The organism is Pseudoalteromonas sp. A3, from assembly GCF_025942345.1.
GTDB classification, from domain to species: Bacteria; Pseudomonadota; Gammaproteobacteria; order Enterobacterales; family Alteromonadaceae; genus Pseudoalteromonas; species Pseudoalteromonas atlantica.
Window position 1 is genome coordinate 1 of sequence record NZ_JAPCKL010000003.1, and the last position, 57,671, is coordinate 57,671.

General features: G+C 41.0%; 54 protein-coding genes and 1 tRNA gene (1 of these 55 running past the window's edge). 17 read left to right on the forward strand and 38 right to left on the reverse strand.

Translation table 11 applies throughout. The annotated features are described in order from the left end of the window. Positions 1-194: 194 nt before the first annotated feature. A complete protein-coding gene (locus OIZ54_RS06070; protein ID WP_096739234.1) occupies positions 195-803 on the forward strand; it encodes a DUF4303 domain-containing protein in 609 nt (202 codons plus the stop codon). A gap of 111 nt (positions 804-914) precedes the next feature. Here the strand turns inward: OIZ54_RS06070 and OIZ54_RS06075 are convergent, their stop codons facing one another. Next, entirely contained in the window at positions 915-1,127 is a 213-nt protein-coding gene (locus tag OIZ54_RS06075; protein WP_096739233.1) for a hypothetical protein, read from the reverse strand. A gap of 25 nt (positions 1,128-1,152) precedes the next feature. Between OIZ54_RS06075 and OIZ54_RS06080 the strand changes: the two genes are divergently transcribed. Then, positions 1,153-1,638 (forward strand): hypothetical protein, encoded by a 486-nt coding sequence (locus tag OIZ54_RS06080; RefSeq protein WP_157774069.1) that lies wholly within the window; start codon positions 1,153-1,155, stop codon positions 1,636-1,638. Positions 1,639-1,919: 281 nt separating this feature from the next. On the opposite strand, the gene OIZ54_RS06085 is transcribed toward OIZ54_RS06080, so the two are convergent. The 13 genes from OIZ54_RS06085 to rppH all read right to left on the reverse strand — a co-directional run bounded on the left by OIZ54_RS06085 (position 1,920) and on the right by rppH (position 13,704). Further along, a protein-coding gene (locus tag OIZ54_RS06085) for an IS3 family transposase (RefSeq protein ID WP_096739231.1) occupies positions 1,920-3,067 on the reverse strand; the annotation gives its coding sequence in 2 pieces (ribosomal slippage) (positions 1,920-2,830 and positions 2,830-3,067; 1,149 coding nt in all). Positions 3,068-3,191: 124 nt separating this feature from the next. Next, positions 3,192-3,266: transfer RNA gene (locus tag OIZ54_RS06090), tRNA-Arg, on the reverse strand. 157 nt (positions 3,267-3,423) lie between these two features. Continuing rightward, positions 3,424-4,101 (reverse strand): FlgO family outer membrane protein, encoded by a 678-nt coding sequence (locus OIZ54_RS06095; protein ID WP_096739230.1) that lies wholly within the window; start codon positions 4,099-4,101, stop codon positions 3,424-3,426. An 8-nt stretch (positions 4,102-4,109) separates the two neighbouring features. After that, complete coding sequence (locus OIZ54_RS06100) at positions 4,110-4,802, reverse strand: FlgO family outer membrane protein (RefSeq protein ID WP_054982691.1); 693 nt, start codon at positions 4,800-4,802, stop codon at positions 4,110-4,112. A 13-nt stretch (positions 4,803-4,815) separates the two neighbouring features. Then, positions 4,816-5,409 (reverse strand): FlgO family outer membrane protein, encoded by a 594-nt coding sequence (locus tag OIZ54_RS06105; protein ID WP_004586247.1) that lies wholly within the window; start codon positions 5,407-5,409, stop codon positions 4,816-4,818. 159 nt (positions 5,410-5,568) lie between these two features. Then, on the reverse strand, positions 5,569-6,099 hold the full coding sequence (locus OIZ54_RS06110; RefSeq protein WP_157774068.1) for an SPOR domain-containing protein: 531 nt from the start codon (positions 6,097-6,099) through the stop codon (positions 5,569-5,571). Positions 6,100-6,357: 258 nt separating this feature from the next. Continuing rightward, positions 6,358-7,056 (reverse strand): SPOR domain-containing protein, encoded by a 699-nt coding sequence (locus OIZ54_RS06115; RefSeq protein WP_029771919.1) that lies wholly within the window; start codon positions 7,054-7,056, stop codon positions 6,358-6,360. A 377-nt stretch (positions 7,057-7,433) separates the two neighbouring features. Beyond that, positions 7,434-8,312, reverse strand: coding sequence for a UTP--glucose-1-phosphate uridylyltransferase GalU (gene galU / locus OIZ54_RS06120; RefSeq protein WP_004586244.1), 879 nt, complete (start codon positions 8,310-8,312; stop codon positions 7,434-7,436). Between the two features lie 19 nt (positions 8,313-8,331). Then, complete coding sequence (locus OIZ54_RS06125; RefSeq protein ID WP_096739228.1) at positions 8,332-9,183, reverse strand: thymidylate synthase; 852 nt, start codon at positions 9,181-9,183, stop codon at positions 8,332-8,334. Positions 9,184-9,195: 12 nt separating this feature from the next. Beyond that, entirely contained in the window at positions 9,196-9,999 is an 804-nt protein-coding gene (gene lgt / locus OIZ54_RS06130) for a prolipoprotein diacylglyceryl transferase (protein WP_004586242.1), read from the reverse strand. Between the two features lie 10 nt (positions 10,000-10,009). Continuing rightward, complete coding sequence (locus OIZ54_RS06135) at positions 10,010-10,819, reverse strand: sulfite exporter TauE/SafE family protein (RefSeq protein ID WP_264389984.1); 810 nt, start codon at positions 10,817-10,819, stop codon at positions 10,010-10,012. A 72-nt stretch (positions 10,820-10,891) separates the two neighbouring features. Further along, the gene (ptsP, locus tag OIZ54_RS06140; protein ID WP_264389985.1) at positions 10,892-13,156 is read right to left on the reverse strand and encodes a phosphoenolpyruvate--protein phosphotransferase; all 2,265 of its coding nucleotides are present in this window, start codon (positions 13,154-13,156) and stop codon (positions 10,892-10,894) included. Between the two features lie 29 nt (positions 13,157-13,185). Continuing rightward, positions 13,186-13,704: an RNA pyrophosphohydrolase gene (rppH, locus tag OIZ54_RS06145; RefSeq protein WP_004586239.1), complete on the reverse strand. Its 519-nt coding sequence runs from the start codon at positions 13,702-13,704 to the stop codon at positions 13,186-13,188. A gap of 577 nt (positions 13,705-14,281) precedes the next feature. Between rppH and mutH the strand changes: the two genes are divergently transcribed. Beyond that, positions 14,282-14,953: a DNA mismatch repair endonuclease MutH gene (mutH, locus tag OIZ54_RS06150; protein WP_264389986.1), complete on the forward strand. Its 672-nt coding sequence runs from the start codon at positions 14,282-14,284 to the stop codon at positions 14,951-14,953. A gap of 292 nt (positions 14,954-15,245) precedes the next feature. On the opposite strand, the gene eno is transcribed toward mutH, so the two are convergent. The 5 genes from eno to rlmD form a co-directional block, all read right to left on the reverse strand. After that, positions 15,246-16,544, reverse strand: coding sequence for a phosphopyruvate hydratase (gene eno / locus OIZ54_RS06155; RefSeq protein ID WP_029771921.1), 1,299 nt, complete (start codon positions 16,542-16,544; stop codon positions 15,246-15,248). Between the two features lie 113 nt (positions 16,545-16,657). Further along, on the reverse strand, positions 16,658-18,292 hold the full coding sequence (locus tag OIZ54_RS06160; RefSeq protein WP_004586236.1) for a CTP synthase: 1,635 nt from the start codon (positions 18,290-18,292) through the stop codon (positions 16,658-16,660). A 177-nt stretch (positions 18,293-18,469) separates the two neighbouring features. Continuing rightward, a complete protein-coding gene (gene mazG / locus OIZ54_RS06165) occupies positions 18,470-19,267 on the reverse strand; it encodes a nucleoside triphosphate pyrophosphohydrolase (RefSeq protein WP_264390194.1) in 798 nt (265 codons plus the stop codon). Between the two features lies 1 nt (position 19,268). Beyond that, entirely contained in the window at positions 19,269-21,425 is a 2,157-nt protein-coding gene (gene relA, locus OIZ54_RS06170; RefSeq protein WP_024033076.1) for a GTP diphosphokinase, read from the reverse strand. Between the two features lie 8 nt (positions 21,426-21,433). Then, on the reverse strand, positions 21,434-22,759 hold the full coding sequence (gene rlmD, locus OIZ54_RS06175; RefSeq protein WP_264389987.1) for a 23S rRNA (uracil(1939)-C(5))-methyltransferase RlmD: 1,326 nt from the start codon (positions 22,757-22,759) through the stop codon (positions 21,434-21,436). Between the two features lie 111 nt (positions 22,760-22,870). Here rlmD and barA point away from each other — a divergent pair, with 111 nt between their 5' ends. Continuing rightward, positions 22,871-25,645: a two-component sensor histidine kinase BarA gene (barA, locus tag OIZ54_RS06180; RefSeq protein WP_264389988.1), complete on the forward strand. Its 2,775-nt coding sequence runs from the start codon at positions 22,871-22,873 to the stop codon at positions 25,643-25,645. Between the two features lie 104 nt (positions 25,646-25,749). On the opposite strand, the gene pdxJ is transcribed toward barA, so the two are convergent. The 10 genes from pdxJ to rpoE all read right to left on the reverse strand — a co-directional run bounded on the left by pdxJ (position 25,750) and on the right by rpoE (position 34,380). Further along, positions 25,750-26,481 (reverse strand): pyridoxine 5'-phosphate synthase, encoded by a 732-nt coding sequence (gene pdxJ / locus OIZ54_RS06185; protein ID WP_029771927.1) that lies wholly within the window; start codon positions 26,479-26,481, stop codon positions 25,750-25,752. Positions 26,482-26,502: 21 nt separating this feature from the next. Then, a complete protein-coding gene (recO, locus tag OIZ54_RS06190; protein ID WP_264389989.1) occupies positions 26,503-27,195 on the reverse strand; it encodes a DNA repair protein RecO in 693 nt (230 codons plus the stop codon). A gap of 20 nt (positions 27,196-27,215) precedes the next feature. Further along, positions 27,216-28,148, reverse strand: coding sequence for a GTPase Era (era, locus tag OIZ54_RS06195; protein WP_004586229.1), 933 nt, complete (start codon positions 28,146-28,148; stop codon positions 27,216-27,218). Beyond that, positions 28,138-28,815, reverse strand: a complete 678-nt coding sequence (gene rnc / locus OIZ54_RS06200) for a ribonuclease III (protein ID WP_004586228.1) — start codon at positions 28,813-28,815, stop codon at positions 28,138-28,140. Before rnc ends, era begins: the two co-directional genes overlap by 11 nt. A 2-nt stretch (positions 28,816-28,817) precedes the next feature. Beyond that, a complete protein-coding gene (gene lepB, locus OIZ54_RS06205) occupies positions 28,818-29,753 on the reverse strand; it encodes a signal peptidase I (RefSeq protein WP_004586227.1) in 936 nt (311 codons plus the stop codon). A 16-nt stretch (positions 29,754-29,769) separates the two neighbouring features. Beyond that, positions 29,770-31,557: a translation elongation factor 4 gene (gene lepA, locus OIZ54_RS06210; protein ID WP_004586226.1), complete on the reverse strand. Its 1,788-nt coding sequence runs from the start codon at positions 31,555-31,557 to the stop codon at positions 29,770-29,772. A gap of 189 nt (positions 31,558-31,746) precedes the next feature. After that, complete coding sequence (locus tag OIZ54_RS06215) at positions 31,747-32,196, reverse strand: SoxR reducing system RseC family protein (protein WP_264389990.1); 450 nt, start codon at positions 32,194-32,196, stop codon at positions 31,747-31,749. Between the two features lie 19 nt (positions 32,197-32,215). Next, a complete protein-coding gene (locus OIZ54_RS06220) occupies positions 32,216-33,166 on the reverse strand; it encodes a MucB/RseB C-terminal domain-containing protein (protein WP_264389991.1) in 951 nt (316 codons plus the stop codon). Between the two features lie 4 nt (positions 33,167-33,170). Continuing rightward, positions 33,171-33,797: a sigma-E factor negative regulatory protein gene (locus OIZ54_RS06225; protein WP_024033083.1), complete on the reverse strand. Its 627-nt coding sequence runs from the start codon at positions 33,795-33,797 to the stop codon at positions 33,171-33,173. A 1-nt stretch (position 33,798) separates the two neighbouring features. Further along, complete coding sequence (rpoE, locus tag OIZ54_RS06230; RefSeq protein WP_004586222.1) at positions 33,799-34,380, reverse strand: RNA polymerase sigma factor RpoE; 582 nt, start codon at positions 34,378-34,380, stop codon at positions 33,799-33,801. Between the two features lie 245 nt (positions 34,381-34,625). Between rpoE and nadB the strand changes: the two genes are divergently transcribed. After that, entirely contained in the window at positions 34,626-36,236 is a 1,611-nt protein-coding gene (gene nadB / locus OIZ54_RS06235; RefSeq protein ID WP_024033085.1) for an L-aspartate oxidase, read from the forward strand. Here nadB and OIZ54_RS06240 read toward each other — a convergent pair. Beyond that, the gene (locus OIZ54_RS06240) at positions 36,211-36,465 is read right to left on the reverse strand and encodes a hypothetical protein (RefSeq protein ID WP_319640996.1); all 255 of its coding nucleotides are present in this window, start codon (positions 36,463-36,465) and stop codon (positions 36,211-36,213) included. The two genes, nadB and OIZ54_RS06240, sit on opposite strands and share 26 nt — an antisense overlap. Positions 36,466-36,622: 157 nt before the next feature. After that, positions 36,623-36,874, reverse strand: a complete 252-nt coding sequence (locus tag OIZ54_RS06245) for a succinate dehydrogenase assembly factor 2 (protein WP_004586219.1) — start codon at positions 36,872-36,874, stop codon at positions 36,623-36,625. Positions 36,875-37,036: 162 nt separating this feature from the next. On the opposite strand from OIZ54_RS06245, the gene OIZ54_RS06250 reads away from it, so the two are divergent. Further along, the gene (locus tag OIZ54_RS06250; protein WP_004586218.1) at positions 37,037-37,948 is read left to right on the forward strand and encodes a YgfZ/GcvT domain-containing protein; all 912 of its coding nucleotides are present in this window, start codon (positions 37,037-37,039) and stop codon (positions 37,946-37,948) included. A gap of 12 nt (positions 37,949-37,960) precedes the next feature. After that, positions 37,961-38,446 carry an FKBP-type peptidyl-prolyl cis-trans isomerase gene (locus OIZ54_RS06255; protein ID WP_004586217.1) on the forward strand — a complete coding sequence of 162 codons (486 nt, stop codon included), beginning with the start codon at positions 37,961-37,963 and terminating at the stop codon, positions 38,444-38,446. A 41-nt stretch (positions 38,447-38,487) separates the two neighbouring features. Here the strand turns inward: OIZ54_RS06255 and OIZ54_RS06260 are convergent, their stop codons facing one another. The 3 genes from OIZ54_RS06260 to OIZ54_RS06270 form a co-directional block, all read right to left on the reverse strand. Next, positions 38,488-38,976 (reverse strand): hypothetical protein, encoded by a 489-nt coding sequence (locus tag OIZ54_RS06260; RefSeq protein WP_264389992.1) that lies wholly within the window; start codon positions 38,974-38,976, stop codon positions 38,488-38,490. A gap of 16 nt (positions 38,977-38,992) precedes the next feature. Further along, positions 38,993-39,772, reverse strand: coding sequence for a DUF481 domain-containing protein (locus OIZ54_RS06265; protein WP_276537847.1), 780 nt, complete (start codon positions 39,770-39,772; stop codon positions 38,993-38,995). Positions 39,773-39,838: 66 nt separating this feature from the next. Then, a complete protein-coding gene (locus OIZ54_RS06270) occupies positions 39,839-40,168 on the reverse strand; it encodes an HI1450 family dsDNA-mimic protein (RefSeq protein ID WP_264389993.1) in 330 nt (109 codons plus the stop codon). 249 nt (positions 40,169-40,417) lie between these two features. Here OIZ54_RS06270 and OIZ54_RS06275 point away from each other — a divergent pair, with 249 nt between their 5' ends. From OIZ54_RS06275 to OIZ54_RS06290, 4 genes are all read left to right on the forward strand, one after another. Further along, positions 40,418-41,209 carry a crotonase/enoyl-CoA hydratase family protein gene (locus OIZ54_RS06275; protein ID WP_264389994.1) on the forward strand — a complete coding sequence of 264 codons (792 nt, stop codon included), beginning with the start codon at positions 40,418-40,420 and terminating at the stop codon, positions 41,207-41,209. Between the two features lie 72 nt (positions 41,210-41,281). Next, positions 41,282-41,635: a CidA/LrgA family protein gene (locus OIZ54_RS06280; protein WP_264389995.1), complete on the forward strand. Its 354-nt coding sequence runs from the start codon at positions 41,282-41,284 to the stop codon at positions 41,633-41,635. Then, entirely contained in the window at positions 41,628-42,347 is a 720-nt protein-coding gene (locus tag OIZ54_RS06285) for an LrgB family protein (RefSeq protein ID WP_138684442.1), read from the forward strand. The genes OIZ54_RS06280 and OIZ54_RS06285 overlap by 8 nt, the downstream gene beginning before the upstream one ends. Positions 42,348-42,384: 37 nt before the next feature. After that, positions 42,385-43,218: a mechanosensitive ion channel family protein gene (locus tag OIZ54_RS06290; RefSeq protein ID WP_264389996.1), complete on the forward strand. Its 834-nt coding sequence runs from the start codon at positions 42,385-42,387 to the stop codon at positions 43,216-43,218. A gap of 42 nt (positions 43,219-43,260) precedes the next feature. Here OIZ54_RS06290 and OIZ54_RS06295 read toward each other — a convergent pair whose 3' ends face one another. The 4 genes from OIZ54_RS06295 to OIZ54_RS06310 all read right to left on the reverse strand — a co-directional run bounded on the left by OIZ54_RS06295 (position 43,261) and on the right by OIZ54_RS06310 (position 48,226). Continuing rightward, on the reverse strand, positions 43,261-44,613 hold the full coding sequence (locus OIZ54_RS06295; protein WP_024033089.1) for a magnesium transporter: 1,353 nt from the start codon (positions 44,611-44,613) through the stop codon (positions 43,261-43,263). A 269-nt stretch (positions 44,614-44,882) separates the two neighbouring features. Continuing rightward, on the reverse strand, positions 44,883-45,632 hold the full coding sequence (locus OIZ54_RS06300) for a serine/threonine protein kinase (protein WP_248452051.1): 750 nt from the start codon (positions 45,630-45,632) through the stop codon (positions 44,883-44,885). Positions 45,633-45,778: 146 nt separating this feature from the next. Beyond that, positions 45,779-46,252, reverse strand: coding sequence for a MarR family winged helix-turn-helix transcriptional regulator (locus OIZ54_RS06305; RefSeq protein WP_264389997.1), 474 nt, complete (start codon positions 46,250-46,252; stop codon positions 45,779-45,781). A 306-nt stretch (positions 46,253-46,558) separates the two neighbouring features. Continuing rightward, positions 46,559-48,226: a methyl-accepting chemotaxis protein gene (locus OIZ54_RS06310; protein WP_024033093.1), complete on the reverse strand. Its 1,668-nt coding sequence runs from the start codon at positions 48,224-48,226 to the stop codon at positions 46,559-46,561. Between the two features lie 397 nt (positions 48,227-48,623). On the opposite strand from OIZ54_RS06310, the gene OIZ54_RS06315 reads away from it, so the two are divergent. The 6 genes in view from OIZ54_RS06315 to pelF are tightly spaced (at most 14 nt apart) and all read left to right on the forward strand, a layout consistent with a single transcriptional unit that may run on beyond the window. Further along, on the forward strand, positions 48,624-51,332 hold the full coding sequence (locus OIZ54_RS06315; protein ID WP_264389998.1) for an endo alpha-1,4 polygalactosaminidase: 2,709 nt from the start codon (positions 48,624-48,626) through the stop codon (positions 51,330-51,332). Then, positions 51,332-54,619, forward strand: a complete 3,288-nt coding sequence (locus tag OIZ54_RS06320) for a tetratricopeptide repeat protein (RefSeq protein ID WP_264389999.1) — start codon at positions 51,332-51,334, stop codon at positions 54,617-54,619. Before OIZ54_RS06315 ends, OIZ54_RS06320 begins: the two co-directional genes overlap by 1 nt. A gap of 14 nt (positions 54,620-54,633) precedes the next feature. Then, a complete protein-coding gene (locus OIZ54_RS06325) occupies positions 54,634-55,149 on the forward strand; it encodes a hypothetical protein (protein ID WP_055252862.1) in 516 nt (171 codons plus the stop codon). After that, a complete protein-coding gene (locus OIZ54_RS06330; RefSeq protein WP_264390000.1) occupies positions 55,146-56,441 on the forward strand; it encodes a PelD GGDEF domain-containing protein in 1,296 nt (431 codons plus the stop codon). Before OIZ54_RS06325 ends, OIZ54_RS06330 begins: the two co-directional genes overlap by 4 nt. Continuing rightward, a complete protein-coding gene (locus OIZ54_RS06335) occupies positions 56,434-57,417 on the forward strand; it encodes a tetratricopeptide repeat protein (protein WP_138684447.1) in 984 nt (327 codons plus the stop codon). The genes OIZ54_RS06330 and OIZ54_RS06335 overlap by 8 nt, the downstream gene beginning before the upstream one ends. Further along, on the forward strand, positions 57,410-57,671 hold the 5' portion of the coding sequence (pelF, locus tag OIZ54_RS06340) for a GT4 family glycosyltransferase PelF (RefSeq protein WP_264390001.1). It continues 1,256 nt past the right edge of the window; 262 of the gene's 1,518 nt are visible here — the first part of the coding sequence; its start codon is at positions 57,410-57,412; the stop codon falls past the right edge of the window. The genes OIZ54_RS06335 and pelF overlap by 8 nt, the downstream gene beginning before the upstream one ends.

Genomic DNA, 57,671 nt, shown 5'->3' on the forward strand with positions numbered 1-57,671 from the left:
CTGTATGTTTACGAAACGCTTTTACTTTCATGAGAACTGACTCCTAAATAGGTGTCTACTTTTATGGAGTCAGATCAGTAAGCTGTCAAAATTTTAAAGCGAGTAGATTTTTATTTACTCGCTTTTTATTTATAAATAAAGTTTAATATAAGCAAAGAAGGAAGAATAATCGCTTTAAACGGAATTAGACTCTAATGAATAAAATCGAAAACTTTGAAGATATCTTATATAGAGAATCAAAATTAGCATTCACTAAAATTATTCAAGACCACGGTTGCGAGCTTTATGTTATTGGGTTTTACTTCACAGGAAGCTACAGCCTGTTGCCAATGTTTAATACTTTGTCAGATTTAAAAAAAGTCTTTGCAGAAGAATACGACAACGAAGACGATGATTTTTTATTAGCTAAATGGAACGTTTCTGACTTCCCCTCTCTTGAAATGTACTCTGAATATTTTAATGATACAGAAGAAGCCTGTTATGAGTTTGATGATATAGACTATACAGCCTCTAGTGAGCAAATAAATGACCAATGGGAGCAATGGTTAAACGTTTTAGAAAGAGTTTTAATTCGTTTAGACAGTGACGGTTTATTTTCAAAAGGCATAAACCGAAATAAAATTACGCTCGCAATCCTTGCTTATGATGAGGAAGAAGCCATTCAATTTGAAAGAATTAAGCGAATAAACCCTCATGCCGCTTTAAAATATATTCAAAGCGATTTCGAAACTATGATTAATAACCGTAATGAGATGGAAAAATTAGTAATGGATGAATATGAACGTATTCAACAAATACAATAATGGTTATAAATAACACATATTATGCTCTAATAACACATGCCATTAGAGCATAAAACATCACAAATTTGAGCTAGTACAGCTAAACCTGCTCAAGTATTACTGCCAGATAGTTTAGAAGCATGCGAGTAAGTCGGTATTAAAAACTAGCCCTGTCAGGTTGTTATCGTTAACTAACTTTTTGAAATTGTCGGTGCAGTAAAGTGACAGACCTGATTGCATTTTCGATTTAAAAATAAGCTTATTGCTTATACCCTCATCATCAAAAACAAGTGACTTTAACCCATCTTCAAAGCCATCTAGATATGCTCTTTCTGTTAGGCTCAAATCCTCTTGAGCAAATATTAATGGATTGAACAAAGGCTCTGCAACTGGCTACATTCTAAAATACATAGCGAAAAATATAGATGGTGACGGTGTAGGCGAAGATAAGTTCGGTAACGATTCGCTACTGGTAGCGCAACGTATAGATGCGTGGGCATCATGTTGGTGTATTCGTCAATTTCAGCAAATTAGTGGTGCGAGTGTATCTGTATGGCGCGAACTTAGACGCTTGCGTTCGATGTTCAAAGGCGAAAGTAATTCGCTATTAGAAAAAGCGCGTTCTGCTGCTGATAATAGCGACTGGCATGCTTACACGCAGGCTATGGGCGGTTTAAATATTAAAAGCAAGGATAGACCTATAAAACTTCATTACGATGCTAACGTGAATGAAGAGACAGGCGAATGCTCACAAAGCTATTACGATGGTGAGTTAATACAAAAAGTAAAAGGTATTTGGTTTGCGGGTAAAACCTTTGTTACTCGCTTCTACCAATGGCGTTTAGAGAAATCATAACAATATTATTTTAAGTAGCTAAAGCCCTACTATGAGCTTTAGCTACCAAGTCATACTCAAAGCGTTGTTTTGATGCTTTTCAGAAGACCTAAAGCTATATAACGAGCTTTAGGTAGTTCAAAACCTCTACCAAACTTCAAAAACAACCTTTAGCTACCCACTTGCCAGAATGGCAAGAAAGCTCTTACTTGGAGTTCTGTAAATAACTGTACTGAACAGTATATTGCCTTCGTAAAGGTTCTAATATGAATAAAACAGTATAGTGGACTTCCCAGCTTTCACTAGACAATTTCTAACTCAGAAAAATACGCTTCCTCAAACTTAGCAGGTGAAACACCGCCTGTGTGTGAATGGCGTTTTTTGGGATTGTAGAACATTTCTATAAAATTGAATATCTCAGCTTTCGCATCTTCCCTTGTCGAATATATCTTACGCTTAACTATTCGCTTTTTAATCGTCGTAAAAAAGCTTTCAGCAACTGCATTATCGTGACAATTCCCAGCTCGACTCATTGAGGGTACAAGGTTATGTTCTTTCATAAAGGCTAAGTAATCAGCGCTACCATACTGGCTTCCTTGATCACTATGTACCATTACGTCAGCTTTGGGTTGGCGCTGATAAACTGCCATGAGCAATGCTTTAATTACTAAGTACTTGTCCATGTTTTTATCCATCGACCAGCCTACGATGCGCCTAGAGAATAAATCCATGACAGTTGCTACATACAAGAAGCCTTCATAGGTTCTCACATAAGTAATATCACTTACCCAAGTTTGATTCGGCGCAGGAGGATTAAACTGACGAGCTAGCAAGTTATCTGCAATGCGCGATGTTTTACCGCCTTTAATATGGCGACGTTTATACCCTATTTGCGCTTTGAGTTTATGTTGGCGCATGATCTTAGCTACGCGATTAACACTACATTGCTCACCAGCTTCACGTAAATCTGCGTGTATCCAAGGACTACCGTAAGTGCCACCACTGGCAACGTAAAACTCTCTAATAAGCTTAAGCAAACGATTATCTTCGATTGCTCTGTCACTCAATGGCTTCTTTAACCACGCATAAAAGCCACTGCGGTGTAGCTTAAATAGTTTACACATCGCAACAATAGAAAACTCATTTTGATGCTCACGAATAAAAGCGTACTTTACTCGGGGTTGCTGGCAAAGTACCTTGCGGCCTTTTTTAGAATGTCGCGTTCCTCCGTGACACGTTTTAGCTCGGCCTCAAGTTTGGCGATCCTTAGTTGTTCGTCTGATGATTTGGTTTGTTTGGGTTTCTCTGATAACTGGCTTCGCCAGTGATATAACGTTTTGGTACAAATATCTAATCGTTCTGATACTTCAGCAACTGAATAACCACGTTCAGTTATTTGTTTAACTGCTTCTATTTTAAATTCTTGGGTATACCGTTTGCCTTTGCTCATAAAACACCTCTAATTAGAAGTTACAATGTAACTCATTGGGTGTCTAGCAAACTATGGGAAGTCCAAAATGCGCTACACAGAAATAGAGATAAAAGAAAAGAAAGCTATAACCCTTTGATTTTATTGGTAGCCCCTACAGGAATCGAACCTGTAACTGCCCCTTAGGAGGGGGCCGTTATATCCATTTAACTAAGAGGCCGCATCGAGCTTACAGCTTACAGCTTACAGCTTACAGCTTACAGCTTACAGCTTACAGCTTACAGCTTACAGCTTACAGCTTACAGCTTACAGCTTACAGCTTACAGCTTACAAAAATTATAACGGCATCTTGTTTTTCATATCAAGCTATAATTAACTTAATTGCTTGATAAATATATATCTTCTTTGTTTAACACGTACAGCGGTATTAGTTTACGGCTGCTTGCTACAATATGTTTGCTGTGAACATTTATAACGCGGGTATTTACTGCTACGCCATTTGGGCGGTAAATTAACGTACCTGCTAATACATAGTTAGCCATGCTGCTTTCGCTTAGCTTTTCTATATCGCGAGATAACACGAAGTCGCCTCTGTTTGATACATCAATGTTGTCCATGGTTTTAAAATCTACCACGCCGTAGCCAAATTTTTGCAGCTGATGAATAAACGTCTCTGCTAATTGATTACCCAACTGATTACTTTTATTAAGCGATGCGTCTAAATCTACAATGGTGGTAACCGCTATGTTGATGCTGTTGTTATCGGGCGCTTCGGCTTCAAGCGTATCGACTAAATCCAGCGCCATTTGCTCTACATAGTTTGCCAGCGTTTTGTGGTGTTTAAGCGGTGTAAACTGCCTTGCTGTGTCGTACTCACTTTGCTGCTGCACAGATTGGTTGGCATACATAGGCGTTGGTTGGCTACTTTGCGTTACCACGGTGTAGGCTGAGCGTGTGTTTATGCTTTCGTTATGCTCATTATTTTGCGTTATTGAACAGCCAGTTAATGCTAACGTTGCCGTTAGCCCCGCTATAGCAGATAGTTTGTAAAACATGGTCAACCTCACTCGCTGGCTTGTTTAAGCATAATTCCGTCGGTGCGATAGCTACTGTTTAGCGCATCAACCACTGATTGAGGGATAAACCCTTGCGCACTGCCCACTACCGCTTTACTTTTAATGCCCACTATTCGTGCATTTACCAGTACGCCACCTTGGTGGCTCACAAGTGTTCCTGCTAATACGTAATTAAAGTTTTGATCTTGGTTTAGCTCTAGGTAGTCGCGGCTAAATACAAAGTCGCCTGCGGGGGTTACTCGCATATAATCGGTGGTTTTAAAATCGATAACCGGTACTCCAAAACTATGCAGCTCGTGCATAAAACTTTCGGCTATTTGGTTACCTAACAGGCTTCCATCGCTGTAGTCATCATCTAAAAATACAAAGCTAGAAACGGCAAGTGGCGTTTTGTCGTTTACGTATTGCAGGTTTTCGACCATGTCTTGCATTATACCGCGCACATAATGGTTTATATTTTTGCGTTTTGCAGGGGCACTTTTGGTGTAGTTACTTTGCTTGTTTAAATTAGACTGAAATAACGCTTCATTTGGTGCAGGTGCTTTTACCGCACGTTGCTCTGAAACAAGCTGGGCTGCATTATCTTGCTCAACTTTCTCCGGCTCTGAATGTAGCGAATTTAACATTTGCGAACAGCCAAAGCCTAATGGCAAACATAGGGTAATTAATAGGTTTCTCATGGTGTGCTCCTGATTAATATTCGCTGCGGTACAAAGAGCCGTCACGCTGCTGAATTTTTTCGTTTCCCCACATTACATTTATAGGGATCTCTGTGCTGCCTGCCGACAGTACTTGCTTGTTTTCAATATTAACGAGTCGTGCATTAACTATGTAAGCATGCTGTTGGCGCGTTACAGTGCCGGTGATGACTAAGTCAATATTTTGGCGATTGCGTAATTTACTTAAGTCGCGGCTTAATATGCTGTCTGCGTTTTGCGCTAATATAAGGTTATTGCCAAGGCGGTACTCAACGGTATGATAGCCAAGCTGGGTAAATTGCGTTAATAAGCTTTCTTGAATTTGTAAGCTCAAACCCGAGGCCTGCCCTGCTACTAGCTTAGTATCTAAAGCATCGGCATAAAAAAAGCTACTCACACCAATGCGCGCATTGGCATTTAAAGCGCCATTTACATGGTTAAGCTGCGAGGTTAGATTTGCTACATACTCGTTAACGGTATAGGGAGCCATTGCTGCTTTTGGCGCGTCAGTAGGCACACTCGGCTCTGGGGGCGGAACCAAATTGCAAGCAGTTAAATTTAACAATACTAAAGGCAGTAAAAGGCGCATAGTTGCCGTCCTCTTTAAAACATACCGAGGATAAAGCAATTATTATGCCTAATTAACCTAAACTCTGGATAATAAACCTATCTCTAGCCAGAGATAATAAATTTAAGTATCCAGATAGTTCAATATGCTAGTAAGGCTCTTAACCAGAGTTCAGGTTAATTAACTTTGAGGCGTTTTGACGTAGTAGGTTACAAAGCAGGTATTATTGTTTATTAATGACTTACATGCATCGTTTGCTGCTTCTTTTGTTTTAAACGCACCAAGCTTTAATCTATAAAAGGTGTGCTGGTCAATCAGTACTTGCTCGGTATTTACTTCAAGCTTATTTGACGCCGATTGAAATTGCTTTATAGCCGCTTCAAGTACCGCTTTATTTTTATATGCCCCCACTTGCACAGCAAACAGCGCATTTGTATTCACAACAGCTAAGTGGTTAGTTTGCTGTAGTTTTGGCTGCGCGTTAAGTTGTTTTAATTTATCTACTGTGCGCTGTAATTCACTTTCTAGCTTTAACAGTCTTTCTAGTTGAGGCTTGGTTTGTTGCCACTGCTGCGCTGACTCTTTTAGTGCGGCTAAATCATCTTTTTTAATGAGCACCGCCTGCTTTTGGGCCGTTGCGAGTGCATGAGCACTGTTTGCTAATGCAAAGCCTAAAACTAATGTGGCTAAAAAATCCTTGTTGTGCAGCATAAGTATGTTGTTAATTTGGGTAAGAGTGGGCGCTATTTTAACAGCCAATCAACGCTTAGCAAGTCACGCGTGCTAGGGCCTATTGCGCTTTTATACCAATTAGCTTAATTAAGTAATCTATTTTGAGGATAGTAAAACGTATTGATAGCTAGGCAAAAAATTCGCTATTTAGTTGCTCTAAACGAGATTTATTAACGCAGAACGCAACACGATTAGCCCCATAAAATGATTATTTATTATTGCGGGTTGGTATCGCTATTAAAGTTTAATTGGCTTATCGGTGTAGTTACTTACAATGCAGTCGAGCTTATACATTTTAAATACTTCACAGTCGGCTTTGGCATTTTTAAGGTTTTTATAGGAGCCAAGCTTTAAGCGATAAAAGGTTTTATCATTTATTTTTGCGGTTTCTACGTTGGTTAATATTTTATCTCTAAATAGTGGCGCTGCTTTGGTATTTAGTTCTTGCCAAGCTTTGGCTACATCCTGCTTAGAATCAACCGAGGCAACTTGTAATGCAAATACATGTTTAGGGGTATTAAGCTTTATAGTTTGCTTTTGGTTATTGTTAGCAGCTTTGTAAGTTTGCTGACGACGTGGCTTATTACTGGTTGTACGCGAAGGCGTGCGTGTGTAACGGCTACTGTAGGCAGGGCTTGCATTAGATTGTGCAATAGCTTTAGAGTTTATTATATCTATATGGTTAACCAGGTAAGTAATTTCTTTTTCAAGCTTTAAAATACGCTCTATACCGGCGCGTGCTTGCTGCCATTGCATTGCGGCATCTTTTAATTGCGCAAGCTCTAGTGCAGTTATCGATACGTAATCGGGCGTGGTGTTAGGTATTTCATTATCAACAGCAGGTTTAGCGGTAGGCGTAATAGAGCACGCCGTGCCAAACGTAAGCGTAAAAAGGCATACAAAAAAGTGTTTATAGTATTTTTTTAATTTAAGCATGTACCCGTTATCCTGAAAGCAGTGCCTCTGCACTTACATTTCAGTTAAACGTTCTCACAAGAAAGCGTTTAACTTATCTATTAAACAATGAGCAAATTTGCTCCTATACGTTAATTTACCTGCAAAGATAAAATTAACACGACCCTCCATGGGTGTGGCTTTTAATACAACTTTAATGCCAATTAACATAAACCTTTCAATATAAATTACGTTGTGTTTAAAAATAACGCAAGTCAAATTCAGAACATAATTAAGCGTAGCCCATCTTTATTACTCGCGTCGTTAAAATTGAGTAAAGCTATACTCATAGTGGCATTAATAATTTAGCAATAAAAAAGGCGCCTAAACAGGCGCCTTGGTGGGTAATTTAATAAAACCTAAATTAACGATTTAATAAATGTTTTTAAATCATCTGCAAACTCGTCGCGGCGCAGAGCAAACTCTATTGTTGCTTTTAAGTAGCCGATTTTACTACCGCAATCGTGGCTGCGCCCTTTCATTGCGTACGCGTCTACTTTTTCTTGCTGCATTAGCATGGCAATTGCATCTGTAAGTTGAATTTCGTTGCCAGCCCCTTGCGGCGTTTTAGCAAGCAGTGGCCAGATGTTTTCGCTTAATACATAACGCCCTACTACAGATAGGTTTGAAGGTGCTTCATCTACTGGCGGTTTTTCTACCATGTTTATAATTGGCGAGCTTTCACCTTGGTGAAGCTCTACGTCACCTAAATCAACAACACCAAATTTGTCTACTTCGTCCATTGGTACTGGCTCAACCATAATTTGGCTGTGCTTAGTTTCTTCAAAACGGGCGATCATCTCTGCTAGGTTGTCTTTTTTAAGGTCGCTCTCTACGTCATCAACAATTACATCTGGCAAAATAACCACAAAAGGTTCGTTGCCAATAATTGGCGCTGCACAGTTAATTGCGTGGCCTAAGCCTTTGGCTTCGCCTTGGCGTACGTGAATAATGGTCACATCTTTAGGGCAAATTGCCTGTACTTCGGCAAGTAATTGCCGCTTTACGCGTTTTTCAAGCGTGGCTTCTAGTTCAAAGCTGGTATCAAAATGGTTTTCGATAGAGTTTTTACTTGAGTGCGTTACAAGTACAATCTCTTTAACGCCTGCTGCTACCGCTTCATTTACTACATATTGAATAAGCGGGCGGTCTACCACAGGGAGCATCTCTTTAGGGATAGCTTTTGTGGCAGGTAACATACGCGTTCCAAGGCCTGCTACGGGGATCACTGCTTTCATCTTGTTCTCCTTAATCTTATTATACTGAAAACGGATATTGGATTGGTTCGTGGCATTGATAGCCTACTACTTCAAAATCGTCTCGTGTTACCCATGTTTCTATATCTTCTAGTGATTTTATGTTTGGGTTAATATTTAATTGCGGTGAGTCAAATGGCTCACGTGTTAACTGCACATAGCGCATTAACGGTAACTGGTTTTCGTAAATATGCGCGTTAGCAATTTTATGATACGCCTTACCTGCTTTATGGCCGGTAATTTGCGCAACCAATGCCAGTAATACAAAGCACTGAATTTGATTAAAATTAAGGCCCAGCGGCACATCGCAACTGCGCTGATACGATGTTAAATACAGCGTGTCGCCAAGCAGCGAAAACGTATGCGTGTGCATACATGGGCGCAAGCAACCAAGCTCAAACTCACCAGGATTATAAAAGGTAATTATTTCACCTCTGTCATCAATCCCGTTTTTTAAGTTATTTATTACTTTAGCAAGCTGATCGAGCGTTGAGCCATCTGGGCGCTGCCAATTACGCCCTTGCACGCCATAAACGCGGCCCATGTCGTCCTCGCCTTTGCGGTTAGGGTTATTTAGCCATGCGTTATTATCGTTTGCGTTTGCATCCCAAGTTTTACAGCCTATATCGCGAAATTGCGCTGCACTATCGTACCCTCGTAAGTAACCTAAAAGCTCTGCTATAGCGGCTTTGTAGTAACTTTTACGAGTGGTGATCATAGGAAATTTATTATTACCTACATCGTATTCTAAGTCGGCATTAATAACGGTTAAGCAGCGCGTGCCTGTGCGTTTGTTTTCTACCCATACACCTTCGTCAACAATACGCTGACATAATTTTAAATATTGTTTCATGATCTGTTCTTACTATGCCTTTGCTGCGGTTACAGGTTGCGGTTTTTTGTACGCCCAAATTAATAGCCCTAGGCCACCAATTATCATAGGTAACGAGAGTATTTGACCCATTGAGATAAAATCGGCAAATAGGCCAAGCTGCGCATCTGGTTGGCGGAAGTATTCAATACAAAATCTAAATACGCCGTATCCTAATAAAAACACACCGGCTACACTGCCTGCAGGGCGAGGCTTTTTAATAAACCATAATAAAATTAAAAACAGGACTAGCCCTTCAAAAAAGGCTTCGTATAACTGCGATGGGTGACGCGCAAGCGGCCCACCCGTTGGAAATACCATTGCCCATGGCACATCGCTTACACGGCCCCATAACTCGCCATTTATAAAGTTACCAATACGCCCTGCTAATAAGCCCACCGGAACCAGCGGCACCACAAAATCTCCCACTGCGAATAGTGATTTTTTGCGGGTTTTGGCAAATAGTATAATAGCGGTAATAACCCCTAATGTTCCGCCGTGGAACGACATACCGCCTTGGTCAATTCTAAATAAATATAATGGATTTTCTAAAAAGTAGCTAAACTGATAAAACAATACATAGCCAATTCTGCCGCCTAAAATAACCCCTAGCATGCCGTAAAAAAGCAAGTCGCTAACTTGCTCTTTAGTCCAGCCAGAGTTTGGTTTTTCGGCTTGACGATTAGCAAACCACATCGCAAATGCAAAACCAATTAAATACATTAAACCGTACCAACGTACGCTTAGCGGTCCAACAGAAAAAATTATTGGATCGATTTGAGGAAACTCAAGTGCCATAAATAAACCTTTAGCTAAAAACCATTTTAAGTGCGATGAGCACAAGCAACACCGCGAAAATTTTCTTTATTATATTAACAGGTAAATAATGAGTTGCTTTAGCCCCTAAGGGCGCCACAAACCACGATGTTATTACAATACCAAATAATGCAGGTAAGTATACAAACCCTGCGAACCCATGGGCTAAATCGGTTACCTGCCAGCCTGCGCTTATATAACCAATAGAGCCAAATAGTGCGATAACAATGCCGCTCGCTGATGCACAGCCTATCGCTTTTTTCATATCAACTGAAAAGTAATTAAGCATAGGGGCAATAAGTGCGCCGCCACCAATACCTATTAAACCAGAAAGCGCGCCCATAAGGGCAGAAATGCTCCCTAAAATAATCCCTTTTGGTAGCGGTTTTTCTTTAAGCGATTTACTACGTGATGCCAACACCATTCTGCCTGCAATAAATACAACACTTATTGCAAACACGCTGCGTAATGCTTGTTCGGGTATTAAACTTGCGGCAAAGCCACTTATTAACGCGCCTAAGCCTACACCCGACATAACCCACGGTGCAATTTGCCACGGCACATTATCATTTTTATGATGAGCCAAGACTGAAGAAGTAGAAGTGAATAAAATAGAGGCAAGCGATGTTGCAATAGAAATAACTAATACGTGATCAGGTGAAGTAATGTCAAACATCAGTAATAAACTACTTAAAACAGGCACAATAATTAAACCGCCGCCTATCCCTAATAGCCCTGCTAAAAAGCCAACTACACAGCCAAGTAGCGCACAACTGGCCACGAGTAAAGCTAAGTCATACATAGTGTTCTCAAATACCTTTTCGTGCGCCTATATTAAAGGATTATAAAGTTAATAGCATCTTTAAGCGCTGCATTATTTGGCGGTGTAGAATAGATCGCCTAATTGGTGTTCAATCATAAAATTGCGCGTTAAGCGCAGTACCTGTTTAGCGTTCGATTGCACTAAGCACTCTGCGAGTAATTGCTGCATATCGTTAATATTTAAGCGCCTTAAAATCCACTTTACTTTAGTTAACGACGACATGTTCATACTTAAATGCCTATAACCCATGGCAATGAGTAAAATAGCGCCCTCTGGCTCGCCGCCTAGCTCGCCACATAAACTAAAGGGTAAACAGTGTTTATTACATTCATTCGCTACTTTATTTAATACCCTTAACACGCCGGGGTGATATGGGTTAAATAACTGAGCCACCCGCGCATTTGCTCTATCGACAGCAAGTAAGTATTGCGTTAAATCGTTACTGCCTACTGAGCAAAAATCTACTTTTTTAGCCCACTCGTCGAGCATAAATATACTTGAGGGTACTTCAAGCATAATGCCCACTTCTGGGCGCTCCAAGTTTTGCTCTGGGTGTTTTTCTGCCAGTTCAAAATAAGCTTGTTCAAATAACGCGAGCGCTTCGTCTACCTCTTCTGTACCGCTGATCATAGGCAGCATTATTTTTAAATTACCTAAACCCATGTTTGCTTTTAACATAGCTTTGAGCTGATCTAAAAATAGCTCTGGGTGGTCAAGGCTTATGCGTATGCCGCGCCACCCTAAAAAGGGATTTTCTTCGGTAATATTAAAGTAATCTAAAACTTTATCGCCACCAATATCTAGGGTTCGCATAACCACTGGCGCTGGGTGGTAACTTTTTAGCACCTCCCTATACCAGTTTTCTTGCTCAGCTTGCGATGGAAATTGCCCCTTTTGCATAAACCATGCTTCGGTACGATAAAGCCCTACCCCATCGCAAATATGCGCACTGCTTTGCTCGGTATTAAGCTCAAGCCCTGCATTTAGCATTAAATTTATTTGCTCACCATCTAAGGTAACCGACTGCGCACTTTGCTCTGCTAAAAAGCGGTTATTGAGTAGTTTATCTTGGTGCTTTAACTGCGCGTATTCATCGAGTAACACTTGCGAAGGAGAAATATATAAACGCCCAGCAAAGGCATCTAAAATCATTGGTTTAGCATCAAATTGCAATAAGGGTAAATCTTCAATACCCCAAATAGCCGGTATTCCCATCGCTCGGGTTAATATAGAGGCATGGCTATTGGCTGAGCCATTCACACTCACTACACCGGCTAAATGCCCGTTGGGTACTTCAGCCAGCATGGCGGGCGTTAAGGTATTCGCAATTAATATGGTATTGGGTGGGTAATCTTTTACTGCGTGTTCTGTGTTTACTAGGTGGTGTAACACCCTTAAACCTATGTCTTTTACATCAACTGCGCGCTCTTTAATGTAGGGGTCTTGCATGGCATTAAACTGCGAAATAAGCCGCTCAATAACAATTTTTAAGGCGCTTTTTGCACACCAGCCCTCTTGTAACTGTACCTCAACATTGTGGCCTAAACTTTTCGCATCAAGTAATTGTTGGTATACATCAAATACCGCGAGTGCTTCACGCGGTATTGAGTCACTCAAGGTCATAGACAGGGTATTAAATTCTTTGCGGGTGGCAGCAACGGCTTGTGTAAACAAACGGCGTTGCTCGGCGCTATCGGGATCTTTTTTTAGCTCTATAGATTTAAAATCAAGCTTGGGCAGTACCACAAAGGCTTGGCCAATCCCAATACCTGGAGCACTCGACACCCCTTTGAGCACTGAGGTTTGGTGTGATGATTCGTCTTGGCGTAAAAGCTCTTTTATTTCAGCATGCGCAAGTTGCGAGGCTAGCTGTGCTGAAAGGGTAATTAAAAACGACTCTTCGTCTTGGCTAAAAACCCGCGCCATTTTTTGTTGTACAACAATAACGCCCAATACCTTTTTTTGATGCACCACAGGCACAGACAAAAAGGCATTGTAACCTTCTTCGTTTACTTCGGGGGAGAGCTTAAAACGCGGATGAGATTTTGCAAAAGCTATATTAATGGGCTCTTCACGCTGGGCCACTAAACCTACAAGCCCTTCGGTAAAACCAATTCTAAACTTACCTACGGCATCCGGGTTTAGGCCTTCGGTTGCCATAAGTACAAAGTTATCTTGGCTGTAGTCGGCAAAATAAATAGAGCAGCACTGGGTTTTCATGGCCTCTTTAACCATTTTCACAAAGCACACTAAGGCACTGTCTAAATTCGCTTGTTGCGAAACAGACTCAGCAATAGTTCTAAGTGTTGCCAGCATTACCTGCTCCTTATTTTATAATTATGCTACTACCTTTTGTGTCGCCACTGTTCTTTATGATGTTCTCTTTTATTAAAAGGCATTGCAAACGGTGCAAACTCTTTCATCACCCGTCTGTATACATCGCGTTTAAACGATACCACTTGCCTTACTGGGTACCAATAACTCACCCAGCGCCAATCATCAAACTCGGGATGATGTGTTTTAAGCAAGTTTACATCTTCATCTTTGCAACGCAGTTTTAATAAAAACCATTTTTGTTTTTGCCCAATACACACCGGACTAGAGTCGCGGCGAATTAATCGCTTGGGTAATTTATAGCGTAACCAATGTTTTGAGCTTGCAACTATTTCTACATCTTCTGGTCGCAAACCTACTTCTTCGTGTAATTCACGGTACATGGTTTGTTCGGGTGTTTCTCCGTCATCAACACCGCCTTGGGGAAATTGCCAAGAATGTTGACCGTAACGTCTAGCCCAAAAAACCTGCCCCTGATTATTGCAAATTACAATTCCGACATTGGCACGAAAACCTTCGGCATCAATCACCTTAGTGCCTCATTTGTAAGTCGATTTTTAATGATTGTTCCACATTAGCTGCAATTCGGCAAACACTATTATCCCCAAAGTCATCACGCCCTAATCGCACGTTTACTATTTACGCTGTGCATAACGACTTAACCTTAAATGAGCACTGAGTAATTACAAGGATAAAATAACCCTTAATTGACGCAACTTTTAGCAAAAAAAGCTAAGCTATGCCTTGATTATTATGTTTAGTGCTATTTACTCACAGCTTGTGTATAACTTTTGATAAACAAGGCTATTTTGCAAACAAGTCCACAATAGCAGATCTAAAAACTCGCTTTCTCCACAGATTCTGTGGATAAACATGTTTATATAGTTGTATTTATCCCATATAGAATTTGCTAACTTAATTAAAGCTGAATGAGTTAATTGAAAATATTAAAGCTAGTCAGTCACTTACAGTTAAACTGTAACTTTTTGGGGTGAGCAAAATTACGCCAAACACAGTGCGTATAAAAAACAACCAAAAGCAAAGATATCCACCTTACGGGGGTTTTGCTATCATGGCGCTGTTAATTATTCAAGGTAAATGAGTAGCATGCGACCAACAAAACCCCATTCAATTAATGACTTAATGCAACGCGTAAACGCTATTGCTGGTTTAACATTAGGGCAATTAGCCTCTCAATACAGCTTTAAAACCCCTGACGACCTATTACGCGAAAAAGGCTGGACCGGGCAACTTATTGAATACGTGTTAGGCGCTACTGCAGGCTCAAAACCCCTCCCCGACTTTGAAGATTTAGGCATTGAATTAAAAACACTGCCTATTTCGTATAAAGGTAAACCCTTAGAAACCACTTTTGTGTCGGTTACCCCCCTTATAAACGTAACCGGCATGACGTGGCATACAAGCGCTGTGCGTAAAAAACTCAATCATGTTTTATGGCTGCCTATATTGAGTGAGCGCGATATTGCGCCTTTTGATAGAACCATAGGCAGTGGTTTTTTATGGCAGCCTACGCCTGAGCAAGATGCGTTGCTACAACGTGATTGGGAAGAGCAAATGGAGTTAATAGCGCTTGGGCGAGTTGATGAAATATCAGGCCATTTAGGGGATTCTATACAAATTAGGCCAAAAGCCGCTAATAGCAAAGTGGTTACCGATGCTATTGGCCCAAATGGGCAAACAATAAAAACCTTACCGCGTGGTTTTTATTTAAAAACCAGTTTTACAGGGGCTATTTTAAAGCAGCAGTTTCAGCTCTGAGCTGTGCAGAAAATATTATGAGTTAAGCAAACCCTGTTTCGCACTACTTGCGCGAGTCAGCGAGCTTAACGCCTACAAGATATTTCACATTTTTTAATAAAATAATTTGTGGTTTAAATAAAGAGTTTTCACTTTTCTTGTACCCTCTTTTCGCACTGCGTGCGCGCGTTAGCAAGCTTAACGCCTACAAAGCATTCTCATCTCTTTGATAAATTATCAGGCATAAAAAATCCCCGCATTAGCGAGGATTTTATCATCTAAAATTAAAAATAAGATTCTATATAAAATAGAATTACTGACCTTTAACTTCTTTAAGACCGTTGTAAGGTGCTTTAGAACCTAGCGCTTCTTCAATGCGAAGAAGTTGGTTGTACTTAGCAACACGGTCAGAGCGGCTCAATGAACCTGTTTTAATTTGGCCTGCAGCAGTACCTACCGCTAAATCAGCAATAGTTGCATCTTCTGTTTCGCCAGAACGGTGCGAAATAACAACTGTAAAGCCTGCATCTTTAGCCATTTTGATTGCTGCTAACGTTTCAGTTAGTGAACCAATTTGGTTAAATTTAATTAGGATTGAGTTAGCAATACCGTTATCAATACCGCGTTTTAAAATCTTAGTGTTAGTTACGAATAAATCATCGCCTACTAATTGGATTTTATCGCCCATTAATTTAGTTTGGTGTGCAAAGCCATCCCAATCTGACTCATCTAAGCCATCTTCAATAGATACAATTGGGTATTGCTCAGTTAAATCTTTTAAGAAGTAGTTAAACTCTTCTGAAGTGAATTTTTTGCCTTCACCTTTCAGATCGTAAATGTTTGCTTCTTTGTCGTAAAACTCAGATGCAGCACAGTCCATAGCCAGTGTAATATCTTTACCTAGCTCGTAACCTGCGTTTGCTACAGCTGTTTTAATAGCAGCAAGTGCCGCTTCGTTTGATGCAAGGTTTGGTGCAAAACCACCTTCATCACCTACCGCTGTAGAGTGGCCGTCTGCTTTTAATACTTTAGCAAGGCTGTGGAATACTTCAGCGCCCATACGTAGGCCTTCGCGGAAGTTTTCAGCGCCAACAGGTTGGATCATAAATTCTTGAATATCTACAGAGTTATCTGCGTGCTCACCACCGTTGATGATGTTCATCATAGGTAACGGCATTGAGTAAACACCTGGTGTACCGTTTAAGTCTGCGATGTGCTCGTAAAGCTCAACTTTTTTAAATTGTGCAGCGGCTTTTGCAGTTGCTAGTGATACCGCTAAGATAGCATTTGCACCTAGTTTTTCTTTATTTTCGGTGCCATCTAAATCTAGCATTACTTTATCTACAGCACTTTGCTCTAATGCATTTTGGCCTTTTAGCGCATCCGCAATTTCGTTGTTAATAAAACCAACTGCGTTTAATACGCCTTTACCTAAGTAACGGGCTTTGTCACCATCACGTAGCTCTAGTGCTTCGCGAGTACCTGTTGATGCACCTGAAGGAGCGGCAGCGCGGCCCCAAGAACCATCAGCTAAATATACATCAGCTTCAACAGTAGGGTTACCACGCGAGTCCATAATTTCGCGACCAATTACTTTTACGATTTCTGACATCTTGATTCCTCTATATTCCCAAAATGGTGAGTTCAGCTAACTTTACTACGTTTTATATCTTTTAGTCAGCCCTTTAGACAAAAAAGCCGTGCAATATGCACGGCTTTTTTTAATTACGAAGACGTTTTTTGGTGAGTATGAGCAGCTGCTACAAACCCTTCAAATAACGGGTGACCATCACGTGGTGTTGACGTAAATTCCGGGTGGAATTGCGCGGCAATAAACCATGGGTGATCTTTGTTTTCGATGATCTCTACTAGTTTTTTATCTTCTGATAAACCGGTAAAGCTTAAGCCTGCTTGCTCTAATTGCTCTACAAAGTTGTTGTTTACTTCGTAGCGATGACGGTGACGTTCAATAATTTCTGTATTGCCGTACACTTCGTGCACCTTAGAACCCGGCGTTAAGTGACATTTTTGTGCGCCTAAACGCATGGTGCCACCTAAATCAGATTTTTCATCACGTATCTCAATGTTACCCTCAGCATCTAACCACTCTGTAATTAAGCCCACTACTGGCGCTTTTGAGTGAATATTAAACTCAGTTGAGTTAGCGTCGGTTAAACCTGCAACATTACGTGCGTATTCAATAAGTGCTACTTGCATACCTAAACAAATGCCTAGGTAAGGTACTTTGTTTTCACGGGCATACTTAGCTGCTAAAATTTTACCTTCAACACCACGGCCGCCAAAACCACCTGGTACTAAAATAGCGTCTAGATGAGAAAGCAGTTCTACCCCTTTGCTTTCTAAGTCTTGCGAGTCAACGTATTCAATATTAATGGTTAAACGGTTTTTAAGACCTGCATGCTTTAGTGCTTCGTTAACTGATTTGTATGCATCTGGTAGTTCAATGTACTTACCAACCATACCAATTGTTACTTCGCCAGTCGGGTTAGACTCTTGATAAAGTACTTGTTCCCATTCAACTAAATCAGCTTCTGGTGCGTCAAGGTGGAAACGACGACATACAAAGTTATCTAGCTCTTGTGATTTTAATAGTGCAGGAATTTTGTAAATGCTGTCTACGTCAGGAAGCGAAATAACCGCTTTTTCTTCAACGTTTGTGAACAATGCAATTTTTGCACGTTCGTTGTTAGGCAATTTACGGTCTGAGCGACAAATAAGAATATCTGGCTGAATACCTACAGAGCGTAACTCTTTAACCGAGTGCTGTGTTGGTTTAGTTTTTACTTCGCCTGCAGGGCCTAAGAATGGCACTAGCGTTAGGTGAATAAATAGCGCACGTTCGCGGCCAATTTCCGTACCTAACTGACGAATTGCTTCAATAAATGGTTGTGATTCAATATCACCTACTGTGCCACCAATTTCTACAATCGCAATATCATGACCTTCAGCACCGTCGTATACACGTTGCTTAATGTCATTTGTGATGTGTGGAATAACCTGAATGGTTGCACCTAAGTATTCACCACGGCGCTCACGACGTAGTACATCTTCGTACACTCGCCCTTGTGTGAAGTTGTTGCGGCTGGTCATTTTGGTGCGAATAAAACGCTCGTAGTGACCTAAATCAAGATCCGTTTCGGCGCCGTCTTCTGTAACGTATACTTCACCGTGTTGAATTGGGCTCATTGTGCCTGGGTCAACGTTTATGTAAGGATCCAGCTTTAAAATGGTAACATCTAAACCGCGGGCCTCTAAAATAGCTGCCAATGACGCTGCTGCAATACCTTTACCCAACGAAGAAACAACCCCGCCAGTAACGAAGATAAATTTTGTACTCATGCGAACCCTAGAATATCAGGAATTAAAAGGAATATAACACCCGAGAAAGAGACTCTGGGTATATCATCAAGACGGGGCGAAATTGTACCAAAACAGCGTTGAGCAATCCAGCTAAAAATAGCGTTTAGACGCACAAAAAATGTTCGTTGATTAACATTAGGTTGTACTGAGCTAATCTTATTTCGCTTTTTTAATGGCTTCCCATGCTTCTTCCATTTCCTCAAGCGTTGCGCGCTCTAAACTTTTACCTTTTGCAATTAAATAACCTTGCACTTTTTCAAAGCGCGCCGAGAACTTATCGTTGGCTTGTCTGAGTAGTTGCTCTGGGTCGCGTTTAACATGGCGAGCCACATTTACTGTGGCAAATAATAAGTCGCCTATTTCTTCTGCTGTATGATCGGATGAAGGGTCGTGCTCAAGCGCTTCTTTTACTTCAAGTACCTCTTCACTTACTTTATCAAGTGCCCCGTGGTAGCTTGGCCAATCAAAACCAAGTGCGGCAACACGCTGCTGAATTTTTTTAGCTTTAGTTAAGCTTGGCATATTGGTGGGTATATCTTGCCAAAGTGAGGCTTTGCTTGGCTGAACTTTTGCTGCACGCTCTTGTGCTTTAATTGCTTGCCATTGCTTTGCTAATTGCTCGTCGGTTAATGCTTGCTTGGTGTTAAAAACATGAGGGTGACGGCGGGTAAGTTTACTATTTAGCTCACTAACCACGTCGTTAAAATCAAACATGTCCTGCTCTTTGGCAAGTTGTGCGTAAAAAACGATTTGAAACAGTAAATCACCCAGCTCATTTTTAAGCTCGTTTAAATTACCCGACTCTATGCAGTCGGCCACTTCAAAGGCTTCTTCTAGCGTGTGCGGTACAATCGATTTAAAATTTTGCTTGCGATCCCACGGGCAACCGTCGGTAGGATCGCGAAGCAACGCCATAATATCGAGGAGTTGCTCAAGGGCGTTACTGTTTGCCATTTTATTGGTTTCGCTTGGCACTGTGAACACCTTCAATTTGATGCAGTTTAGACAAAACCCGGTTTGTGCCCGATAGGTCATGCACTTCTATTTGCATAGTAAATACCGCTAACTGATCGGCCCCAACAGTATTAACGTTCATGTTGATCACATTTACTTTTTCGTTAGCCAGTACAGAGCTAATATCGCGAATTAAACCTGAGCGATCGCTTGCTTCTATTTTTATACTTAGCGCATAAGAGCCGTTTATTTCATCTGACCAACTAACCGATATAACACGCTCTGGGTGTTGCTCTTTTAAGTTGTTAAATGAATCGCAATCTTCGCGGTGTACCCCAATGCCACGGCCTTGTGTAATATAGCCAATTATTTTATCGCCAGGTACTGGGCGACAACACTTAGCAACGTGGCTCATTAAGCTGCCCACACCATCCACCACAATGCCGTTTTTATCGCCAGTTACTTTACTTGGCGCTTTAAAACGAATAACGGGTTCTTCTTCAGTACGATCACTGACAAAGTTAAGCATTTGGTTTAAACGCACATCGCCGGCACCTATGGCAACCATTAAGTCATCTAGTTCTTTAAAATTAAAGCGCTTAATAGCTGGGTCTAAATCTTTGTAGGTTAAATCTAGCTTTTGCAGTTCGTTATCAAGAATCTCTTTACCGGCGCTTAAGTTTTTATCCCGGTCGAGCTGTTTAAACCAATGATGGATTTTAGCCCTTGCACGCGACGATTTAATATAACCAAGCGATGGATTTAACCAATCGCGGCTTGGATTAGGCTGCTTTTGCGTGAGAATTTCTACCTGATCGCCCGTTGATAGCTGATGTGTAAACGGCACTATTTTGCCAAATACTTTAGCCCCTATACAGCGGTGCCCTACATTTGAGTGAATGTAGTAAGCAAAATCAAGCGGTGTAGCGCCAACAGGTAAATCGATGATATCGCCACTTGGGGTAAATATATAAACGCGGTCTTCTACAACTTGGTTTTTAAGCTCTTCGGCTAAATCGCCCCCATCAACCACTTCTTCTTGCCATTGTAGTAATTTGCGCAACCAGCTAATTTTTTGCTCATAGCCTGAGCCACGCCCAGGTAAAGCGCCTTCTTTATACATCCAGTGCGCGGCTACGCCTAGCTCTGCATCTTGGTGCATTTCGCTGGTGCGTATTTGTATTTCAACGGTTTTCCCTTCAGGGCCAAATACCACGGTATGAATTGATTGATAGCCATTTTGTTTAGGTGTAGCAACGTAGTCGTCAAACTCTTTATTAAGGTGGCGCCAATTAGTGTGCACAATACCTAGCGCGCCGTAACAATCTTGCAGGCGCTCTACAACAATTCGCATTGCTCTAATATCAAACAGCTGATCAAATTCGTAGTTTTTTTGCTGCATTTTTTTATAAATGCTGTAAATGTGCTTAGGGCGGCCATACACTTGCGCCTCAATACCGGCTTCGCTTAAGCGAGCTTTTACTTGCGCAACCATATCTTCCATATAGGCTTCACGGGCAAGGCGTTTGTCATCAAGTTGTTTAGCAATGCTTTTATAGGTGTCGGGGTGTAAATACCTAAACGATAAATCTTCTAGTTCCCACTTAAGCTGGCCTATACCTAACCTGTTTGCTAACGGGGCAAAAATATCTGCGGTTTCTTTAGCGGCAATAACACGCTCTTCTTCATCGCCATTTTTTACATTGCGTAAATGGCACACTTGCTCAGCAAGTTTAATCACCACAGCGCGCACATCTTCAACCATGGTAAGTAACATTTTACGAATGTTATCTACCTGCATAGTGCCTTTACCTTGGTGCGATAAAGTACTAATAGCAGCCATTTGCGCAACCCCAGTTAAAAGCATGGCTACATTTTTGCCAAGTTGTGCTTCTACGGTTTCAAGGTCTACTAAGTCATTTAAGTAGTAATGCGTGAGATACGCGGTTGCGAGAGATTCTGCATCTAAATTTAGCTCGGCTAAAATCTCGACCATTTCTATGGCCGTGTTTTGCCGTGCTTGGTTGTCACATGTAACACACAATGCTTGCGCTTTGTTTAGTAGCGTTATTTTCTCTTGCGATAACGCTAACTGTTTTAGGCTAGTAGCAAAGTCACCTGTGTCGTCCTGCTGATGTGATTGACGTGTAGCGACCATAAAACGCTTTACCTCCGTTGAAATAACGCCATTGTTTCTATGTGTCCTGTATGTGGAAACATATTCATTAGCCCAATTTTAGTAACTTCAAAGCCTGCTTGCGAAATAATTGCACTGTCACGGGCTAAAGTAACAGGATCGCAAGAGACATATAAAATGGTTTTAAACTGCTTTAAAGGTAGTTGCTCTAAAACAGCCATAGCACCTGTGCGAGAAGGGTCTAATACTAATACGTCTAGCGCCTTATTAAACCATTGTGCTGTTTCAATTTTTTGCGTTAAATCAAAACAATGAAAGTGCGCATTAGTGATAGAGTTAGTTTGCGCATTTTGTGTCGCCATTGCAACCGCCGATGTAACCCCTTCTACTCCAATAACCGATTTAGCATGCTGGGCTAGCACTAATGAAAAGTTACCAATACCACAAAATAAATCCAATACTTGCTCGTTTCCTTGCAAGTTAAGCCAATTTACCGACTGAGCTAACATAGCTTGGTTAACTTCATCATTTACTTGAATAAAATTACCAAGGCCAAATTCAAACTTTAAATTAAACTTTTCTAAAAAATAATACGGCGTAGGCAAATGAGTCTGCTCTATAACATCGCTGTTGTCTTGCCAAGTAATTAACCATTGCTGTGCGTTTGCTGCTTCTTGTATATAGCTTTTGGCTTCATCTGGTATCGCTTTAGTATGGCGAATAACAATAAAGTTCCCAGCCTCGTTTTGGCATAACTGTAAATGACTTATACTGTGTAGCGCTTTATATTGATTAATAAGCGTTTCAAAAATACTAAATACGTTAGTAAATGCCTTACTAAGCACATCACATTGCTCAATACTAATCACATTTTTAGAGCTAGGCGCACGATACCCAACTCGCATTTTTTTAGCAGCTTTATCATACATTACGGCAATACGGGCACTGCGTCTGTAATGAGTGGGCTTACTTAAAAGAGGCGCTTGCCAATTTAAGTCGCTTAATTTGGCAAATTTTTGAAACAATTGCGTCACTGCATTTTGCTTTTCAGCCACTTGCTGATTTATTTCTAGGTGCTGCAACTGGCAACCACCACAGTGATTATAATGCTGACAAAAAGGCTGCGTGCGTGCATCGCTTGGATTAATAACCTTAACCAGCTTTGCACTACTGTATTTGGCTTTATCTTCTATTAGGGTTGCCGTTACTTTTTCATTCATTAAAGCGCCGCTTACAAAGCACACTTTATTATTGTGTTTGGCAACGCCCCGCCCTTGATGATCCATGGCCGTAATATTAAGTGTGAGTGTTTGCTGTTTAAGTGGTTTTTTCTTTGCTTTAAAAATTTGCGCCATGCGGCATTACCTTAAATTTTGTATTACGTATAAGCAAATCAGATGCTTTGAGAATAGCCGATGAACCGTATATACTCGATCCATACTAATAATGATAATAACGCTTCCATTATGACCAAATTAGGCTTACGTGATTCTGTTTTAACCTTAACCTTGATCCCCACAGTGATCATTGGTTTGTTACTTGGCGGCTATTTTACAATAAATCGTTACATTGAGCTTGATGAAATTTTATATCAACAAGGCAGCTCAATATCTGAACCCTTAGCAATTGCTTTAGAGCAGCCTTTACTTGAAAAAAATAAAAAGCTGCTCAACCGTCTGATTAGTTACACACACAATAAGCACTCCCCAACCATTAAATCGATTGCTATTTTTGATACCAGCAATCAGCTTATTATGACCAGCAACTATCATCGCTCGTTTGATGAACTAACTCAAAAAGAACAAATTGAAAATCTTCACACAACAAAAATTAATAAATCAGAAGAGTTAATCACGTTCTACACCCCAATTTTTAATCACTCTGCGCCGGTATCAAAATGGGATATTAATGATTTTCAAACCCCGCTTGGCACCGTTATTTTACAACTTAATAAAGACCAAGCGATTATAGGCCAGCAGCGAGCGGTTTTAATTAGCGGCATTGTTATTTTATTTTCAATAATATTGGCATCTATTTTAGCGCTTAAGCTTAGCCGTATGTTTATGAACCCGCTTAATAAGTTAGTACTTGCCACCGACAAACTAGTTGAGGGTAAAAGAGACACGGGTTTAAACGACACCATGATGGGCGAATTTGAACTTTTGCGTGAAGGGCTTAATACCATTGCCCACACTATGGTTATGCAAAAAGACGAAATGCAGAAAAATATTGATCAGGCCACGAGTGATTACCGCGAAACCCTAGAGCAATACGAAACCTCAAATATTCAGCTAACCATGGCCAAAAAAGAGGCGCAAGATGCTAACCGCGTTAAGTCCGACTTTTTAGCTAAAATGAGTCACGAGTTACGCACCCCACTTAATGGGGTTATTGGCTTTACGCGCCAATTGTATAAAACACCTTTAAATAAACATCAAAAAGACTACCTCGATACCATAGAGCTTTCTGCCAATAGTTTATTGACGATTATTAGCGATATTTTAGATTTTTCTAAACTTGAAGCGGGCGCAATGGAGCTTGAATCAATCCAGTTTCAACTGCGCGATAGCGTAAACGATGTTATGACATTATTAGCTCCCTCGGCGCATGAAAAACAACTTGAGCTATCTATTTATATCAACCCACAAGTGCCTGATGATTTAACCGGTGACCCCACTCGCCTTAAACAAGTACTCATTAACTTGTTAAGTAATGCCATTAAGTTTACTGAAAAAGGCTCTATAAAAGTTGATATAAGCTACCGCTTATTAGATGAAGACCGCGCCTCTATTTTAGTATCAGTAACCGATACCGGTGTGGGTATTCCAATGGATAAGCAAGATGCGTTATTTACTGCATTTGGCCAAGCAGATTCATCCATCACCCGAAAATTTGGCGGCACTGGTTTAGGTCTCATTATTACTAAACATATTGTAGAGGCTATGAATGGCCGAATAACGCTAAATTCAGCCCCGGGAAGCGGCACCTGTTTTACCTTTAATGGTGTGTTTAGGTTGCCTGATCATACCTTTAGTAACGACTTACCTTCTAAATCACTTATTGGTAAACGCATATTATACCTAGAGCCACACGAGCATACGCACCACTCAGTGCTTTCTGTATTAAACGAGTGGGAAGCGGTTGTAACCGCCTGTTTTAATGAAGCAGCGTTTTTAGACGCCATCAAACATAAAATGTTCAAGTACGATATTTGTATTATTGGTGATATGGCATCGGTAGATGATATGCAGCGACTTAAGAGCTATGTGAATATGGTTCGCGAGTCGTGCGATTATTTATACCTTATGCTCAATACGGTATCGCATAATATGCGCGAAGCGTTTATTGGTAGCGGTGCCGATGCGTGCTTAAGTAAGCCGCTTAATCACCGTAAATTATGTGAAGTACTGGCTGCGCCTTATCGCCTTGACCATCCAACCTTAAATATTGAGCCAAGCGATCAAACATTATTGCCATTAAAAGTACTGGTGGTAGATGACAACGATGCAAACTTAAAACTTATTTGCACCTTGTTAAAAGAGCAAGTTGAATTTATAGATACGGCCTACAATGGCTCACAAGCCTACAGTTTAAGTAAAAGCCATAAATACGATGTTATATTTATGGACATACAAATGCCGATTATGGATGGCATTACCGCGTGTAAACTTATTAAGGAGTCTTCTTTAAACGAAGACACACCTATTATTGCGGTAACCGCGCATGCACTGCACAGCGAAAAAGAGCAGCTATTAAAAGATGGCTTTAAAGGCTATTTAACTAAGCCTATTGATGAGGACATGCTGAGCCAAATTATTTGCGATCATAGTCCGCAATCGCCCGTAAGCCGCGACAAAATTAAAAGTGTAACGTCACAAAGCCCAGCTCCATTTGAAAGTAACTGCTTAGATTGGTCGCTTGCGCTACAACGTGCAGGGGGCAAAGGTGAGCTGGCGCTGGAAATGCTCAATATGCTATTACAAAGTGTGCCAGAGACACTCTCGCAGCTCAACGAAGCTATTGAGCAAAACGATTGCCAAACGGTATTAAGTGTTATCCACAAATTCCATGGCGCGTGCTGTTATACCGGTGTGCCTAAGCTTAAATCACTGGCAGAAACCATAGAAACCTCACTTAAAAGTGATTGCGTGCTAGATAACGTTGAGCCTGAACTATTTGAGCTTCAGGATGAGCTGGAAAACCTCATGGCAGATGCAAGTGCTACTGAGCATCAACGCTAAAAAACACGTAATAAAAAAGCGCAGTAAATGCGCTTTTAACAGGTTTTAATATCATTTTACTTAATTAAGTATTGCTATGAAATGATGCCACCATGGGGTTAAATTTATAACCTTGCCTCAATCATAAGACGTTTCATGTCGCGTACTGCTTTTTCAAGGCCATCAATAGCTGCGCGCGCAATAATAGCGTGGCCAATGTTAAGCTCATAAATTTCAGGCATTGCAGCAATAGGTTTTACGTTATGATAATGAAGGCCATGCCCTGCATTTACAATTAAGCCTAAGCTCGCCGCGTATTTTACACCCTCTCGTATGTGCTCAAGCTCTTTATGTAAATCTTCATCATTAGTGGCATCTGCATACGCGCCGGTATGAATTTCTACATACGGTGCACCACACGCTTTAGCTGCATCTAACTGTGCTTTATCGGCATCAATAAATAATGACACTTTAATACCCGCATCAGTCAGTGTTTTAGTGGCCGATTTAATTTTATCTACGTTACCAGCCACATCTAGGCCGCCTTCGGTCGTAAGCTCTTCACGTTTTTCAGGTACTAAACATACGTACTCAGGCTTTACTTCAAGGGCAATGTTAATCATTTCATCTGTAACCGCTGTTTCAAGATTCATACGCGTTTGAATCGTTTTAGCCATTACGTATACATCGCGGTCTTGAATATGGCGACGGTCTTCACGCAAGTGAATAGTAATACCATCTGCACCGGCGTGCTCTGCCACACTGGCCGCATGTGCTGGGTCTGGGTATGATGTACCACGCGCTTGGCGAAGCGTTGCAATATGATCAACGTTTACGCCTAAAAGAATGTCTTTCATTTTGTTACCTGTAAAATATGTTTATTGAGAGGCCATAAATAATTCACGGCTTTTTAATGGTTTATTACCCAGTAAAGGTTTTAGTAAATAACGGCTTAATTGTTTTGCCATATAGAGTACATCGCTTTGGCTAAAATCATGATTAGCAATCGCTTTGAGCTGCGCGCCTCTAAAACCTGAGCGCGTATCTTGTTGCATCAAAAAACCCAACTCAGGAAAGTAACTATACGTTTGCCTTTCATCAATTGGCTCACCACTGGCATCAAAGCTAAAGTCGACGCCATAACCCAACAACTCTAATAGTTGAAATTCGTATGAGCGCAGCACCGATTGTAAATCGACATCGCTATTTAAGTTCTCTAGGTGAGTTTTGTAGAGCTCAAACACTTGTTCAAGTGGCTCGTTTACCGGCACAATGCGGTTAGTCAGCTCATTTAAATAAAAGCCACAGTAAAGCTTATCCTTTGTTAAATATAAAGGATTACCATGTAGCTCAAATTTATTAATGTATTTTAAATCGTACTTGCCACTGTAATGAACAAGCAGTGCCTGAAAAGGCTGCAATTGTGCTTTGTGTTTAGTGGCCTGGCGACCACTCACTCTGGCTAGCATTCTAAGCTGGCCTACGCCTTCTACCAGCATATCGAGCATTACTTGGGAGTCGCTATAAGGACGCCGATGTAATAGGTACGCTGTGTAGAAGTCGCTATCCATATTATTTGGTTAAATGCAGGTTAATCTTCGCCATAGCCTAAACTTCTTAAGGCACGTTCATCATCTGCCCAACCCGATTTAACTTTAACCCAAAGCTCTAAAAACACTTTGTTATCGAGCATTTCTTCAAGGTCTTTACGGGCTTCACGGCCAATCACTTTAAGCTTTTCGCCTTTGTTACCTATTACCATGCGTTTTTGGGTTTCACGCTCAACAAGAATTAACCCGTTGATATGCCAAACACCGTTTTCTTGCCATTTAAACTGCTCAATTTCTACAGTAACAGAATACGGCAGCTCTTCGCCCATAAAGCGCATTAGCTTTTCACGAATAACTTCTGCCGCCATAAAACGCATTGAGCGGTCGGTTACATAGTCATCAGGAAAGTAAAATTCGCACGGTGGTAAGCGTTTAGTTACTTCGGCTTTAATTAAATCAACGTTTTTACCCTGTGTTGCCGATACCGGCATTATGCCCACAAAATCAAATTTGTCGCCAAGCATCTTCATATGCGGTAATACTAAATCGCGGTCTTTTACTTGGTCTATTTTATTAATAACAAGTAAAACAGGCTTACCACTTTGCGATACTTTATTAAGTACCATTTCGTCATCGGCATTCCAGTGAGTGCCCTCAACAACAAAAATAATAAGCTCGACATCACCAATTGAACTCGATGCAGCACGGTTCATCAAGCGGTTAATAGCGCGCTTTTCTTCAACGTGTAAGCCCGGCGTATCAATATAAACAGCTTGGTGTTGCCCTTCTGTATGAATACCCATAATACGGTGGCGAGTTGTTTGTGGCTTGCGCGAGGTAATACTTACTTTTTGCTCAATGATTTCATTAAGCAATGTTGATTTACCTACATTAGGGCGGCCAACAATGGCAACCATGCCACAAAACGTATCAATATCACCTTCATGAGGCTGTATTAAGGTATCAAGATTCATTTTTTAGTATCTTCAATGCTTTTTCGGCAGCTTTTTGTTCGGCTTTACGGCGCGAGCTACCAACAGAAATAATGCTATCCATACCTTCAACTATACATTCAACCGTGAACGTTTGATTGTGCGCTTGACCTTTGGTATCAACAACGGTGTAGCCCGGTAAAGATAACTTACGCGCTTGTAGATACTCTTGCAGCAGGGTCTTAGGATCTTTTTGATTAAGCCCTGGTGAAATAGCATCAAGTCGAGATTCGTACCACGCTAAAATCAGCTCGCCACAGCGGTCTATGTTTGAGTCTAAAAACACAGCCCCTATAATGGCTTCTACAGCATCAGCTAATGTTGATTCACGACGAAAACCACCGCTTTTTAACTCACCCGGCCCAAGGCGCAAGTAGTCACCTAAACCAAACTCTAGCCCAAATTCAGCAAGTGTTTGGCCACGCACAAGCGTAGAGCGCATACGGCTTAAATCGCCTTCACGCGCTTTTGGAAATTTGTCGTACAAAGCATTGGCAATAACAAAGCTCAAAATTGAATCGCCTAAAAACTCTAAGCGTTCGTTGTGTTGACCTTTATGACTGCGGTGCGTCATTGCCTGTTCAAGTAAACCTTGATCAGCAAATTCGTAGCCAATTCGTTTATATAATTCTGTTACATTTTTTTTCATTGTTACTGAATATTACCTAGGCGTTCAAAACGAACACCAGTTGGAACCCATCCTGGTAAAACATCATCTGGGCCATTCTCAAATTCAAAACTCATCCATATAAAGACAGCTTTACCCACCAAGTTTTCTTTTGGTACAAAGCCCCAAAAGCGACTATCTTGGCTGTTGTCGCGGTTATCACCCATCATAAAATAATGATCAGCTGGTACAGTCCATTCATCCGAAGGAGTCCCTGGTTGCTGATAGTAACGCCCTTTACGTTCAGGAGCGCGTGGGTTGATTAAAATGTCGTGCTTGAGTGTCGTTAAATCTTCATTTACTCGGGCAAGCGACATTTGGCCTTGTTTAAACTCATTATCGTTAATTAATTTAAAATCAATTTTATTAAACTCATTACAAAGTAGGTCACCCTGCTGGGTCTCGCCTTCTTTACAATTAGGTTGAATATATAAACGCTTATCACGATAAACAATTTTATCGCCCGGTAAACCAATAGCACGTTTTATATAATCTACTCGCTCATCTAACGGGTATTTAAAAACAACAATATCGCCGCGTTCAGGCTCGCCTACATCTACAAGCTGGCTACGCCATACTGGGTCTTTAATCCCGTACGAGTACTTTTGTACTAAAATAAAGTCGCCCACCAACAGGGTTGGCATCATTGAACCTGACGGTATTTGAAAAGGCTCAAAAATAAACGACCTAAAAATAGTAATAGCTGCAATCATCGGAAAAATCGATTTTGCAGTTTCTGTAATTGCCGGCTCAGGTGCAATTAACGCCGCTGTTTCTTCATCAAGCTGGCCACCGGCAGATGTTTGGGCAAGCGCCAAACGCTCTTGCCTTTTTGGCGCATACATTAGGTGGTCAATTAACCATATTAAACCTGAGCCTAACGTTAATAACACCAATAAAACTGAGAAATAACCAGCCATCTATAATCCTTTGTTTTTATTTACCAACTTTCAAAATAGCTAGAAACGCTTCTTGCGGTACTTCTACGTTACCCAATTGCTTCATTCGTTTTTTACCATCTTTTTGCTTTTGCAGTAGCTTTTTCTTACGGCTCACGTCACCACCGTAACACTTAGCGATTACATTTTTACGTAATTGCTTAACCGTGGTACGGGCAATAACATGTTGTCCTATTGCAGCTTGAATCGCAATATCAAACATTTGACGCGGAATAAGCTCTTTTAACGCATCAGCAAGTTGGCGGCCGCGTGATTGTGCACTGTCTCGGTGAACAATTATAGCGAGTGCATCAACACGTTCACCATTAATAAGTATATCAACACGTACCATGTCTGATGTTTGAAAGTGCTTAAAGTTGTAATCAAGCGATGCAAAACCACGACTGGTTGACTTTAATTTATCAAAAAAGTCCATAACCACTTCAGCCATAGGTAGCTCATAAGTTACAGCGACTTGTTTGCCGTGATAACTCATTTTAGTTTGCATACCACGCTTTTCTACACACAGAGTAATAACGCTACCTAAAAACTCTTGCGGTACAAGTATGTTTGCCTCTACCACTGGTTCGCGTATTTCAACAATATCATTTACCGCCGGTAAGTCAGACGGGTTATCAATTTGACTCGTACCTTCTTTGGTTACTACTTCGTAGATTACAGTAGGTGCCGTGGTAATTAAATCAATATCGTATTCACGCTCTAAACGCTCTTGAATAATTTCCATGTGTAGCATACCTAAAAAGCCACAGCGGAAACCAAAACCCAGTGCTGTTGAATTTTCAGGTTCAAAAAATAACGACGCATCATTTAAGCTTAGTTTATTAAGTGCATCGCGAAACGATTCATAATCATCAGAGGCAATTGGGAACATACCTGCATATACTTGCGGCTTAATTTTTTGAAAGCCTGGTAAACGCGCTGGTGCCGCATTTTTTTGATGCGTAATCGTATCGCCCACTGGGGCGCCGTGTATTTCTTTAATACCGGCAATAACAAACCCTACTTCGCCGGTACGTAAAATACCCGTGTTGGTTTGTTTAGGGGTAAAAATACCCACGTGATCAGCTGTATGTACTTGCTCGTTCGACATTATTTTTATTTTGTCGCCGGCACGTAGTTCACCGTGCTTAATACGCACTAGTGATACAACACCTTGGTATGGGTCAAACCACGAGTCAATAATAAGCGCCTGCAAAGGTTGATCTTTTTCACCTACCGGTGGTGGGATATCCTTTACAATCATTTCAAGTACTTCAGCAATACCAACACCTGTTTTTGCACTACATTGCACAGCGTCTAGGGCATCAATACCAATAATGTCTTCAATTTCTTCTGCTACACGAAGCGGATCGGCTTGCGGTAAATCTATTTTATTTAAAACAGGGATTACTTCTAAATCCATTTCAATGGCGGTATAACAGTTTGCCAGCGTTTGTGCTTCAACACCTTGTCCGGCATCAACAACTAAAAGCGCACCTTCACATGCCGCTAAAGAGCGAGAAACTTCATAAGTAAAGTCAACGTGCCCTGGTGTATCGATAAAGTTAAGTTGGTAGGTTTCGCCATCGTTAGCTGTGTAGTTAAGCGTTACACTTTGCGCTTTAATGGTAATACCGCGCTCACGCTCGATGTCCATTGAATCTAACACTTGCTTTTGCATTTCGCGGTCTGTTAAGCCACCACAAACCTGGATCAAACGATCTGAAAGGGTCGATTTACCATGGTCAATATGGGCGATGATCGAAAAATTACGGATATGCTTCATAAACTGGATTCTAAACTTCTATTTTAATAGGCTAAGTACGAACACCTGAGTGACTTGAAAATACTTATTGGGTATAAGTGCTATATAAGTGGCTAAATGCGCTTTAGATAATCAAATTTTTGATTGCCTTTTTACCCTGTATTTCCAAGTTACTCTGGTATAGAACGGCAATTTTACATTTAATTGCCCTTAATCACCATCTATTTGCGTTAAAGGAATGCTAATTGGATGAATTTTTATCACTTTTACATCATGCCTGAGTGTTTTTACTTTGCTTTTAGCTAAAAAGTAACCACCTACACCGCCCAAAGCGGCGAATAATATTTGCCATCCCTGCGCTAAAAGTAGTAATTCGGCACTAATAAATGCAAGCGTTAATCCTAAAAATAAAGGCAGCATGTATACAGCAAAAGCATGTTTGACTAGATGCGAATCATCTAATGAGAGCGTTACTTTTTGGCCCACTTCTACAGGAGTATCAAATTGATATGGAAAGGTTTTTTTATCGCTACCAAAGAGTTTGGCAAAGACTTGCGAGCCACAGCGACCATTACACCCTTCGCAGGCTTTTTTTTGCTGGGCTTCTAAGTGGGCAGTGGTGCCATCTAGGGCAACCACTGTAAGTGTTTGTTCAATCATAACAACCCTTACGAATTGTTTATAATGCGCGAGTCACTGACTCAGCAATTGCCTTTGCGGTTTGGCTTGGCACATTACCAACAACGGATACATCAAAGTTTCCGCCATTATGCACATAAATTGTCGTTGCGCCAGAAGTTAATGATCCGCTTAAGCGGCGACCTGGTAAGGGGCGCTGTACAAAAACTGAAATTTCAACAAACCCATCAGAATATAAATAATAGTCAGTAAGTTCGTTATTTAAATCAAGTTTATGGCGGTCTGACTTTAGTAATTTAAAGCCATTAGGTAACCAACCAATGCGCCAGTTTGTGGCATTGCTTTTTTCACCTTTCAGTGCGTTACCTGGTAATGGCGTTGGAAAATTACGATTGAGCACTTCTAAAATCATCGGTGCTGGTTGCTCTGTTACGCTAATATGGGTTAACTGTAGCTGCTCTAATGCTTCACCTTTGTGGTTAACATAAGCGGCTTTTAATAACAGTGATGACTCTGTATCAAGCCAAATCCAATAGTTATATTTATATTCATCTTTTGATTCTATTCTCACCAGTTGCGCCGCTCGCCCTGCAATACGGCCTTTACCACCTAGCACAAAATCATATTGGCTGCTTAGCGCTTCAATATCTTTAAATAATACTTCAGGTATTGGCCCAGCAATGGAGTCTGTATTTATAGAATATGGCTGCGATTGCGGTTCAAAGTAGGTTACTTGGTCGTTAATTCTCACCATTTCTAAGCCCGCGCCATTAAGTAAACTTAAATGCTCAAGCTCTGTTTCACCTTGCTTTGCATGAACCCAACGGTAAGGTTCCATGGCTTTACCCTTTACCACCACAAAAGAGGCGTCAAAATTACGGGTATGCACTGCGTTCGCCATGTTTAGTAATAAATCTTTGGCGGGATTTGTGTCGTTAGCAAAAACATTAAAGCTTAATACTAACGACAGAACAAAAGTGATTACTTTCATTTAATTAGTTTTTTTCCTCTTGCGCTTTGTCACTATTTTGCGCTGTTTGCAAAGAGTGTGCAACACGTGCTTGACGTTGATGCTCTAAAACTAACGCGCCAATGCGTTGTTGCTGTAATTCGCGTAAACCTTGCTCAGCGTTTTCAAGAGCAGGTTCTGAAGAATAACTCACCGGCGACGCCATACCTGTTAATGGGGTAGTTTGTAAAAGCGGAATTTCGCTTTCTTGCTCGCCCGCACCTTGCGGCAAGGTATTTACGCCAACAATGGCAAACATAGCTACGCTTGCAGCAATAGCAAGTTGTGCAACCGGCTTACGCCAATTAAACGCCACTACTTTGTTATCTTGCTGCGCTTCACTGTGCTCGGTATCTGGAGCTTTGTTTGCTGTCGATTGGGTGAAATCGGCATACACAGGCTCACTTTCAAGTGCTAAGGCGATGTTATCGCTTATATCGATGTGTATGTCGTTGTTATTTTTTTGAGCACGCATCGCATCACCAATTAGCGCATATCGACCAAACGTAGCAACATCCTGATCAGAAATTTTACCCTCTGCAAGGTGTTGTTCGCCGTCAAGTAATGCTGATAACGTTTCGCTATCCAACTTGTTAACGTGTGCTTTTGTCATACTAAGACTCGCCTATTAATGGGTTTAATTTATTATCTATTGCTTCTCGGGCTCTAAAAATACGCGAACGTACTGTCCCAACAGGGCAATCCATTACCACGGCTATTTCTTCATAGCTCATCCCTTCGATTTCTCTTAGGGTAATCGCGGTTTTAAGGTCTTCAGGCAAACTATCAATCGTATTAAAAATAACAGCGCGTACTTCGTCGCTTAACAGTAAGTTTTCAGGCGATGCGTTTGAACGCATCGAATCCGCACCGTCATAAAACTCGGCATCTTCAGCGTCTATATCGTTTGCTGGCGGTTTACGGCCCTGAGCTACTAAATAATTTTTAGCACAATTAACGGCAATACGGTATAACCACGTATAAAAGGCACTATCACCTCTAAAGTTTGGAAGTGCACGGTAGGCCTTAATAAATGCCTCTTGTGCTACATCTGCAATATCGCCTTGGTTAGACACATAACGTGAAATTAACCCTGCAATTTTGTTCTGATACTTCTTTACTAATAGGTTGAAGGCGTTTTTATCTCCTTGCTGGACCCTTTTTACAAGCGCTAAATCTAATTCCTGCTCGCTCATTCGAGCCGGTACTCCTCTGTTTGATTCTTGCTGGTTATTCATAGTGTCGCCATTGTTCACAAATACTCTGACCTCTTTATGAATAAAAAGTTCTGCTTAATATTATTTTTTTATAAAATAGTCGTAAATAACGGCGCTAAGCCATTAAAATCACTACGTAGTAATATGACAAATATGATACAACTACATTATTAAAAACAAATATTGCTCTAATTTGAGCATTGTAACCGCAAAGTACCTCTGACATGAACCAAAATAAACATCATATTGCTGATGTCGCTATTATCGGTAGCGGCGCGGCGGGCTTATCTCTTGCATTGTCTTTAGCTAACTATTGTAATGTTACTGTGATCAGTAAAGGTGCCCTCACCGAAGGCTCTACACTGTATGCACAAGGCGGGATTGCCGCAGTATTTGATAAAAAAAACGACAGCATAGAATCACATGTTGAAGATACCCTTGATGCCGGCGGTGGTTTATGTGACCGAGAAGCTGTGCATTATACTGCAAGTAATGCGCATCAGTGTTTACAATGGCTCATTGAGCAAGGCGTTCCTTTTGATATGGAGTTTGATAGCAAAGGAAAAGAGCGCTTTCATTTAACCCGCGAAGGCGGACACAGCCATCGCCGTATTTTACATGCAGCCGATGCCACTGGTAAGGCCGTACAAACCACCTTAATTAGCCAAGTTAAAGCGCATAAAAACATTACCTTGCTCGAGCAATACAATGCCATCGATTTGATTAGTGATAAAAGCTTAGGTAAGCCGGGTTCGCATATTCATGGCATGTACGTGTGGAATAAAAAAGCAAAAAAAGTAGAAACTATTTCAGCTAAATTTGTAGCGCTCGCAACAGGGGGGGCAAGCAAGGTGTATTTGTACACTTCAAACCCTGATGTATCTAGCGGTGACGGTATTGCCATGGCGTGGCGTGCAGGCTGTAGGGTAGCCAATATGGAATTTAACCAGTTTCACCCCACAAGCCTTTATCATCCAGAGCTACAAAACTTCTTAATTACCGAAGCTATGCGCGGTGAAGGAGCGTATTTAAAGCGCCCCGACGGCACTCGCTTTATGAAAGACTTTGACGATAGAGAAGAGCTGGCACCGCGCGACATAGTAGCCCGTGCTATCGACTTTGAAATGAAGCGTTTAGGTGCAAATTGTGTATACCTAGATATTAGCCACAAAGATAAAGACTTTATTATTGAGCACTTCCCTACTATTTACGCAAAGTGTTTAAGTGTAGGGCTTGATATAACCAAAGAAGCCATCCCGGTTGTTCCTGCCGCGCATTATACGTGTGGCGGTGTAATGAGCGACTTTAACGGTAAAACCGATTTAGATAACTTATACGCTGTAGGCGAAGTAGCCTACACGGGTTTGCACGGCGCTAACCGTATGGCGAGCAATTCATTATTAGAGTGCATTGTATTTGCTCACGCTGCCGCAAAAGATATTTTAAGTAAACTTGAGCATGCGCCAGCACCACTTGCGCTGCCAAGCTGGGATGAAAGCCGAGTCAGTAATTCTGATGAAGAAATTGTTATTACCCATAACTGGCACGAACTGCGGTTATTTATGTGGGATTATGTAGGCATTGTGCGCTCAACTAAACGCCTAGAACGAGCACTGCACCGTGTTGAGTTATTACAACAAGAAATACATGATTATTACGCAAACTTTAGAGTAAGTAATAACTTATTGGAGCTTCGTAATTTAGTGCAAGTAGCCGAGCTGATAATTAGAAGTGCAATGCAACGTAAAGAAAGCCGCGGCCTTCACTATACGATTGACTATCCTGAGCAAAATGAAAACCCAACACCCACTATTTTGATTCCACCTCGCCATTAATGGCAATCAATGCTGCGCGCTTTAAACGTGCGTAGCTTTGCCTATTTACGCCATTAGCTGAAATAATAAGCCATTGGCGTTTATTAAAACCTTTGATGTGTAACCATACACTGGTGTTTAATATTTTTGTTTTAGGGGTTATTTGCCCCTGAACTTTTAAACTTTCGTTTTCGAAGCGTATTTGCTTAGGCTCTAAAATAATAACGCCACTTTCAGGGTGAATAGTCACTATTTTTTGCCATACCCAGCAAAACGCAATTGTATTTACAGTTATACAAACAACTATGCTAAAAAAAGAGCTTAAATAAAGCCCTAATACCACACTTAATAAGCAGAAAAACAGCACCACAGGCCGCTGTTCTGCTTTGTTATTTACTACCGTAAACCTATACACGAACTCGGTCTAAAATTAGCGATACCATGGTATTAAGCTCAGCATCTTTACATTCTTCATGGCCCATAAACCATGCAAATAAATCAGGGTCTTCTTGGGTTAGCAAACGCTGAAATACAGCCTGTTGCTGTGCATTTAACGAATCATACGCCTGCTCTACAAATGGCATAAACAAAACATCTAACTCTAACATGCCGCGGCGACAAGCCCAGCGTATACGTGCTTTACTATGAATTTCAGTCATTTTAAACCTCATACTTAATTGTCCCGAGTTTAACAAATACCCGCCTAATTAGCAGCTATTAATCTGTGTTCAAATAATAAAAAACTGCCCGCCTTCGTTGCTGTACCCTAGGTTATAACTGCGTTATTATGTCTACTCATTTGTATTGCACAGAAGGTTTTTATGTCGAGCGTTTATGCATGTCCGTTATCTCACCAACTTATTAGCCTAACCGGTGCGGATAAATTGTCTTATCTTCACGGACAAATCACTCAAGATCTCAATAAACTATCTAACAGCAATTATTTATGGGCTGGTCACTGCAGTGCCAAAGGCAAGTTGTGGGGTGTGTTTAAATTATTTTCTCACCAAGATAGCTACTACTTAGCAGGTTCACAGCCTGAGGTAGAGAAGTCGCTCAGTGAGCTAAAAAAATACGCTGTGTTTGCCAAAGTAGATATTGATGTTTCTACGAACAGATTAATCGGGTTGATCAGTGACGATTTAACCCCAGTACTAGAAAAACTTGATATTCGTTTTTCTGATGACCAAACGGCCTGTGACTTCCCAAGTGGTAAAGCCCTTAAGTTAGCGCCAAATCGCGTTTTACTAATGGTTGATAGCCAATTTAGTATGCCAGATGATGTGTCTACATTAGATAACTGCGCACTATGGCAAGAAGCCGCTATAAAAGCGGGCGAGCCACAATTAAATAGTGACGCCATTGGCGAATACGTACCACAAATGGTAAACCTTCAAGCGATTAACGGCATTAGTTTTAAAAAAGGCTGTTACACCGGCCAAGAAACGGTTGCCCGTATGAAGTACCTAGGTAAAAACAAACGCGCTATGTATATTGTTACAGGTAAAAGCGATGGCCTACTTGAAGAGCCAGAGCTTGAAACCCAAGTGGGCGAAAACTGGCGTCGCGCTGGTAAACTAATTGCCCAAAGCTATAACGAAAATAGCCAAACCTTATTTGGCCTTGTTGTGCTGCCAAACGATACACCAAGTACACACGTGCTTCGTGCAAAGCACACCCCTCAGGTAGAGCTAAGCATTCTGCCTCTACCTTACTCTCTTGAAGATGAATAAATAGGAATGACTATGATCGTTGCACCAAACACAGTAGTAAAAATGCATTATTCAGTACTGGATAACGATGGCAATACCATTGATAACTCTTTTGATGGCGAGCCACTGGTTTTTATTATTGGCACAGGCTACTTAATCCCAGGGCTTGAAAATGCACTCCAAGGCAAGCAAGCCGGTGATACATTAAATGTAAAAGTAGAACCTGAAGAAGGCTACGGCGAACGTCACGATAACCTAATGCAAGCGGTGCCTAAGTCGATGTTTGATGGCATGGAGATTGAAGTGGGTATGCAATTTAGAGCGTCAACTGATGATGGTGATCAATCTGTGATGATTATCGAGATTCAAGATGAAGACGTTATAGTTGATGGCAACCACCCGCTTTCGGGTATTACCCTTAATTTTGATGTAGAAATTTTAGAGGTGCGCGAAGCAACCGAAGAAGAGCTTGCGCACGGCCACGTGCACGGTGAAGGCGGTTGTGGTCACGATCACTAATCATACCGCCGTTTATAAAAAAAGCGCCTAAGGCGCTTTTTTTATAACATATTGTTGTAGGTCGCGGTTTTTATTGCCGCCGGTTCCTCTAAAGGAGTTTCCCTGGGTGTTATTTTACCCTCAAGCGCACGTAATAAGCCTTGCTGATCGTTTGTTCCCACTCGGTACTTAGTACCGTCTTTTAAGGTTAACTGTAGCGCACTAAACCCGGATACAGAATACACCCACCCATCATGCGTAATACGAATACCAATACCATGGCGGTAAGAGTTTTGCACCGCTTTAGCCTCTACTATGTCCGCAAGTGCTAATCGTTGCCCCGCAACGCCAGGGCCAAAAGCCCAACTAATTGTTTGCTCATCAACTTTTACAGTTAAACCATGAAACAAAAAACCGACTAAAACCAATACACCGGCAAATACCATTAATGGCACATCGGCGCCCATTAAGTTCCAGGCTAAGGCAACAAAGCCGCCTATCCATGCTAAAACAAAAAATATAAACACCGCATATTGTTTATGCTGATACATAACGCTCTCTTTATTATTAAAAACTGTACACCAATGTGGCGCTTAATTCTGAGTCGTATTTAAGGTTATCGTCTTCAGGTTTTGAATTATAACGATACATGTAGGCAAACTTTAACGATACCGCACCTATGACTTGGCTAATCAAGGCGGTTTCTGACTTCAAACGCGAATTTAACCCCGACAAAGACTGCTCAATACTCACATCTTGATTAAAGCGCGTGCGCTTTGATACCAAACGCTCCCACTGCATTGCAATACGTACTAAATAACCAGTTTTGTTTTCATCTTCTTCGCTTACCTCTGATTCATCATCAGCGACAGAGCGATATAAACCTGGGCCAATATCAATATCTACTTTATTTTTTACACCTTGGTAAACTCTGGCTCCATAGCCTGTAGCCACCGTACTTTTGTAATCTAGGCCACTAAATTTATCTTCTTCGTAGTCACCGTAAATAAAAAATGAAGAGTTTTTAACGCCCACTTTGTAGTTACCTTGTGCAGAGACAAAAATACGGTCTGCCGTTACATCGGTTTGCCCTGTATCTTCGTTTTGATCTCGTTTATACAAGGTGTCTAATTTAAATTGGTTACGCCAATTTTCGAAGTCTTGGTATAAATTTCCTCTAAACTTAAAGCTGGTAGAGTTAGTATTACCCTTACTTAAAATCAAGCCAAATTCAGTATCGCCATAGAGCATTTCGCCTTTATGTAGCTCGTGAATTTCTTCATCAGAGAGTTGTCCATATTCATGAAAGTCTTCAAATGGATCAACAGCCCAACAGCGGCTGCTCATTATTAAAAACACGAATAGTAAATACTTATGCACGGTAAACTCTCTTGCACATACAAACAAAACTGCTTACTCAGCGTGCTCTGTTTCTTTCCACAAAATATGACAAAACGGCGCGTCTTTATCACGGCTAATTAAAATTTTTGCAAATAACACATCTTCGTTTTCAAACTCTAACCCCACTAGCACTTGCACAAATAACTCCGGCTCTATTTCAAGTGCTACAAAGTCTTGCCATTGCTCATCAGGCTCGCCCTCTTCAATAAACCCAAGCTCTTCTCGGTATTCGTTAAAGTCTACAACATCTTGTTCGCTAAGATTATTTGGCGCCAGCTCTAAAAAAATATCGTACGCTTGATGGGTAACTTCTTCTTCGCTATATAAACGTGGGCCTGACATGGGTAAAACCTCAATGCATTTTAAGTGCGCACATAATATCAAAACTCATCTGTGTTTTGAGAAAAAACAGCTAAAAATAATGACTTTTTTGTTACCAGCTCATGCGCAGTTAAGCTTAAATAAGATTCAAAGTGCTTTGACTAAAAAAGTTAAAAATAATTCAATTTATTTTTTATTATAAAACAAACCGTTACTTTACTTAGTAAGGCGTACATCATAAGCTCAAACACATAATAATAGGAGAGCGCAATGATAAAACTAGAAATACAACAAGGCATTGCTAACGTTATTTTAAGCCGCGCAGAAAAACAAAATGCACTTAGCTTTGAGATGTTCATGCAATTAAACAGCACTATTAAACGTATAAAAAAAGATAAAAGTGTTCGCGCCGTAGTGATAAAAGGTGATGGTGAGCATTTTTGCTCAGGGCTTGATGTGGCTGCAGTGATGGCCTCACCATTAAACATTGTTAGGCTGTTGCTAAAATGGCTACCTGGCAATCAAAACCTAGCGCAAAAAGTGGTACTGGGCTGGCAATCGTTAAGCGTACCTGTGATTGCGCAAATAAACGGAAATTGTTTAGGGGGTGGGCTACAAATAGCATTGGGCGCCGACTATAGAATTGTTGATACCCAAGCAAAACTGGCCATTATGGAAGCGCGTTGGGGGCTATGCCCCGATATGGGCGCTAATGTAGTGCTTGCTGGTTTATTAAAGCGCGACCAAGCGCTGTGGCTGGCAAGCCATGCCAATCCTATTAGTGCACACACGGCCTACGAGCTGGGGTTAGTCACAGAGCTTACAGACAATACCGAACAGGCCACGCAGCGCATGTTAAATATATTACGTGAACGCTCCCCCGATACACTGGCAGCGATAAAGCGCGTTACTCAGCAAAGCTACACAACAAACCAACGACAAATTTTAGCTAAAGAAACGTTTAGCCAAATTCGCTTGTTACTCAATCCTAATACTAAAAAAGCAATTGCCAAAGCAAAAGGGAAAACAGATATAAGCTATGCAAATTCAAAGCGCTGGTAAGACTAAATTAGCATTCAATAATAGTGCGTATTTGCTAACGTTAATTTCTTTCTATATTAATGAGCCATTATCATGAAGTACTTGCTTAGCAGTGCAATTATTTTACTGTGTTTAGGGTGTGCTAAATTAATAATGCACTTAATTGGTGGCAGCTTTCCTGCACCGCTCCTTGGCATGGTTATTTTACTGTGTTTATTACTGTTAGGTGTAGTGAAAGAGCACCATATTAAACCCTCGGCCTCCCCTATTTTAAATATTATGCCAATATTTTTTATACCCGCGGGGGTAGGATTTATCGAGCACATTGCACTTATTAAGCTGCATTGGCCCTATTTGGTTTTGGTTATTTTGCTAGTCCCTGCCAGTACGCTTTTACTGGTAAGCAGTGTTGTTGGCTATGTTAAAGGTAAAAATAACAATGACTGAGCTGCACCTTACGCTATGGTACTTAACAACTCCCGCTATTATTTTGCTGTTTTTACTATTAAGAGCGTTTAATAAACACTGGCAGCACAGCATAGTAAAGTCGCTCACCAACCCGGTGTTTTTAAGTATTGCGATTATTGCCTTAGTACTTGTTAATTTAAAATTACCTTATGCTGATTTTTCCACGCATAGCCAACTACTTAGTTGGCTATTAGAGCCTGCTATAGTGGCACTGGCCTTACCTTTGTATCAGCAGTTTATACATGTAAGAAAAAATCTACTGTTAATAGTAAGCACGTGTAGCTTAGGCATTATTAACGCCACTGTGGTGGCTTTTATTTTAAGTATTTTATTTGATGTACCCGCCAATTTAAGCGCCTCCGTAGCTGCATTAAGTGTAACTACGCCTATTTCGTTAATAGTTACTGAGTCCTTAGGGGGGATTAGCTCTCTTGCCGCAGCATTAGTTATATTTATTGGCTTACTAGGTGCACTCTTTGGGTTAATGCTCATTAAGTGGATAGGTGTTAATAACCACCAAGCTCAAGGAATAGCAATGGGAACTGCGTGCCATGCTATAGGCACCGCAGCAGCACTGGACGAGCACCCAAAAATAGGCGCGTTTTCCTCGGTTGCGATGGCTTTAAGCGCATTATTAACCGCCATAATAGTCCCCGTGCTATATCCTTTTTTAGTCAACACTTTGCTATAGTTAGCAAAAAATAATTACGCAATATAAAGAGCCCACTATGATCAGTTCTGAAATAGAACAATTTGAAAAATACTACACCATGCTCACTGAGTATTTAGTTACCTACAGCATGCAAATTGTGGGTGCCGTTTTTATTCTTATACTGGGTTTGTGGGTGGCTAAAAAACTCTCAAATTTAGTCGCTAAATTGATGGCTCGTCACAATGTCGATATCACGCTTACCAGCTTTGTCAGTAACGTGGTAAAAGTATTGCTTATTGTGATGGTTGTTGTGATAGCGCTTGGCAAAATAGGCATTAGTGTTACCCCCTTTGTAGCGGCTATAGGTGCTGCTTCTCTGGGTGCGGGTTTAGCCTTACAAGGAATGCTTTCAAACTATGGCGCAGGCCTTGCTATTATTGCCACGCGCCCTTTTGTGGTAGGCGATACCATTGAAGTAAAAGGGGTCAGCGGCCAAGTAAAAACAATTGAGCTGGGTTACACCATTTTAATTGATGAAGAAAAAGTAGAAATCACTATTCCTAACAAGCACATAGTGGGTGAAATTATTCACAACTCGTTTAGCTACTCGTTAGTTAAAGGAGAAATAGACATAGCCTATACTGCCTGCGCTGATACCGCTGTTAGCCTTATTGAAGAAGTATTAAAGGCTCATGATCAGGTGGCTCAAAACCCTATTTCTCAAGTAGGCATAGAGCGCTTTGCCGATAGCGGCGTAACCATTAGTTATCGCTATTGGGTGCCTACAACCAAAATAATAGAAACCAAGCTTGCTATAAACGCAGGCGTTTATAAAGCCATTAATAGCGCTGAGATAGAAATACCCTTTCCGCAGCGGGTGGTTACTATTAAAGAACACGACCTTTCTTAATAAAAAACAAAGCCGCTTAATGCGGCTTTGTTGTTTTTTAGCTTAAAGCAGTAATAAACTGCCTAACCCTAAAAAGGTCACAAACCCAACTATATCGGTAACCGTGGTTAATATTACCGAGCCAGAAAGCGCAGGGTCTATTTTCATTTTGTCTAAAATAGACGGTATAACAACCCCAGCTAACGACGCAGCAACTAAGTTAAGCAATATAGCAACGGTAATTGTAATGCTTAGCATTATGTCGCTAAACCAAACAAAGGTGAGCGCGCCAATCACTAATGCCCACACTAAGCCGTTCACCGCCCCTACCCGTAGCTCCTTTTTTAAAAGTGCATTGCGGTTAGAGTCGGTTACCTGGCCAAGCGCTAAACCGCGCACTATTACCGTTAAAGTTTGACTCCCGGCGATTCCGCCCATAGAGGCCACCACAGGCATAAGTACCGCCAGTGCCACAACCTGCTCTATTGTTGCGCCAAATAAGCCAATAAACCACGATGCTAAAAACGCAGTAGCTAAATTTATACCCAGCCAAATTCCCCGGTTTTTAGCACTTTTTCTTACACTGGCAAACAGGTCTTCGTCTTCGCGTAAACCACCAGCTTTGGCCGCAGCTTCGTCGGCAATTTCTTGGCGTAGTTCGTATGCCGAGCTAATGGTTAAACGCCCGACTAATTTATTATCGGTATTAACCACCGGCATGGCCATTTTTTCACTGTGAATAACCACTTCTGCCGCTTCGTATAAATCATCATCAGCATGCAATGATGAAAAATCATAGTTTGCCAGCGCCAATAGGTTATCGCCTTCATCGGCTTTTATTAAATCATTTACTGCAAGTTCACCTATTAGGCTGCCTTGGCGGCTAACTAAATACACAACTTCGCTGTATTGCGGCAAACCTTTGTGCAGTAATTTTTTAACGCCTGCAATTGTTGCTTTTTCAGTTATTTTTAGAAAGTCGAAACCAACCCAGTGACCTAATTGCTCAGGCGGATACTGCTGAGCAAGATCGTATTGTTTCGTTTGTGCTTCATCGAGTTGCTTTTTAGCATAATCAACAAAGCGCTCAGGAATAACCTCTTCAAGCTCAAGTAATTCTTCAACATTCACTTCATCTAATAGCGCGTATGCCTCGCTATCATCTAAGGTTTGTAGTAACCATAAGCAGCTGTCATCGCTCAGGGTGACGAATATTTCATGCTGCGTGTCTTTATCTAATAGCTGCCAAATTTCTAGACGCTGTTCTTTTGGGATGGCTTCAAAAAGTAGCGATAGGTGCTCAGTAGATAAATTAAGCTGTGCATCGGCTAAAAGCTGGCTTTTTTGCGTGTGTGTTTCGCATTGTAATAAATCGTTTATTAGCTGCGGTAGTTGGTCGACTGGATACTCAATCATCTTGAAACCTTAAATTTAAAAATGCACATTGCTTATAGTTTACTTGAACAATAAAAAATTGCAGAAAAAACCTAAACTTATTAAGACGCTTTAAGCTTTGATGGTTGAAACTGCGCTCATTATTTTTGCGCATTGTAGGGGTAAAAACACCAGCGATACTACTGTTTATTTTAAAAATTAAAAAAGAAATTTTTGGCCTTATTTTTAGCCAAAAAAAAGCCCATAACGCTAAGCTGTTATGGGCAAAGTCACACAATGAAAAAGGGGGATTAAAATCTATCGGTTAAGTTACGTATTAGGTCAGAGTCTACAAACTGCGTGACCATTGCAGCACCCCATGCATATGCACGTTGTATTGGGTAGCCTTTAAATATCCAGCGTTTACGAACATGGTTAAAACGCTGTAAATACTGCTGCTTAGCACGCGGCAAAGGTGTACTACTTAGCTTATCCCACGCTTTATATACGCCCGACATGTCAGAGCCGCGCATAAAACGTTGCAACCAACGCGCAAAGCGCGAAAAGCTAATGGTTGACTGAAAATCAATGATATAAGGCCTGCCATCGCTACCACATAATATATTGCCCATATTACGTAAATCTAAATGCACAATGCCTAGGCGGTGCATTTTTGCAACTTGGCGTTCAAGCTCAATAAAAAATTCAACAGGCAACGTCTCACCCTGGTGTATTAAGCTTCTAAGCGGCGTGCCTTCTATGTAGTCATACGCCACCGCTATCGGCGATAAACGGCTAAACCGATTAGCAACTGCATCAAGCTGTGCTAAGCGGCTCAACCCTTTAAATTCTTGATTTACAGAAAGCTTGGCAAAGGTTTTACGAATAAACCACGGGCTTTGGCTAAAGTCTTTTACTATTAAGTCAAACGTATCATCTTTGTACCTGTATACAATTGCGTTCGCAAAACGCCCTTTATGAACAACACTTAAATACTGTTGCATAAATACATGTTCAGGAAACTGCTGCTGTAATTGTGATAACAACTTATTTTCAATCATAACAAACCTAACAAGATGATAACTTTAATTGCCTAGGCAACTATATTAGCAAAGTTGGATTTGCCGCACAATTAGATCTAGTACTTAGCAGGCTAAGTTTTTATTGAAACAGTATCGCTAAAATGTTGATAATCTTTTTTAGAGATTTAAGAAGGTGTATCTAGGTTGTTTATTGCTCGGTTTAGTAAGTCCATAACGCTGTGTTTTTCATTTTCAGAAAAACCGCTAAGTGCTTTTTCGTACACTTGATTTACTAAGGGCATTATTTGCGGATAAAGCGCTTTGCCTTTATCACTTAAACTTAAAAGTGTAGAGCGTTTATCAAACTCACATTGTGTTTTTTCAATTAAGTCTTTTTCTTCTAAACGCTTTAACAAACGGCTCATCGCGCCTTTATCATACACCATATGATCGCTCAGCCCAGCTAATGTGTTTACTGAGCCACGCGCTAATAGCACCACCACAATATATTGCGCAGAGGTTAAGTCCATACAATCGAGTTGGGCATCAATGTGTATAGCAATTTTTGAACGTAAAAACGATATCAACCGGCCTAGGTCTTGCTCTGCTACGAGCGTTTCGGGGTCGGCGTTTTGTACTGAAGGCATACTTTGTTGCATATAAGGGTTACTCTGTTTATTCAAAATGCGTGTAATAGACTACACATAATTAATAAAATTCCCTAGGGTTAGCGTACTTTCAAAAATAAAAATTTGTTCTACCTAGGGTCTGGAATGTTTGGCGTTAATACTGCGTTATCGCCTATGCCTGTGCAGCAACCTTAAAATATAAGCACAGCTTTACCAAATAAAAGTACCTTGCTAAAAATTCAACCTCAAAAAGCAAACAGCCTCTAAACCATTTTGTATTTAAAATAAAAAGCCGCAACATAAGTTGCGGCTAGTAGTGGTTTATGCAATGACGTTTTAAACCTTAAACTGCCCTATTAACTGTCCTAAGTTTTCACCGCGCCCTGCTAAATGCTGGCTAACCTCAGAGGTGGCCTTACTTGCTTGGGTTAGTTCATTAACAATTTCTTGAATGGCAAACACATTACGGTTTATCTCTTCTGTCACTGAGCTTTGCTCTGTGGCAGCGGTTGCAATTTGCGTACTCATGTCGTTAATCGTGGTAACCGACGTAGTAACAGCACCTAAACTTTGCGATATATCGCGCGATGACTCAACTGAGCGATTACAACTTGCTTGGCTCGCCTGCATGGCATTTACCGCGGCGCCCACTAAGTTATGTAATTCACTTAGCATTTCACTAATTTCATGGGTACTAAGTTGTGTACGACTCGCTAAGCTCCTTACTTCATCAGCCACCACGGCAAAACCCCGGCCTTGCTCGCCGGCACGTGCGGCTTCTATGGCGGCGTTAAGTGCAAGTAAATTAGTTTGCTCGGCAATGCCACCTATTACACTAAGTACACTGTCTATTTTTTTAGATTGCTCACTTAAAGAATTTACCTGATCAGCAGCTAGGTTAATTTCGCCCATAAGGTCAGAAACTTCACTTAGTGATATATCTACGCACTCTTGCGCTTTTGCCACTTCTAGCGTTGCCGTATGAGTAGACTCAGCAACTTGCGTGGTATTTTTAGCCACTTCGTGAGAAGTAGCCGACATTTCGGTAATCGCTGTGGCAACTAAATCTGTTTCGTGGTTATGATTAAGCAGTTTATTTTCAAACAGTTTTGTTTGCGAATTAATATCGCTTGAGGCGTTTTTTACATCATTAGTAACATCAGCCACATTACTTATAATGCTTTGCAGCTTGCTAACAAACACATTAAACGATTCGCCCAACTGCCCTATTTCATCGTGCGTATGTATAGCTAGGCGTTTTGTTAAGTCGCCTTCACCTTTAGCAATATCATCTAAGCTTTGGCCCATTATTTGGATAGGTTTAACCATAGCGTTAGACGCTAAAAGTGCGCCCACTACGCTAACCACAACCCAAAATAAGGCAATTAATAACAAGGTGGTTATTTTTTCGCGAGTATGCGATTGCATAGTTTGTTTATAATTTGCAAGCTCTGTTTGTATATCATCCATATAGGCACCCGTACCAATCATCCAATCGGTACCTGGTATCATTACGGCATAGCCTATTTTCTCTACTAACCCGTTGGTATTTGGCTTTTGAAAATGGTAATTAAATGCCCCGCCACCTTTACGTGCTTGCTCTAATAATCCAACAATTATTTTTTTACCATTTGGGTCTGTCATCCCTATTTTATTTTGCCCTTCAATAGCACTTCCTAACAAGGCATGGAACACACTAACGCCGCGTGTGTCGTAAATAAAAAAGTAACCGTCGTCACCAAAAGTAAGCTCCCTAAGGACATTTTTAACACTTTGTGTTGATCCGTTATCTAACTGATGGCGTACCAACTTGCTTGCTATTTCCACTTCAGTGGCAAGTAGCGTGTGTTTGTCTTTAATGAGTTTAGATTTAATTGTTTCAAAATTTTGTTGCTGGTTTTGCGATTCTAAATAGTACGAGCTGGCCATTAAGCTAATTAATAACAAGCTCAACGGTAAAATAGCCAGTAATAAAAGTTTATTTCTCAAGCTTAAGTTACTCATTAAATCTCCACAAATAGGGTATACACGTTATCACTGTCTGCTTTGCAGTAATTAACGCAATAAAGTAAGCATTTAATAGGTCACTATTTATATCAATTTATAAATAGCGCAGGAGGTTGCTAAGGTGGCCGCATTATAATTAGATTACAGCGCTTTAGATATACATTATCACTCGACATTAGTCGCAATTTTTTATCGAAAACACTGTGCAGTAAGGCGTTTTTATTACCTTTTACTTAGTTAACACTCAAGCAATTCCACCACTATTCATCTCACATCAAGGTAGCCAGGCATTTTTATTTAACATATAATCATCACAATTCTAATAATAAATACTTACACAAAAAGCGGGACAATGTTCAACGTTAACTTAGGCTGTGGTTTTTAAAAAATAATAATGAAGTACTTCTTATATCTAACGTTGTTGATTTGTTTAAACGTGTGCGCTCAACCTGCTAACAAGAGCATTGCCTTTTATTACTCATCCCCCATGCCGCTGGCTGAAATGACCTTTTATTCACGGGTTGTTGTGCAGCCGCAAAGCATCACTCAACACGAACTTAATTGGCTTAAAGATCGCAACATTAGCGTATTCGCTTATTTAAGTGTGGGAGAATCGTTTACTGAAAATGAATCCTCAGTAGCAAAAAATCCACACTGGAATAGCCATATTGCTGATTTAACCGCTGAGCATTGGCAACAACACCTGCAAAAACAAGCACGTGAATTACAACAACGAGGCTTTAACGGTTTATTTTTAGATACGCTCGACAGCTACCAATTATTAAAACCCGATTACGATAAAGCGGCTCAACAAGTGGGGCTTGTGAATATAATTAAAGGTTTGTCGAGTACATTTAATAAACATTTAATTTTAAACAGAGGGTTTGAGCTACTGCCACAGCTTAACGATTACGCCTCTGATTTAGTTGCAGAGGGGCTATTTAGCCACTTTAATCCAGTAGATAACAGCTACAAACTTACCACTGAGAACGATCAAGCTTGGTTAAATGAAAAGCTTCATAAAGCACAATCACTGGGCTTTAACGTACAGGTAATTGATTACGCTAAACCACAGCAGCGCCTTGCGATGGCTAAGCAGATTATTGCCCAAGGTTATGCTCCTTGGGTTACTGATGGGCACCTTCAAACTTGGGGGACATCAAATATACAGCCAGTGCCTAGGCGCATACTTATTCCATACAACAGTAATGTAAAGCCACTTATATACACCACGGTTCATTTAAAGCTTGCCACAATGATTGAGTATTTAGGCTACATACCTGATTACATAGACATGGCTAACACGCCTTTACCTAAAGTAGATGCCAGCCTCCATGCTGGCATTATCTCTTGGACAACGAGCGATCAATTTTATAATGCACAGGTTATTGAGTGGCTCGAAAGTAACTTAGGCGTGGTACCGCAACTGGTACTTGGCGAGCTCCCTCCTTCTAATAAGTTACTTAAAAGCTTAGGAGTAGAGCCTACTAATTTGCCTTCAAATGGGCCTTATAAACTCGCGGCTATGGCATCTTGGCTCAAAGGTGAGTCAACCACTGCGCCCGCTATTGTAAAGCCCTATTTATTAACACTTGCAGAGAATGCGCAATCATTAATATCAATACACGCTGAAGATGGCACCACCCTAACCCAAGGAAGTAAAACTAAGTACGGCGCACTTATCGCGGCACCTTGGCTTATAGATACACTGCCTATGGAGGGCAGTAACTGGGTTGTAGACCCCAAAGCCGTGTTAACTAAGGCAATGGGGCTTGTGCCTATACTAGCCCCAGATACAACTACATTAAGCGGTCGGCGTATGCTAACCCTTCATATTGATGGCGACGGCTTTACGAGCATTGCGCACTTTGCAGGTAAACCTTACGCAGCAGAAGTTGTGCGCGATGAAGTTATAAAAAAATACAAGCTACCACTTACCTCCTCAATTATCCAAGCAGATATTGAGCCTAACGGATTGCATGGCGCTGACAGCCCAAAGCTTGAAAAAATAGCCAAAGAAATTTTTGCGCTTCCTTATGTCGAAGTCGCGTCACACACTTACAGCCACCCCTATTTCTGGACAGCCTTATCAGGTAGAAAAGAAATAAATAAAGACGACACCGACTACGGGTTTCATTTAGATGTACCCGGTTATGACGCCATCGATTTAAATAAAGAAATAACAGGCTCAATAAATTACATTAATGAGCGACTCGCACCAAAAAATAAAAAAACCGTGATGATGCTATGGTCAGGTGATGCAACCCCAGGCCCAAAAGCCCTCGAACTTGCGCGCGATGCCGGTTTAATTAACGTTAATGGAGGAAATACCGACGTCAATGCCGACAATCCAAGCTTGTCGCATATATCACCTATTGGCCGCCCTGAGCGAGATTTGCTGTATCAAATATACGCGCCCATTTTAAACGAAAATGTTTACACCAATTTATGGCACGGCCCTTACTATGGTTTTAAGCGATTAGTAGAAACATTTGAAATAACCGAAAAACCATACAGGTTAAAGCCTTACACAATTTACTTTCACTTTTACTCTGGCGAAGTGCCAGCAGGGCTTGATGCGCTGCATTACAATATTGATTACGTATTAGCCAGAGAAAATACCCCGGTGCATTTAAGTCAATATGCACGCATTGCCAAAGATTTTTATTTTTCTGCGCTTGCTAAAAATACGCGTGGCGAATGGCTATTTAGTTCTAAATATATAAAAACGCTGCGCTTGCCTACTATTTTTGATGTGCCCAATATGACTAACAGCCAGGGTATTTTAGGGGTAACCGCGCAAGGAAACTATATTCACGTGGGCGATGAAATAGCGACTATTAACTTTGATCATACAACGCCAGATAACCAACCTTATTTGCTCTCTGCTAATGTCGCGTTTAGTAATTGGCAGGTAAACGGCCCTGTCAGCTTTAAAGCGTGGATTGAGGCTAAAATTGAGCTTAAAAATGCTCGCAATTGTCAATTCATTTCGCATATGGGAAAGCGCTTTAGCGGAAAAACCTTTGCCAATACAACGCAGTTTACATTACCTGCTGGCGAATTTTATGGCTATTTAAACTGCGCAACAAGGGCTCAATAATGAATAACAAAAAGCGCCCTCACTTAGTATCAGTTAAAACCATTTTAATTATATTAGCGGTTAGTTGCTTTTCACTTTACGCGCTGTTTCCGCACACCTTATTTTTTGAAGACGACTCGCTATCGCAAGATTATACCTTTGAAAAAACCTACTTAAATGCCGCATTAAGTAGCGACCCTAATAATGAAAAACTACGCGCCAAAAAAATAGCCATTCACCTGGGCTTAAATGAGTATTCGCAAGCGACTAACGAGCTTGAAAAACTCCCTAAGAGCGATACAAAAACTGAATTAGAAATAAAACTTTTATACGCATTGTGGGTTGATAGTGGCGCAAATAAAGATGACCGTTTTGAAGAACTAACACTTAAACTTGCGGCATTTAAACACTGGGATAACCAGTTATTAAATATAGCTAAAGCCACGGGGCTCAATGTAAACGTAGCGCAATATTATGAGCAACACGCACAGCCATTATTAGCCGTTGATTTTTGGTTAGGCGCAGGTGAGCCTGGCAAAGCGCTCGCTATTTATAAAACCCACATTAATGCCGATGTAGCCCAAAAAGCCATTGAAACCGCACTGGGTGCTAACAATCCAAAACAAGCTTACACATGGTGGAAAAAATACGGTGATACCGCTAATACCGAGCGTACATTATATTTTGCAAGCTTAGCGGGTGATAATAAAGAAGCCTTAAAAGCAGTAGAAAAATTATTAAAAACTCAGCCTAATAACAGCGAATATTTAACCAAAGCCATGCATTTAAACTTAGCCAATGGCAATGCAAACGCAGCTGAACAATTAATCGCAAAGTTATTACTTAAAACACCCAATGATAAAGCGCTGAGGCTTTTAAATTGGAAAATTATGCGCTGGCAAAATAAGCCTAAACAGGCGCTTAAAGAATTTAAATGGTTAATGGCCCATAAAGCCGTTGATGTAGCTATGCTGACCGACAGCATTAATGATGCGAATGCCTTGTACTTATATCAAGATGCCAACGACATTTACGAATATAAAGCGCAAAACCGACAGCTTAAAGACAACGGATTTGCAAATTGGATGCAAACCAACGAATTTATTGGTAACGCAAAACAAGAGCTTAATCATATTGAGCGCTATGAGCAAATAAACGGAAAAACACCTCTTTCACAATATTGGAAAGCCAAGGTGTTACATGATACCGGTAATTTAGCTGGGCTGAGAGCCTTGTGGCCTCACTACGCAGGGCCGAAAAACGAAGAAGACTTACTTTGGCTTGCAAGAGCGCATTGGTTAAACGATGACTTTACAACCGCTTTGGCCATTTTAAAACAAAAAGCACGTAGTAACGATGATGAGTTTTGGGGCGCCCGCGTTGATATGGCTTTGCGTGTAAATGATAAAAAAGAAGAGCTGTACGCTTTAGAGCAATTAAAAAACATTAGCCCACTGAGTGTAGGTGATATGCTGCATTATCAGCAGCTAAAATTTGCCGACAACCCACAAGGGTTATTAAATTACCTATGGCAACAAACCGCACTCACTGATAGACAGTTAATCCAAATTACCTTATTAAGCACGCAAATTGGCGATGAAGAACACGTTACTCGTGCTCATCAGGCTCTTGAAAAACAACGTTATAATAAAGCGCTTTACCCTGCATGGTTAATATTATCAAACTGGTACCAAAATCAAAGTGACTTAAATTACGCATACACAACACTTAACCGCGCAGCAAAACTAAGTGAATACAATCCCGATGTGGTACTAGCGCAAGGCTGGCTTGCATTGCAAATGCACGACACCATTATGATTAAGCGTATTTTAGCTAACTACTCAAGCAATGAACCCAGCCGAGAGTGGGCACAATTACTGGCGAGTTTATCTATTCATCAAAAAGCTTTTAATAGTGCTTATTTTTATCTGCGCCAATTAGCCATTAGTAACCCTCGAGATTTAACCACTTTAGTAAATTTAGCCGATGTTATGAACCAGTTAGGCTACTACGCTAATGCCAGCGAACTTAAACATTACTTATTAAACCATTTACCAAAAGACAAATACGCATACCGAGGTTTAATGATCCAATGGGCCGGCGCAATGGCCGTGCCCCACTTACGCCAATTTAGCAGCTTAGATGACATAGCGCCTGAGGCTATAAACAACGCAACCGCCAACTGGTGGTTAGCCAGACGAGCAGCACAAAAACTTGAGCCATGGCAAAAGCTACAATTGGCTATGAGCAACGGCGAGTTTAATAAAGTAAAGGCTCTGGTAAATACGCAAACGTTAGGCAAAATAGATGAGTTAAGCGCCTTACTCTATTTAAGGCAGCCTTATGCAACTATGCAGCGTTGGTATGAGGAGTTAACACAAGAGCCAACACAAGCCGAAACGTCTTTATTACGTAACGCCCGCACCAGCTACTTTAGAGCATTAGAGATTAACCTATCCCCCGAGGCCGGTTTAAACACTAGCCAGTACGATGTAAATGTTTATTTTCCGTATGCTAAAGGGCAATGGAAACTTAGCATTAGCAATCAACAAAACTTAAATAACAACGGGTTACTGTTTGCCGTAGAAGATAAAATGACATGGGGTCGTTGGTACTTTGATGCAAAAGTAGACTCTCATCAGGGCAATTTAATGAGCCGCCAAGGCTTGAGCCTAGATGCGCGTTACCAGTGGGACTCGCGCACGCAGGTAGGTGTAAAACTTGAGCACAACGTTGAAAACCGCCAATCAGAAACCTTACTTAGCTTTGCCAAATTAAATAAAACCACGGCTTATATAAATTACGCTATTGATGGGCGTCAAAACGTGCAGTTCTCGGCAGCCGCCATGGCATTTAAGCGGCGCAGTGATAGCTCAACGCTTGTCAGCGGGCAAGAATATAACGCCCGCTATCAATACACTATTTTAAAAGACCGCCCTATTTGGAGTACTTATTTTAGTGCTCAATGGCAAGACTTTGAACGCACATTAGCCCCTTTAGGCATAGATCAAAGAGCCCGACCGCTGCTTATTGATATACAACCTTTTAGGCGCTTTGCTCTGGGCACTTCGCTTTCGTCAAACTCAAACTTAGCCCCCCCTTATTTAGGCGAAAGCCCGTCGTGGTTATTCGACATCAGTACGGGTTATCAAACGTTAAACGACACCCTCGACATTTCAGTATCTAGTGGTGCGGGCTGGTCAGTGCTAGGGGATGATTTATTTAAATTACAGCTGGGTTATCAAAGTAGTAATAAAGTGGGTAACTCAGATACACAATTACAATTAGGCTATTACGTACATTTTTAATGTTAGGAGAGAATATGTTTCGTTTAATCATACCGTGTTTGGTATTAGTGCTCAGTGCATGTACCACCAGCCGTGTGGCTGATGATGTAGAGCTAGGTCCATCAACTACCGTGGCTTTAATGCCTTTGGTAAATCATGCGCAAACCCCCTTAGCCGGTGAACGTGCAGAAGATATACTTGCAAGTATTTGGCAGCAAAATAAGCTTCCTACGTTATTACGTGCACCGCGCAGTAACACTAAAGACCTTCCGCCACTTGACGATCAATACCGTCTTGATAACGCCATGCAGTGGTTAAGCACACAGCAAACAGATTATGTGTTATCAGGTAGCATAGAAGAATGGCGTTATAAAGCGGGTCTAGACGGCGAGCCGGTAGTCGCACTTACACTTAGCTTAACGGCTAAAGGTCAAACAACCCCACTTTGGACAGGCACTATCGCAAAAAGTGGTTGGGGCCGCGACAGTATTGCAGCGACAGCACAAGATGTCATCGCCGATTTAATTTCGTACATTGAGGTTAGTGAGTGAAAACACATTTTTTTCGACCAAGAGAGGTCCCTGAGCTACAAATTTGGGCTGAGGTAATTATATTTACCGCGCTTGCAATTGTGCTGCCGGTTATATTTAACGCCGAAGATCCCTTTTGGACGGAAAATGGGTTTTCGTGGCCCGTACTTGGGCCGCTGTTAGTGGCTTTGCGCTATGGTTTTTCAAAAGGCTTTATAAGCATATTATGTTTATTAGCCGGGCAATTGCTGTTAAGCAAAAGCGAAGTATTAGCGCAACCTAACGAATTTAATATTAACGCCATGATTGGTTATTTAATTGTAATTATGATTGCTGGCGAATTCAGAGATGTATGGGAGCGCACTAATCAACAGCAAAGTATTGAGCTTGAGTATGTAACTAACCGATTAGAAACCTTTACCCGCCAATACCATTTAATAAACTCATCCCACGACCGGATTGAGCAAATGTTAGCAGGTCATACTCTTAGCCTGCGCGAATCGCTCCAAGCAGTACGGGCCGTTATAGGGCAACTAACACAAAGACGCTTAGACAGTGCGGCAAACAGCATTTTAAACTTATTTGTTGAATATGGCTCACTTGAAAAAGCAGCGCTTTATAAAGTAGAAAACAACACCATAATAGAGCAGCCATTAGCAAGCATAGGTGCTATGGGCGAGCTAAATATGGAAGACCCCCTTATTAAAGCCATGTTTGAAGAGCGCGAGCTGGTTTCTGTTAAAGAGGTTAAAAATAAATTTAGCCAATACCATATTGCTATCCCACTGGTTGATATTAATAACACTATTTACGGGGTAATTTTAGTACAAAGCATTCAATTTTTTGCCCTTAAAAATACCACACTTACTTTGCTAGCTGTTATGGCCGGTAACATTGGCGATTTGCTGCGTCATGAAATTACCAACCCGGTAATGACCCCACAAGAAACCCCTTATTTTGTAAGGCAACTACGCAGGGCCAACAAAGAAGCTAAACGCTATAATATTCCCTCGCAGCTGCTTAAACTCAAAGCAATGCAAACAAGTGAAGAGTCGCGCCAATTATTAGAGTATTTAAGTGAAGCTCGCAGAGGTCTAGATATTTATCTTTACGATAGTCAAAACCACACACTTTTACTGCTTATGCCAATGGCAAGTGAACTGGACAAAAGTGGCTTTATATCGCGTATTAATACTTGGTGTATCGAGCACTTTGGTAAAACCGTTGAGCAACTACAAATTAAAATAGAAGAACAAATGGCATTGCCTATAAGCAGCGAACACATCGCTAAGTTAGTTGCATCCCATGATTAAAATTATCGTTGCCACTTTTATTGGCTGTTTATGTGAATACTTTGCTTTTGCGCATATTTTAGATGCGCCTAACTGGCTGTTAATTGTTTTATTACATGGCATTGCTAGCCTGTGCTTTACCTTTGTAAGCCATGCTTTTATTCCTAACAAATACAAAACCACCTTAAAAAGTGGCTCAGCGCTGTTATTTTTACTGCTATTTACCTTGCCTGTATTTGGTATTTTAGGGGTGGTATTTGCCATTACTTTTGCCCTTAGTAAACCGCTTAAAAACAACGATATTGATATTGTAGAGCACAAGGTTCCTGCCCTGCCCTTTGAAGCAAGAAGTGTCTCAGCAACGCCTATTTACTCTATGGGCGGACTAAAAGCTATTTTAAAACACGCCAGTGAGCCAAATAAACGCCTAAGTGCAGTAATGGCTGCACGGCACATGAGCGATGCCCAAGCTATTCCTATACTCAAACTGGCTTTAAAAGACTTAGAAGATGATATTCGCTTACTTGCCTATTCAACTCTTGATAGCAAAGAAACTAAACTGAACGAAAAAATAAGCCAATGCCAGCACGCTATAGCCAATACCACGCAACAACCTAAATTGAGCAATCTGCAACGCCAACAAGCCGAGCTTTATTGGGAGCTTAGTTACTTAGGCTTAGCACAAGGCGCACTAAAAAAGTACGTACTAGAAAAAGCAGAAGCACTAACCTTAACAAGTATAAAGTTTAACCCGCAGCCAGCAAGCTATGTGTTTTTAGGGCGAATTCAACTTGCGCTCGGTAAATTAAATGAGGCGCAGCAAAGCTTAAATTTAGCCACGCAATTAGGCATGGCCAGACGCCACGTATTACCTTATAAAGCCGAAGTCGCCTTTGGATTACACAATTACACAGACTGTCAGCGCTATCTTGAAGAGCTAGCACTACAGCCTAAAGGCTCTGAGTTACGCCATTTACAGGAGTATTGGCATGAGTGAAAAAAAAGCCGATATTTTACTCTTACTTGAAGGCACTTACCCCTATGTACGGGGCGGCGTATCAAGCTGGGTACACCAAATTATAGAAGGCCTGCCTCACTATAACTTTGAATTAGTGTTTGTTGGTGGCGCACCCGAACACTACGGCGACATTCAGTACACGCTACCAAGTAATGTAACTAAGCTGCATGTGCATTATTTAGTTACGCAACACAGTAGAAAAATAAAAGCGAAACATGGCGTTAAATATAAAA

What these genes read in the sequence shown, in the direction of transcription:
- OIZ54_RS06070 (WP_096739234.1), top strand. Translation starts at nt 195, where the DNA reads ATGAATAAAATCGAAAACTTTGAAGATATCTTATATAGAGAATCAAAA.
- OIZ54_RS06095 (WP_096739230.1), bottom strand. Translation starts at nt 4,101, where the DNA reads ATGTTTTACAAACTATCTGCTATAGCGGGGCTAACGGCAACGTTAGCA.
- OIZ54_RS06100 (WP_054982691.1), bottom strand. Translation starts at nt 4,802, where the DNA reads ATGAGAAACCTATTAATTACCCTATGTTTGCCATTAGGCTTTGGCTGT.
- OIZ54_RS06105 (WP_004586247.1), bottom strand. Translation starts at nt 5,409, where the DNA reads ATGCGCCTTTTACTGCCTTTAGTATTGTTAAATTTAACTGCTTGCAAT.
- OIZ54_RS06110 (WP_157774068.1), bottom strand. Translation starts at nt 6,099, where the DNA reads ATGCTGCACAACAAGGATTTTTTAGCCACATTAGTTTTAGGCTTTGCA.
- OIZ54_RS06115 (WP_029771919.1), bottom strand. Translation starts at nt 7,056, where the DNA reads ATGCTTAAATTAAAAAAATACTATAAACACTTTTTTGTATGCCTTTTT.
- galU (WP_004586244.1), bottom strand. Translation starts at nt 8,312, where the DNA reads ATGAAAGCAGTGATCCCCGTAGCAGGCCTTGGAACGCGTATGTTACCT.
- OIZ54_RS06125 (WP_096739228.1), bottom strand. Translation starts at nt 9,183, where the DNA reads ATGAAACAATATTTAAAATTATGTCAGCGTATTGTTGACGAAGGTGTA.
- lgt (WP_004586242.1), bottom strand. Translation starts at nt 9,999, where the DNA reads ATGGCACTTGAGTTTCCTCAAATCGATCCAATAATTTTTTCTGTTGGA.
- OIZ54_RS06135 (WP_264389984.1), bottom strand. Translation starts at nt 10,819, where the DNA reads ATGTATGACTTAGCTTTACTCGTGGCCAGTTGTGCGCTACTTGGCTGT.
- ptsP (WP_264389985.1), bottom strand. Translation starts at nt 13,156, where the DNA reads ATGCTGGCAACACTTAGAACTATTGCTGAGTCTGTTTCGCAACAAGCG.
- mutH (WP_264389986.1), top strand. Translation starts at nt 14,282, where the DNA reads ATGCGACCAACAAAACCCCATTCAATTAATGACTTAATGCAACGCGTA.
- eno (WP_029771921.1), bottom strand. Translation starts at nt 16,544, where the DNA reads ATGTCAGAAATCGTAAAAGTAATTGGTCGCGAAATTATGGACTCGCGT.
- OIZ54_RS06160 (WP_004586236.1), bottom strand. Translation starts at nt 18,292, where the DNA reads ATGAGTACAAAATTTATCTTCGTTACTGGCGGGGTTGTTTCTTCGTTG.
- mazG (WP_264390194.1), bottom strand. Translation starts at nt 19,267, where the DNA reads ATGGCAAACAGTAACGCCCTTGAGCAACTCCTCGATATTATGGCGTTG.
- relA (WP_024033076.1), bottom strand. Translation starts at nt 21,425, where the DNA reads ATGGTCGCTACACGTCAATCACATCAGCAGGACGACACAGGTGACTTT.
- rlmD (WP_264389987.1), bottom strand. Translation starts at nt 22,759, where the DNA reads ATGGCGCAAATTTTTAAAGCAAAGAAAAAACCACTTAAACAGCAAACA.
- barA (WP_264389988.1), top strand. Translation starts at nt 22,871, where the DNA reads ATGACCAAATTAGGCTTACGTGATTCTGTTTTAACCTTAACCTTGATC.
- pdxJ (WP_029771927.1), bottom strand. Translation starts at nt 26,481, where the DNA reads ATGAAAGACATTCTTTTAGGCGTAAACGTTGATCATATTGCAACGCTT.
- recO (WP_264389989.1), bottom strand. Translation starts at nt 27,195, where the DNA reads ATGGATAGCGACTTCTACACAGCGTACCTATTACATCGGCGTCCTTAT.
- era (WP_004586229.1), bottom strand. Translation starts at nt 28,148, where the DNA reads ATGAATCTTGATACCTTAATACAGCCTCATGAAGGTGATATTGATACG.
- rnc (WP_004586228.1), bottom strand. Translation starts at nt 28,815, where the DNA reads ATGAAAAAAAATGTAACAGAATTATATAAACGAATTGGCTACGAATTT.
- lepB (WP_004586227.1), bottom strand. Translation starts at nt 29,753, where the DNA reads ATGGCTGGTTATTTCTCAGTTTTATTGGTGTTATTAACGTTAGGCTCA.
- lepA (WP_004586226.1), bottom strand. Translation starts at nt 31,557, where the DNA reads ATGAAGCATATCCGTAATTTTTCGATCATCGCCCATATTGACCATGGT.
- OIZ54_RS06215 (WP_264389990.1), bottom strand. Translation starts at nt 32,196, where the DNA reads ATGATTGAACAAACACTTACAGTGGTTGCCCTAGATGGCACCACTGCC.
- OIZ54_RS06220 (WP_264389991.1), bottom strand. Translation starts at nt 33,166, where the DNA reads ATGAAAGTAATCACTTTTGTTCTGTCGTTAGTATTAAGCTTTAATGTT.
- OIZ54_RS06225 (WP_024033083.1), bottom strand. Translation starts at nt 33,797, where the DNA reads ATGACAAAAGCACACGTTAACAAGTTGGATAGCGAAACGTTATCAGCA.
- rpoE (WP_004586222.1), bottom strand. Translation starts at nt 34,380, where the DNA reads ATGAGCGAGCAGGAATTAGATTTAGCGCTTGTAAAAAGGGTCCAGCAA.
- nadB (WP_024033085.1), top strand. Translation starts at nt 34,626, where the DNA reads ATGAACCAAAATAAACATCATATTGCTGATGTCGCTATTATCGGTAGC.
- OIZ54_RS06245 (WP_004586219.1), bottom strand. Translation starts at nt 36,874, where the DNA reads ATGACTGAAATTCATAGTAAAGCACGTATACGCTGGGCTTGTCGCCGC.
- OIZ54_RS06250 (WP_004586218.1), top strand. Translation starts at nt 37,037, where the DNA reads ATGTCGAGCGTTTATGCATGTCCGTTATCTCACCAACTTATTAGCCTA.
- OIZ54_RS06255 (WP_004586217.1), top strand. Translation starts at nt 37,961, where the DNA reads ATGATCGTTGCACCAAACACAGTAGTAAAAATGCATTATTCAGTACTG.
- OIZ54_RS06260 (WP_264389992.1), bottom strand. Translation starts at nt 38,976, where the DNA reads ATGTATCAGCATAAACAATATGCGGTGTTTATATTTTTTGTTTTAGCA.
- OIZ54_RS06265 (WP_276537847.1), bottom strand. Translation starts at nt 39,772, where the DNA reads ATGAGCAGCCGCTGTTGGGCTGTTGATCCATTTGAAGACTTTCATGAA.
- OIZ54_RS06270 (WP_264389993.1), bottom strand. Translation starts at nt 40,168, where the DNA reads ATGTCAGGCCCACGTTTATATAGCGAAGAAGAAGTTACCCATCAAGCG.
- OIZ54_RS06275 (WP_264389994.1), top strand. Translation starts at nt 40,418, where the DNA reads ATGATAAAACTAGAAATACAACAAGGCATTGCTAACGTTATTTTAAGC.
- OIZ54_RS06280 (WP_264389995.1), top strand. Translation starts at nt 41,282, where the DNA reads ATGAAGTACTTGCTTAGCAGTGCAATTATTTTACTGTGTTTAGGGTGT.
- OIZ54_RS06285 (WP_138684442.1), top strand. Translation starts at nt 41,628, where the DNA reads ATGACTGAGCTGCACCTTACGCTATGGTACTTAACAACTCCCGCTATT.
- OIZ54_RS06290 (WP_264389996.1), top strand. Translation starts at nt 42,385, where the DNA reads ATGATCAGTTCTGAAATAGAACAATTTGAAAAATACTACACCATGCTC.
- OIZ54_RS06295 (WP_024033089.1), bottom strand. Translation starts at nt 44,613, where the DNA reads ATGATTGAGTATCCAGTCGACCAACTACCGCAGCTAATAAACGATTTA.
- OIZ54_RS06300 (WP_248452051.1), bottom strand. Translation starts at nt 45,632, where the DNA reads ATGATTGAAAATAAGTTGTTATCACAATTACAGCAGCAGTTTCCTGAA.
- OIZ54_RS06305 (WP_264389997.1), bottom strand. Translation starts at nt 46,252, where the DNA reads ATGCAACAAAGTATGCCTTCAGTACAAAACGCCGACCCCGAAACGCTC.
- OIZ54_RS06310 (WP_024033093.1), bottom strand. Translation starts at nt 48,226, where the DNA reads ATGAGTAACTTAAGCTTGAGAAATAAACTTTTATTACTGGCTATTTTA.
- OIZ54_RS06315 (WP_264389998.1), top strand. Translation starts at nt 48,624, where the DNA reads ATGAAGTACTTCTTATATCTAACGTTGTTGATTTGTTTAAACGTGTGC.
- OIZ54_RS06320 (WP_264389999.1), top strand. Translation starts at nt 51,332, where the DNA reads ATGAATAACAAAAAGCGCCCTCACTTAGTATCAGTTAAAACCATTTTA.
- OIZ54_RS06325 (WP_055252862.1), top strand. Translation starts at nt 54,634, where the DNA reads ATGTTTCGTTTAATCATACCGTGTTTGGTATTAGTGCTCAGTGCATGT.
- OIZ54_RS06335 (WP_138684447.1), top strand. Translation starts at nt 56,434, where the DNA reads ATGATTAAAATTATCGTTGCCACTTTTATTGGCTGTTTATGTGAATAC.